At 65.1% G+C, this 56,368-nt stretch carries 54 protein-coding genes (2 of these 54 cut by a window edge); 21 read left to right on the top strand and 33 right to left on the bottom strand.

The genetic code is table 11. The features are described from left to right. Window positions 1-418 carry the end of a TerC family protein gene (locus tag ASC89_RS18410; protein WP_082533450.1) on the top strand. 443 nt of this gene lie to the left of the window's left edge, so the window shows 418 of its 861 coding nt (coding positions 444-861); the start codon falls outside the window, past its left edge; it ends in the stop codon at window positions 416-418. Window positions 419-497: 79 nt separating this feature from the next. On the opposite strand, the gene flaF is transcribed toward ASC89_RS18410, so the two are convergent. The 10 genes from flaF to ASC89_RS18360 form a co-directional block, all read right to left on the bottom strand. After that, window positions 498-869, bottom strand: a complete 372-nt coding sequence (gene flaF, locus ASC89_RS18405) for a flagellar biosynthesis regulator FlaF (protein ID WP_055882398.1) — start codon at window positions 867-869, stop codon at window positions 498-500. Then, complete coding sequence (gene flbT, locus ASC89_RS18400; protein WP_055882395.1) at window positions 859-1,245, bottom strand: flagellar biosynthesis repressor FlbT; 387 nt, start codon at window positions 1,243-1,245, stop codon at window positions 859-861. The genes flaF and flbT overlap by 11 nt, the downstream gene beginning before the upstream one ends. 63 nt (window positions 1,246-1,308) lie before the next feature. Next, window positions 1,309-2,511, bottom strand: a complete 1,203-nt coding sequence (locus ASC89_RS18395; RefSeq protein WP_056000440.1) for an MFS transporter — start codon at window positions 2,509-2,511, stop codon at window positions 1,309-1,311. A gap of 285 nt (window positions 2,512-2,796) precedes the next feature. Next, on the bottom strand, window positions 2,797-4,338 hold the full coding sequence (locus tag ASC89_RS18390; protein WP_056000437.1) for a flagellin: 1,542 nt from the start codon (window positions 4,336-4,338) through the stop codon (window positions 2,797-2,799). A gap of 174 nt (window positions 4,339-4,512) precedes the next feature. Continuing rightward, a complete protein-coding gene (locus tag ASC89_RS18385) occupies window positions 4,513-6,072 on the bottom strand; it encodes a flagellin (RefSeq protein ID WP_056000434.1) in 1,560 nt (519 codons plus the stop codon). Between the two features lie 267 nt (window positions 6,073-6,339). Next, window positions 6,340-7,899: a flagellin gene (locus ASC89_RS18380; RefSeq protein ID WP_056000431.1), complete on the bottom strand. Its 1,560-nt coding sequence runs from the start codon at window positions 7,897-7,899 to the stop codon at window positions 6,340-6,342. A 251-nt stretch (window positions 7,900-8,150) separates the two neighbouring features. Further along, a complete protein-coding gene (locus tag ASC89_RS18375) occupies window positions 8,151-8,474 on the bottom strand; it encodes a hypothetical protein (protein WP_156384678.1) in 324 nt (107 codons plus the stop codon). Window positions 8,475-8,623: 149 nt separating this feature from the next. Continuing rightward, window positions 8,624-9,097, bottom strand: a complete 474-nt coding sequence (locus tag ASC89_RS18370; protein WP_056000425.1) for a flagellar protein FlgN — start codon at window positions 9,095-9,097, stop codon at window positions 8,624-8,626. Further along, entirely contained in the window at window positions 9,094-9,441 is a 348-nt protein-coding gene (locus ASC89_RS18365) for a rod-binding protein (RefSeq protein WP_056000422.1), read from the bottom strand. Before ASC89_RS18365 ends, ASC89_RS18370 begins: the two co-directional genes overlap by 4 nt. Next, a complete protein-coding gene (locus ASC89_RS18360; RefSeq protein WP_082533449.1) occupies window positions 9,441-10,565 on the bottom strand; it encodes a flagellar basal body P-ring protein FlgI in 1,125 nt (374 codons plus the stop codon). Before ASC89_RS18360 ends, ASC89_RS18365 begins: the two co-directional genes overlap by 1 nt. A 217-nt stretch (window positions 10,566-10,782) precedes the next feature. On the opposite strand from ASC89_RS18360, the gene ASC89_RS18355 reads away from it, so the two are divergent. Further along, the gene (locus ASC89_RS18355; protein WP_162247962.1) at window positions 10,783-11,199 is read left to right on the top strand and encodes a flagellar assembly protein FliX; all 417 of its coding nucleotides are present in this window, start codon (window positions 10,783-10,785) and stop codon (window positions 11,197-11,199) included. 115 nt (window positions 11,200-11,314) lie between these two features. Beyond that, complete coding sequence (gene dksA / locus ASC89_RS18350) at window positions 11,315-11,728, top strand: RNA polymerase-binding protein DksA (RefSeq protein WP_055882371.1); 414 nt, start codon at window positions 11,315-11,317, stop codon at window positions 11,726-11,728. A 45-nt stretch (window positions 11,729-11,773) separates the two neighbouring features. Here the strand turns inward: dksA and ASC89_RS18345 are convergent, their stop codons facing one another. After that, window positions 11,774-12,757: an AraC family transcriptional regulator gene (locus ASC89_RS18345; RefSeq protein ID WP_056000416.1), complete on the bottom strand. Its 984-nt coding sequence runs from the start codon at window positions 12,755-12,757 to the stop codon at window positions 11,774-11,776. A gap of 175 nt (window positions 12,758-12,932) precedes the next feature. Between ASC89_RS18345 and ASC89_RS18340 the strand changes: the two genes are divergently transcribed. Then, window positions 12,933-14,357 carry an FAD-binding oxidoreductase gene (locus ASC89_RS18340; protein ID WP_244488497.1) on the top strand — a complete coding sequence of 475 codons (1,425 nt, stop codon included), beginning with the start codon at window positions 12,933-12,935 and terminating at the stop codon, window positions 14,355-14,357. 25 nt (window positions 14,358-14,382) lie between these two features. On the opposite strand, the gene ASC89_RS18335 is transcribed toward ASC89_RS18340, so the two are convergent. Together ASC89_RS18335 and ASC89_RS18330 are read right to left on the bottom strand one after the other, a co-directional pair. Next, window positions 14,383-14,886, bottom strand: coding sequence for a GFA family protein (locus ASC89_RS18335; protein WP_056000413.1), 504 nt, complete (start codon window positions 14,884-14,886; stop codon window positions 14,383-14,385). Then, window positions 14,883-15,530: a TetR/AcrR family transcriptional regulator gene (locus ASC89_RS18330; RefSeq protein ID WP_407065076.1), complete on the bottom strand. Its 648-nt coding sequence runs from the start codon at window positions 15,528-15,530 to the stop codon at window positions 14,883-14,885. Before ASC89_RS18330 ends, ASC89_RS18335 begins: the two co-directional genes overlap by 4 nt. A gap of 159 nt (window positions 15,531-15,689) precedes the next feature. On the opposite strand from ASC89_RS18330, the gene ASC89_RS18325 reads away from it, so the two are divergent. Next, window positions 15,690-16,658, top strand: coding sequence for an alpha/beta fold hydrolase (locus tag ASC89_RS18325; protein WP_200940462.1), 969 nt, complete (start codon window positions 15,690-15,692; stop codon window positions 16,656-16,658). 11 nt (window positions 16,659-16,669) lie between these two features. After that, window positions 16,670-17,035, top strand: a complete 366-nt coding sequence (locus ASC89_RS18320) for a VOC family protein (protein ID WP_056000410.1) — start codon at window positions 16,670-16,672, stop codon at window positions 17,033-17,035. A 41-nt stretch (window positions 17,036-17,076) separates the two neighbouring features. Here ASC89_RS18320 and ASC89_RS18315 read toward each other — a convergent pair whose 3' ends face one another. Then, window positions 17,077-17,652 carry an SH3 domain-containing protein gene (locus ASC89_RS18315; protein ID WP_162247961.1) on the bottom strand — a complete coding sequence of 192 codons (576 nt, stop codon included), beginning with the start codon at window positions 17,650-17,652 and terminating at the stop codon, window positions 17,077-17,079. Window positions 17,653-17,965: 313 nt separating this feature from the next. Between ASC89_RS18315 and ASC89_RS18310 the strand changes: the two genes are divergently transcribed. Next, window positions 17,966-19,453, top strand: coding sequence for a Na+/H+ antiporter NhaC family protein (locus ASC89_RS18310; RefSeq protein WP_244488496.1), 1,488 nt, complete (start codon window positions 17,966-17,968; stop codon window positions 19,451-19,453). A gap of 221 nt (window positions 19,454-19,674) precedes the next feature. On the opposite strand, the gene ASC89_RS18305 is transcribed toward ASC89_RS18310, so the two are convergent. The 10 genes from ASC89_RS18305 to flgF all read right to left on the bottom strand — a co-directional run bounded on the left by ASC89_RS18305 (window position 19,675) and on the right by flgF (window position 31,296). Further along, window positions 19,675-20,445, bottom strand: a complete 771-nt coding sequence (locus ASC89_RS18305) for an ATP-binding cassette domain-containing protein (protein WP_055882354.1) — start codon at window positions 20,443-20,445, stop codon at window positions 19,675-19,677. Beyond that, window positions 20,442-21,566 carry an ABC transporter permease gene (locus ASC89_RS18300; RefSeq protein WP_055882351.1) on the bottom strand — a complete coding sequence of 375 codons (1,125 nt, stop codon included), beginning with the start codon at window positions 21,564-21,566 and terminating at the stop codon, window positions 20,442-20,444. Before ASC89_RS18300 ends, ASC89_RS18305 begins: the two co-directional genes overlap by 4 nt. 70 nt (window positions 21,567-21,636) lie before the next feature. Further along, window positions 21,637-22,611: an ABC transporter substrate-binding protein gene (locus ASC89_RS18295; protein ID WP_055882348.1), complete on the bottom strand. Its 975-nt coding sequence runs from the start codon at window positions 22,609-22,611 to the stop codon at window positions 21,637-21,639. A 115-nt stretch (window positions 22,612-22,726) separates the two neighbouring features. Then, window positions 22,727-24,307 carry an ABC-F family ATP-binding cassette domain-containing protein gene (locus tag ASC89_RS18290; RefSeq protein ID WP_056000404.1) on the bottom strand — a complete coding sequence of 527 codons (1,581 nt, stop codon included), beginning with the start codon at window positions 24,305-24,307 and terminating at the stop codon, window positions 22,727-22,729. A 329-nt stretch (window positions 24,308-24,636) separates the two neighbouring features. Beyond that, window positions 24,637-26,265 (bottom strand): MFS transporter, encoded by a 1,629-nt coding sequence (locus ASC89_RS18285; RefSeq protein WP_056000401.1) that lies wholly within the window; start codon window positions 26,263-26,265, stop codon window positions 24,637-24,639. Between the two features lie 13 nt (window positions 26,266-26,278). Further along, window positions 26,279-27,790, bottom strand: a complete 1,512-nt coding sequence (locus ASC89_RS18280) for a carboxypeptidase M32 (protein WP_056000398.1) — start codon at window positions 27,788-27,790, stop codon at window positions 26,279-26,281. 245 nt (window positions 27,791-28,035) lie between these two features. After that, on the bottom strand, window positions 28,036-28,782 hold the full coding sequence (gene flgH / locus ASC89_RS18275; RefSeq protein ID WP_407065075.1) for a flagellar basal body L-ring protein FlgH: 747 nt from the start codon (window positions 28,780-28,782) through the stop codon (window positions 28,036-28,038). 14 nt (window positions 28,783-28,796) lie between these two features. Beyond that, window positions 28,797-29,744: a flagellar basal body P-ring formation chaperone FlgA gene (gene flgA / locus ASC89_RS18270; protein WP_056000392.1), complete on the bottom strand. Its 948-nt coding sequence runs from the start codon at window positions 29,742-29,744 to the stop codon at window positions 28,797-28,799. A gap of 14 nt (window positions 29,745-29,758) precedes the next feature. Continuing rightward, complete coding sequence (flgG, locus tag ASC89_RS18265) at window positions 29,759-30,544, bottom strand: flagellar basal-body rod protein FlgG (RefSeq protein WP_055882327.1); 786 nt, start codon at window positions 30,542-30,544, stop codon at window positions 29,759-29,761. 14 nt (window positions 30,545-30,558) lie between these two features. Then, a complete protein-coding gene (gene flgF, locus ASC89_RS18260) occupies window positions 30,559-31,296 on the bottom strand; it encodes a flagellar basal-body rod protein FlgF (RefSeq protein WP_055882324.1) in 738 nt (245 codons plus the stop codon). 277 nt (window positions 31,297-31,573) lie between these two features. On the opposite strand from flgF, the gene ASC89_RS18255 reads away from it, so the two are divergent. From ASC89_RS18255 to ASC89_RS18235, 5 genes are all read left to right on the top strand, one after another. Next, window positions 31,574-32,059 (top strand): flagellar basal body-associated FliL family protein, encoded by a 486-nt coding sequence (locus tag ASC89_RS18255; protein ID WP_055882321.1) that lies wholly within the window; start codon window positions 31,574-31,576, stop codon window positions 32,057-32,059. Further along, the gene (fliM, locus tag ASC89_RS18250) at window positions 32,059-33,222 is read left to right on the top strand and encodes a flagellar motor switch protein FliM (RefSeq protein WP_055882318.1); all 1,164 of its coding nucleotides are present in this window, start codon (window positions 32,059-32,061) and stop codon (window positions 33,220-33,222) included. The genes ASC89_RS18255 and fliM overlap by 1 nt, the downstream gene beginning before the upstream one ends. Next, window positions 33,222-33,653 (top strand): DUF6468 domain-containing protein, encoded by a 432-nt coding sequence (locus tag ASC89_RS18245; RefSeq protein ID WP_055882316.1) that lies wholly within the window; start codon window positions 33,222-33,224, stop codon window positions 33,651-33,653. Before fliM ends, ASC89_RS18245 begins: the two co-directional genes overlap by 1 nt. Next, window positions 33,653-34,651 carry a MotE family protein gene (locus tag ASC89_RS18240; protein ID WP_055882314.1) on the top strand — a complete coding sequence of 333 codons (999 nt, stop codon included), beginning with the start codon at window positions 33,653-33,655 and terminating at the stop codon, window positions 34,649-34,651. The genes ASC89_RS18245 and ASC89_RS18240 overlap by 1 nt, the downstream gene beginning before the upstream one ends. Window positions 34,652-34,824: 173 nt before the next feature. Further along, on the top strand, window positions 34,825-38,130 hold the full coding sequence (locus tag ASC89_RS18235; RefSeq protein WP_055882311.1) for a lipopolysaccharide assembly protein LapB: 3,306 nt from the start codon (window positions 34,825-34,827) through the stop codon (window positions 38,128-38,130). A 150-nt stretch (window positions 38,131-38,280) separates the two neighbouring features. Here the strand turns inward: ASC89_RS18235 and ASC89_RS18230 are convergent, their stop codons facing one another. From ASC89_RS18230 to ASC89_RS18220, 3 genes are all read right to left on the bottom strand, one after another. Continuing rightward, a complete protein-coding gene (locus ASC89_RS18230) occupies window positions 38,281-38,730 on the bottom strand; it encodes a hypothetical protein (protein WP_055882309.1) in 450 nt (149 codons plus the stop codon). 104 nt (window positions 38,731-38,834) lie between these two features. Further along, window positions 38,835-39,629, bottom strand: a complete 795-nt coding sequence (fliP, locus tag ASC89_RS18225) for a flagellar type III secretion system pore protein FliP (protein ID WP_407065074.1) — start codon at window positions 39,627-39,629, stop codon at window positions 38,835-38,837. Beyond that, the gene (locus tag ASC89_RS18220) at window positions 39,580-40,194 is read right to left on the bottom strand and encodes a flagellar biosynthetic protein FliO (protein WP_055882307.1); all 615 of its coding nucleotides are present in this window, start codon (window positions 40,192-40,194) and stop codon (window positions 39,580-39,582) included. Before ASC89_RS18220 ends, fliP begins: the two co-directional genes overlap by 50 nt. Window positions 40,195-40,385: 191 nt before the next feature. Here ASC89_RS18220 and flgB point away from each other — a divergent pair, with 191 nt between their 5' ends. From flgB to ASC89_RS18180, 8 genes are all read left to right on the top strand, one after another. Continuing rightward, a complete protein-coding gene (gene flgB / locus ASC89_RS18215; protein ID WP_055882304.1) occupies window positions 40,386-40,784 on the top strand; it encodes a flagellar basal body rod protein FlgB in 399 nt (132 codons plus the stop codon). 2 nt (window positions 40,785-40,786) lie between these two features. Next, window positions 40,787-41,200, top strand: a complete 414-nt coding sequence (flgC, locus tag ASC89_RS18210) for a flagellar basal body rod protein FlgC (RefSeq protein WP_055882301.1) — start codon at window positions 40,787-40,789, stop codon at window positions 41,198-41,200. 23 nt (window positions 41,201-41,223) lie between these two features. Continuing rightward, window positions 41,224-41,547 (top strand): flagellar hook-basal body complex protein FliE, encoded by a 324-nt coding sequence (gene fliE / locus ASC89_RS18205; RefSeq protein WP_055882295.1) that lies wholly within the window; start codon window positions 41,224-41,226, stop codon window positions 41,545-41,547. Between the two features lie 200 nt (window positions 41,548-41,747). Beyond that, window positions 41,748-42,014: a flagellar biosynthesis protein FliQ gene (fliQ, locus tag ASC89_RS18200; RefSeq protein ID WP_055882293.1), complete on the top strand. Its 267-nt coding sequence runs from the start codon at window positions 41,748-41,750 to the stop codon at window positions 42,012-42,014. Between the two features lie 2 nt (window positions 42,015-42,016). Next, complete coding sequence (fliR, locus tag ASC89_RS18195; RefSeq protein ID WP_244488495.1) at window positions 42,017-42,787, top strand: flagellar biosynthetic protein FliR; 771 nt, start codon at window positions 42,017-42,019, stop codon at window positions 42,785-42,787. Window positions 42,788-42,891: 104 nt separating this feature from the next. After that, a complete protein-coding gene (gene flhB / locus ASC89_RS18190; protein WP_056000389.1) occupies window positions 42,892-43,974 on the top strand; it encodes a flagellar biosynthesis protein FlhB in 1,083 nt (360 codons plus the stop codon). A gap of 359 nt (window positions 43,975-44,333) precedes the next feature. Continuing rightward, window positions 44,334-46,898, top strand: a complete 2,565-nt coding sequence (gene cckA / locus ASC89_RS18185) for a cell cycle histidine kinase CckA (RefSeq protein ID WP_056000386.1) — start codon at window positions 44,334-44,336, stop codon at window positions 46,896-46,898. A 92-nt stretch (window positions 46,899-46,990) separates the two neighbouring features. Beyond that, window positions 46,991-48,178 carry an SAM-dependent methyltransferase gene (locus tag ASC89_RS18180; RefSeq protein WP_200940460.1) on the top strand — a complete coding sequence of 396 codons (1,188 nt, stop codon included), beginning with the start codon at window positions 46,991-46,993 and terminating at the stop codon, window positions 48,176-48,178. A 261-nt stretch (window positions 48,179-48,439) separates the two neighbouring features. Here ASC89_RS18180 and ASC89_RS18175 read toward each other — a convergent pair whose 3' ends face one another. Both ASC89_RS18175 and ASC89_RS18170 read right to left on the bottom strand, forming a co-directional pair. Continuing rightward, window positions 48,440-49,033, bottom strand: coding sequence for an HAD-IA family hydrolase (locus ASC89_RS18175; RefSeq protein WP_244488494.1), 594 nt, complete (start codon window positions 49,031-49,033; stop codon window positions 48,440-48,442). A gap of 17 nt (window positions 49,034-49,050) precedes the next feature. Next, window positions 49,051-50,082: an aldo/keto reductase gene (locus tag ASC89_RS18170; RefSeq protein WP_056000380.1), complete on the bottom strand. Its 1,032-nt coding sequence runs from the start codon at window positions 50,080-50,082 to the stop codon at window positions 49,051-49,053. 125 nt (window positions 50,083-50,207) lie between these two features. Between ASC89_RS18170 and ASC89_RS18165 the strand changes: the two genes are divergently transcribed. After that, window positions 50,208-50,423, top strand: coding sequence for a hypothetical protein (locus ASC89_RS18165; RefSeq protein WP_056000377.1), 216 nt, complete (start codon window positions 50,208-50,210; stop codon window positions 50,421-50,423). Here ASC89_RS18165 and ASC89_RS18160 read toward each other — a convergent pair. The 4 genes from ASC89_RS18160 to araD1 all read right to left on the bottom strand — a co-directional run. Beyond that, a complete protein-coding gene (locus ASC89_RS18160) occupies window positions 50,420-51,718 on the bottom strand; it encodes an HlyD family type I secretion periplasmic adaptor subunit (protein ID WP_056000374.1) in 1,299 nt (432 codons plus the stop codon). The two genes, ASC89_RS18165 and ASC89_RS18160, sit on opposite strands and share 4 nt — an antisense overlap. Further along, entirely contained in the window at window positions 51,711-53,429 is a 1,719-nt protein-coding gene (locus ASC89_RS18155) for a type I secretion system permease/ATPase (protein WP_082533446.1), read from the bottom strand. The genes ASC89_RS18160 and ASC89_RS18155 overlap by 8 nt, the downstream gene beginning before the upstream one ends. 232 nt (window positions 53,430-53,661) lie before the next feature. Continuing rightward, a complete protein-coding gene (locus ASC89_RS18150; protein WP_055882276.1) occupies window positions 53,662-55,761 on the bottom strand; it encodes a calcium-binding protein in 2,100 nt (699 codons plus the stop codon). 257 nt (window positions 55,762-56,018) lie between these two features. Next, window positions 56,019-56,368: the final stretch of an AraD1 family protein gene (gene araD1, locus ASC89_RS18145; protein WP_055882580.1), read on the bottom strand. 643 nt of this gene lie beyond the right edge of the window; only the last 350 of its 993 coding nucleotides appear in the window; its start codon lies beyond the right edge, outside the window; the stop codon is at window positions 56,019-56,021.

The following is a 56,368-nucleotide window of genomic DNA, read 5'->3' as shown; positions in this document are numbered from 1 at the left end:
CACCGCCGTGGGCATGGCCGATCAGGTCGAGGTGATGATTGCCGCGGTGATCGTCGCAGTCGGCGTGATGTTCGTGGCATCCGGCCCGGTGGCCGATTTTGTCGCCAAGCACCCGACCACCAAGATGCTGGCACTGGCCTTCCTCTTGCTGATCGGCACGTCGCTGGTGGCCGATGGTCTCGGCTTCCATATCCCGAAGGGCTACATCTACGCAGCGATGGGCTTCTCGGTGCTGGTCGAGGCGATCAACATCATCGCCAAGGAGCGGAAGCTCCGCAACCGGGCCGCCGGGCGCCCGGCGGCGGCCGTGGGTCACACTCCGACAGTGGCCGAAGCCGCGACCCCCGCCAAGCCGAAGACCAGGTCGACTTCGACGTCGCGGGCCCAGGCCAAGCCGAAATCGGCGCCGCGGAAGTAAGCGGGGTTTCAAGCCCCAGGAAACGCAAAAGCCCGCGGTTTCCGCGGGCTTTTCATTGGGGTTGGATTGGCGGCTGAGCTCAGCTCTGGCCGGCGCGCAGTCCGGCGGCGATCTCGCGGTTGATGTTGATCAGCACGGTGAGCTTGTTGGCCGAAGGCTCGGCCTGGATGGTCATCGTCTGCTTCATCACGAACAGGCCGAGATTGGCGATGTTCTCGCGCAGCGCCTTGGGCAGCTGGCTTTCCTCGCCGGTCACCGAGCCGAGGAACACCGTCCACAGCTTGCGGTTGAACATCAGGGCGGCGGTCAGTTCGTGACGCTCGTTCTCCCAGTCGTCACGCACGCGCTGCATCTGGCCGGCAGCTCGAGAGAGGAGGTTGGCCTCGAGGAGACGAGGATTGACCGTCTGCCTGCCTACCTGCTGGTAGGCGAGCGCCGCACTATTCTGCATTGCCGAGGAGTTCCTGTTCGTACTGGATCAGCTTTTTCGCAGCCTTGAGTGCTTTGTACAGGGAGCCGGTTAATATCTCGTTATTGATTTCGTCAACAATGCGGATTGTTGATGGCGCTGCCGTGATGATGTCGTTGACCAGTTGAAAGTAGTCCTGGGTCAATCGTTCGACGTTTTCATGAATGTACATGAGCTGTACGGCCAAGTAGATGCGCTTGGCGGGACTGGTCGCGGTGTCGAAGGTCAGGATGTCCTTCTCACGGAGGATTGGCGCCTTGCCATCGATGAACAGCCGGGTGCGCTGATCCGAGTTCGTAATGACACAGTTGCCGACGATCAGGCGTTCGCCCGGCTTCAACTCGACCTTTAACGACATGTCGGTGGTTCAACCCCTTGATTCCGTGGTGCAGCATACTGCATGCGCCGCGTCACCAAAACGCTACCGGCGGAAGGCGAATGCTAGGGCTCCGAGGCCGAGCAGGATAATCAGCCCGCCGCCGACAATGAATGGCGCCGGGACGCCAAAGCCGGTGACGATCAGGCTGCCAAGCAGCGGCGCGGCCATCATCGCGGTGGTCATCGCTGCTTCGCCGGCCGAGCTGACGCGGGCGATCCGGTCCGGCGGAGTTTCGGACTGGATCACCGAGCGATAGGGCACCAGCATGAACACGGTGGTACCACCCATCACTGCCATCACCAGGCAGAACAGCGGAAAGGGGATGGCGATCCCTGAGGCGGCAGCCAGTGCCGTGCCGACGGTCACCGGCCCCGAGACCAGTGCGGCGAGCGCCATCAGCAGCAGTGGCCGGTTCGGCCGCATCAGCCCGGCAAGCGATGCGCCGATCATGCCGCCGATGCCGGAGGCGGTGACGGTCAGGCCGAAGGCCGTCGCGTCGTAGCCGAGCTGGCTGGTGAGCAGGGCAATCTGCGTGTCGTAGAGGAAGAAAGTGAAATTCGCCGCCGAGGCGAAGATCAGCACGGCGAGCAGCAGCCGGTTGCGCCCGAACTCGGCGATACCACCGGCGACGCGGGCGAGAAAGGGTTCCTCGGCGTCATGTTCGACATGGGCCCGCGGCGGCAGTTGCAGCCCTAACAGGACGAGGAACGCCGCGACCGACAGCACGCCGTTGATGGCAAACACCCCTTGCGCCGGCACCAGCGCCAGCAGCAGCCCACCACAGGCCGGTGCGACGATCTTGCTGGCCTGGTTGATGCCCTGGTGCAGGCCATTGGCGGCCATCAGCAGCGGCTCGGGGGTGGTCAGTTGGATGGCAGACTGCCGAGCCGGGGTGAAGGCGGAATCAACGATGCCGCGCAGCAGCACGATCAGCAGCAGGATCTCGACATTGGGGGCGATCACCAGCGCGAAAGTCAGCACGCCGCGGCCGAGATTGGAGAGCAGCAGCACCAGCTTCAGGTCCGCCCGGTCGACCCAGGCGGCGAGCAGCGGCCCGGCGACGACGTAGGGCAGGGCGAAGGCCAGCGCCAGCAAGGCAAGCACCACCGGGCCCTCGCCCCAGACATAGGCGATGAGGGCGACAACGGCGACATAGTCGAACCAGTCGGCAAAATCGGCCGGAATGGCTGCAAACAGCAGCCGGCGCTGCGCCGGGATGCTCAGAATGTCTCGGTACGGCGTCATGGCGGCGACGATGGCCTGCGGCTTTACGAGCTGGCAACGGAAAAGGCGGGCCGCAACCCGCCTGTCCTCAGGTTGCTGAGGGGAATCCGTGCTTTGTCACAGGTGGCTCCTCACCCACGGTGTCACCCCGGCGAAGGCCGGGGCCCATCCTGAGATGGAGGGGCCCGCGCAAGAGCCGGCACACCTCAGGATGGGTCCCGGCCTTCGCCGGGATGACATCGAGTTCTGAGGTACTGCTGGTGGCAAACTCGGCAATAGGAGCAGACACCCCCGAAGCCTCTGCGATCAGAACAGCCGCAGCACCGCCTGATCGGCCTGCGAGGCCATCGACAGGGCAGTGGACGACAACTGCTGGCGGGTCTGCAAGGCGAGGAGGTTCGCCGCTTCCTGGTTGGTGTCGGCAAGCGTGAGGTTGGCCGCGCCGGTCTCGAGCGTGTTGATCATCGACTTGGTAAAGTCGTTGCGGTTCTCGACGATCGACAGGTTCGAGCCGAAAGCCGAGGCCTGCGAGCGCAGCTTGCCCAGCGCATCGCCGAGCTTGCCGAGCCGGGCGTCGAGCGAGACATCGCTGTCGAAGTCGGCGGCGACGGCGGAGGCGATGCCGAGCGTGGTGTTGTTGACCGAGGTCGGGTCGCCATCTGAATCCTTGGCCTGGATATCGATGGTCGAGGTGCCGGATTCGTTGAAGGTCAGCTTCAGCTTGTCGCCGCGGAGCAGGTTGATGCCGTTGAATGAGGCGTCGTCGGCGAGCTTGTCGAGCTGGTCGCGCAGTTCGTTGAACTGCTTGACCAGGTTCTTGCGGACTTCGTTGCCACTAATGGTGGCCTCGCCCGTGGTGCCGTCAACTTCGCCGTCGGAGCCGACACCGTTCACGGTCAGCTCTTCGGTCGAGAGGTTCTCGATCCGCAGCTTGCCGTTATCGTTGGAGGCGCGGACCTTGTCCTTAAGCGCAGTGTTGGCGTTGATTTCCTGGACCAGCGCGTCGACCGTCTTCACCGAACCGCCACTGGCGGCGGTACCGGGGGTCGAGGTGCCGGTTTGAAGTGACAGCGGCGAAAGATCGGTGTCGCCGTCAAAGTCGAAGGCGGAGAGGAAGTTCAGCGCGACCGACGATGTGGCACCGGTCGTCGATGAACTCAGTGTCAGCTTTCCGCCAACGATCGATGTGCTGACCCCCGTTACGCCCTGGTCGGTCAGCAACTCGTCGAACTCTGCCGCACTGTCCAAAGTCATGTTGCCATTGCCGACACTCAGCAGTTCGGCGCCGCCGAGCAGGAAGTTCTGAGCCGGTCCACCGTCGACCGAGACGCTGAACGCTTCGTAGTCGGCGGCGTCGCCCACGCTGACGGGCGTGAAGTTGGCAGTCGTCGCATAAGTGCCGGCTGTGGCTCCACCCGAGGCGGTGTTGAGGCTGACCGACACCGGCGTCGCACCCACGGCGCCGCCCTCGAACGAGATCGTCTTCGTCGCCGCAGTGCCGATCGCCGCGGTGTCGATCGCAAAGCTCTGCGTCTTGAATGATTTGTCCTGGCGCGCCTGCCGGAGCGTCGACTGCATCGCCTCGACCGTCTTGGTGATCGAGCTCAGGCCGTTATCGGCAGCTTCGATGGTCTTGATGCCGTTCGACATCGAGTCCAAAAGGTTCGACATGTCGCTGGCACGGCTGTTGAGCGACGCGGCGGTGAAGAAGTTGGTGGGGTTGTCCAGCGCCGAGTTGACCTTGAGGCCAGAGGCGAGTCGTCCCTGAGTCTTGGCCATCGAGGCCGCGGTCGACTGGAGCGAGAGGAGGTTCGAGCGAACCGCCTTGGAGAGGTTTACATCAGCCACGTTACAAACCTTCTGGTCTGTCTAAAACGCCCGCGTCCTGGGGCCCGGCTCGTCAATGCTGTATCTATCGGGCCGCAATCGGTAACAGCTGGTTAATCGGCGTGCCAAAACAGTCTAGTGCAAAAGAAAAAGGCGGGCCGGAGCCCGCCTTCGTCTTGTCTTGCGACGTTCTTCTTAGAACAGACGCAGCACGGCCTGGTCGGCCTGCGAGGCCATCGACAGAGCTGTCGACGACAGCTGCTGGCGGGTCTGCAGGGCGAGAAGGTTCGCCGCTTCCTCGTTGGTGTCGGCAAGCGTGAGGTTCGCCGCACCAGTCTCGAGGGTGTTGATCATGTTCTTGGTGAAGTCCTGGCGGTTCTGCACGATCGACAGGTTCGAGCCGAAGGCCGAAGACTGCGAACGCAGGGTGCCCAGGGCGTCGCCGAGCTTGCCCAGCTTGGCGTCGATCGACGCGTCGCTGTCGAGATCGGAGTCCTGCACCGAAGTGATGCCGAGCGACGTGTTGTTGATCGAGGTCGCGTCGCCATCGGAATCCTTAGCCTGGATGTCGATGGTCGAAGTGCCGGTCTCGTTGAACGTCAGCTTGAGCTTGTCGCCGCGGAGCAGGTTGATGCCGTTGAAAGACGCGTCATCAGCCAGCTTGTCGAGCTGGTCGCGCAGTTCGTTGAACTGCTTGGCCAGGTTCTTGCGGACTTCGTTGCCGCCAATGGCGGTCTCGGCGGTCGAGCCGTCGATTTCACCATCCGAGGCCACACCGGTCACGGTCAGCTCTTCGGTCGAGAGGTTCTCGATGCGGAGCTTGCCGTTGTCGTTGGAGGCGCGGACCTTGTCCTTCAGCGAAGCATTGCCGTTGATCTCGGAAACGAGAGCATCAGTGGTCTTCACTGCACCAGCGGCGACCAGTGCGTCACCGGAATCCGATGCAGCAGCGATACCCGAGGTGTTGGTGATGGTGTTGGCACCACCGCCGTTCACCACACCAACCGCCGAGATGGCGACGGACGAGGAAGCGCCGGTCGTGTTCGAGGTCAGCGACATCGCCGTACCCGAGCCACCAACCGTGACGCCGGTCACGCTGGCGTCGGTCAGAGCCTGGGTCACCGCAGCGCGGAGATCCGCACCACTGGTGATTGCGCCGCCGACAATGCCGGCATCGGTCAGGGTCTGGGCGTTGATGGTCACGGCAGTGGCAGCGCCACCATCGACGGCCACCGAGAAGTTCAGTTCGTCGCCCGGATCGTCGAACGTGACGGTCGAGGCAAAGGTCGACGACACGGTACCGGCAGTGGCCGCAGAGCCAGCGCCGGTGGTGTTGAGGTTGATGCTGACCGGCGAAGTGCCGACAGCGCCGCCCTCGAACGACAGCGTCTTCACCGAAGCCGTGCCGACGGCAGCGGTATCTACGGCGAACGAACCGGTCTTGAACGACTTGTCCTGGCGCGCCTGACGGAGCGTGGACTGCATCGACTCGACGGTCTTGGTAATCGACGAAAGGCCATTGTCCGCAGCTTCAATGGTCTTGATGCCGTTGGACATGGAGTCGAGCAGGCTCGCCATATCCGAAGCACGAGAGTTAAGCGAAGCGGCGGTGAAGAAGTTAGTCGGGTTGTCGAGCGCCGAGTTCACCTTGAGACCGGTGGCGAGACGCTCCTGCGTCTTGGCCATCGAGGCAGCGGTGGACTGGAGGCTCAGCAGGTTCGAGCGAACTGCCTTTGACAGATTTACATCAGCCATTTTGGAGGCCCTTTCTGGGTCCGTACTCAGTTACTAGACCGTCTCTCCTGAGACGCGGCTGGATCATCGGTCGGGACCGGCAAAAGAAGTCTTAAGTTCGATCGGTGAATTGAAGTTTGCCTCGGACATTGGAGGCAAATGTCCTGGGCATTCGAGGCAAAGTTAATGAGCAGTTTGCTCAATGCTTCGAACTGGCACGCCAAGCCGCCTAGCCAATGAAAAAGGCGGGCCGAAGCCCGCCTTTGGTATTCCCCGAGGTAGCTTGCCTTAGAACAGGCGGAGCACCGCCTGGTCGGCCTGCGAGGCCATCGACAGCGCCGTCGACGACAGCTGCTGGCGGGTCTGCAGGGCGAGAAGGTTCGCCGCTTCCTCGTTTGTATCGGCCAAGGTCAGGTTCGCCGCGCCGGTTTCCAGCGTGTTGATCATGTTCTTGGTGAAGTCGGTGCGGTTCTGCACGATCGACAGGTTCGAGCCGAAGGAAGAGGCCTGCGAACGGAGCTTGCCGAGTGCGGTGCCGAGAATTTCCAGCTTCCCGTCGAGCGACGTGTCGCTGTCGAAGTCCGAGTTGACGACGTGGTTGATGCCCAGGGTGGTGTTGTTGATGGCGATCGGATCGCCGTTCTCGTTCTTGGCCTGGATGTCGATGGTCGAAGTGCCGGTCTCGTTGAACGTCAGCTTGAGCTTGTCGCCTCGGAGCAGGTTGATGCCGTTGAAGGAGGCATCGTCGGCGAACTTGTCAAGCTGGTCGCGCAGTTCGTTGAACTGGGTGACGAGGTTCTTGCGAACGGTGTTGCCGTCGATGGTGCCTTCATTCGTGGTGCCGTCGACTTCGCCATCCGTGCCGATACCGGTGACGGTCAGCTCCTCGGTCGAGAGGTTCTCGATGCGGAGCTTGCCGTTGTCGTTGGAGGCGCGGATCTTATCCTTCAGCGAGGTGTTGGTGTTGATCTCCTGCACCAGGGCATCAACAGTCTTCACTGCACCAGCGGGGACCAGCGCGTCACCCGAATCCGATGCAGCAGCGATACCCGAGGTGTTGGTGATGGTGTTGGCACCACCGCCGTTCACCACGCCAACCGCCGAGATGGCGACGGACGAGGTTGCGCCGGTGGTGTTCGAGGTGAGCGACATCGCCGTACCAGAGCCGCCGACAGTGACACCGGTGATGCTGGCGTCGGTCAGGGCCTGGGCAACGGCAGCGCGGAGGTCCGCACCGCTGGTGATCGCACCGCCTACGATACCGGCGTCGGTCAGCGTCTGAGCGTCGATCGTAACGGCAGTGGCAGCGCCACCATCGACGGCGACCGAGAAGTTCAGTTGGTCACCCGGATCGTCGAAGGTGACTGTCGAGGCAAAGGTCGACGACACGGTGCCCGCGGTAGCGGCAGAACCGGCGCCGGTGGTGTTCAGGTTGATGCTGACCGGCGTAGTGCCGACCGAGCCGCCTTCGAACGAGATCGTCTTGGCGGTGGCAGTGCCGATCGCCGTGCTATCCAGCGCATAGGACATGGTCTTGAACGACTTGTCCTGACGCGCCTGGCGCAGGGCAGACTGCATCGACTCGACCGTCTTGGTGATCGAGGTGAGGCCGTTATCAGCGGCTTCAATGGTCTTGATGCCGTTCGACATCGAGTCCAGCAGGTTTGCCATGTCGGACGCACGACTATTCAGCGACGCGGCAGTGAAGAAGTTGGTCGGGTTGTCGAGCGCAGTGTTCACCTTGAGGCCGGTGGCGAGACGCTCCTGCGTCTTTGCCATCGAGGCAGCGGTGGACTGGAGGCTCAGGAGGTTCGAGCGAACCGCCTTTGACAGGTTAACTTCCGGCATGGGTGGAATCCCTTCTGGCTAAATCGATAATCTCGTCCTGAGATTGAGAGGGATCGTAGCCTTGGCCGGCTTAAGAATGGTTAACGGGATGCTTCCGAACGCAGTTAATTTTGTGTTCCGTGACGAGCCGATGTCGCCCGCAGTGCCTTGGATATCTTGGGGAAACCGGCGTTTCGGCAGTTCTTGCCGAGCATGCGTCGGATGACTCGTGGTTAGGGAATTGGCTGCCGCCGACGCAGAATCGTCAGGGCTCAGACGAGCCGATCGTGCAGCGCCAGCGAACCCTGCGCCGGCAGGTCGGCACTGCCCAGCCTGAGGATGATTTCGCGGTCGCTGGTGGGCTTGGGCGGCAGTTGGCCGGAGAGCAGGGCTGCGGCAAAGGCCGAACCCGGCGGAGGCGGCGGCGCGGGGAGCGGCGGCAGCAGCTGCGCGGCATTGTTCTGTGGGGGAGGGGGCGGCGGGGCGTCCGGCTGGTCCGACCCGTGACGGGAATCGCCGAGCAGCGTGCGCGACCGATAGTCGGCGACGGCTCCGAGTCCCATGTTGATCGGTTCGGGCGCTATTCTGGCGCTCATGGACCGGCATTCCTAATTTGCCACTAGCGGACAAGCATGCCGGTCCAAGCTTTCATCCCGCTTTCGCGGTTCGAAGCAATTTGCCGAAAACTGTAGTGATCTAGAGCGTTGGAACCCTCCAGGTCTGAGTTTTGTCGCGCTGAAGTGCTCTAGAGCGCGCGGTTGATCGAGACGCCACTGGCGGCCTGCGGTGGCTGGCCGGCGATTTCGCCATTGGCGCCGTAGGTCTTGGGCCGGGCCTTGGCGTTAATCGCCTTGGCCACATCGGTGAGGAGCTCCTCGGTGACCGAGCGGGCGGTGGCGATGACGCGCAGGTTCTCGGCCATCTGCGTGGCCAGCCGATCATGTCCGCCGAGCAAGGCGTCGACCAGAGCCGGGGCCTCGGCGCGCAGCCGAGCCGACTGGCGCTGTACCGAGCGGGCAAAGCCCATGTAATCCTGGGCGAGGCGGGTCTTTTCAGCCGTCAGATGGCCGGCATCCTTGGCGCGGCCGGCGCGGAGCAGCGTGGTCTCCTGGTTCAGCACCACGACCAGGTTTTCGAGCGTTTCCATGGCGAGGCCGCAGAGCTCGGCGGCGGGAAGCGAGTCGAGGGCCGCGAGGCGTTCGGCAGCAGCATTCATCATTTCAGCGCTCCGCTGGTTCTTGTTGTTGGGAAGGAGTTCTGGGCGGCTTCCTGCGCCGCGATGAGATCAGGCAACAGCGCATCGGCGAGGCCGACGCCGCCCGAGCGGGCCAGCACATCGGCCATCTGCTCGGCCTGCATGCCGCGCCAGGTTTCCTCGGCAAAACCGCCACCCATTGCGCTCTCGTCGGTCTTCAACGAGGCGAACATTTCCTTCATCAAGGTGTTGAGGAAAACACCCTCAAGGTCCTTTGCCTGCTCGCGAAGGTGCCCAACCTGAGCGGGAGAGAGCGTCGTCGTTCTGTTTTGGCCGGCAAAGCCGAGGCCGGAGGCGGAGCTCAGCATCACAGCACCTCGATTTCGGCCTGCAGCGCGCCGGAGGCTTTCACGGCCTGGAGGATGGCGATGAGGTCGCGCGGGCTGATGCCCAGCGCATTGAGGCCATCGACCAGTTCCTGCAGGCTCACCGATTCCGGCACCACCGCGAGGTTGGTTTCGGTGGTGTTTACCGAGAGGTCGGTGCGTGGCTCCACTGCGGTCTGGCCGAGGCTCAGCGGGTTCGGCTGCACCACGGTGGGGCTCTCGGCAATGGTCACCGTGAGGTTCGACTGGGCGACGGCGACGGTCGAAACCCGCACGTCCTTGCCCATGACAATGATGCCGGAGTTCTCGTCGATGACGATCTTGGCCGGCAAGTCGGTCTCGATCACCAGCTGCTCGATGTCGGTCAGGAGGTCGACGATGTTGCCGTTGAAGTTGCGAGGCAGGTTGAGCCGGATGGTCGCCGGATCTTCGGGGGTGGCGCAGGGCACGCCGATGAAATCGTTGATCGCCAGCGCGATGCGGCGCGAGGTGGTAAGGTCGGGGTTGCGCAAGGCCAGCCGCAGCGTGCGCTGGGCGCCGAGCACGAAGCCGATCTCGCGCTCGATCAGGCCGCCGGAGGAGATGCGGCCGGTGGTGGGGACGCCCGAGACCACCGAGGCGGCGTCGCCTTCGGCCGAGAAGCCGTTGATGGTGACCGAACCCTGGGCGATGGCATAGACCTCGCCATCGGCGCCGAGCAGCGGGGTGACCAGCAAGGTGCCGCCCTGCAGGCTCTTGGCATCGCCGAGCGAGGCGACATTGACGTCGAGGCGCGAGCCCTGGGTCGAGAAGGCCGAAAGGTTCGCCGTCACCATCACTGCCGCGACGTTGCCCGTACGCATGTTCTCGCCGCGGGTATTGACGCCCAGCCGCTCGAGCATGGCCTGCAGGCTCTGCTTGGTGAAGGGCGAGTTGTTGAGCCCGTCGCCGGTGCCGTTGAGGCCGACCACCAGGCCGTAGCCGACCAGCTGGTTGTCGCGGACGCCCTCGATGTTGACGACATCCTTGATGCGGGCGGCAGCGGCGTAGGTCACGCTTGGCTGCGGCAGCAGCAGCAATGCCGTCATAAGACCGAGCAGTGCGCGTTTGAGGTTGAATTTGGCCATCTGGCAGTCCCCGGAGTGCGGCACATCCCCATGCGCCGTGATTGCCAGTGGTATTGCGAGAACCGTGCCAGTTTCGCCAATACGTTGAAATTGCACGAGATTGGCGCTCGGCGAGTGGGTTTGGATGATGCTGGTCGGCAAGTCCTGCCGGGTGCATTAACGTTTGCTTAACTGCTGGCGGCAGATTTTGCCGGGCAATGGCAGGCAGGTGAGTCCGGTGCGGATCGAGAACAATGCGCGGGTAGGCAATGTGGCGGGGCGCTCGGCGGCCGGCCGCAGCTCGTCCGGCGTGGCGTTCGAGATCGGGCAGGGGGCGCAGGCTCAGGAGGCGCGGCCGACCGCAACGATCGCCGCCACCACTTCGCTCGATGCATTGCTGGCGTTGCAGGCGGTCGAAGATCCGCTGCTCAGGCGCAAGAAGGTGGTGCGTCGCGGCAACCAGCTGATCGATACGCTCGAGGGGCTGCGCGGCGACCTGCTGGTCGGCCGGATGGCCGAGGGGCGCCTCAACCAGCTCATGGCTGTGTTGACCCAGGCGCGGGAGCGAAGCGAGCCCGGATTGGACGCTTTGCTCGACGATATCGAGCTGCGCGCCAGGGTCGAACTGGCCAAGCGCGGACTGTACCCCGCCTGACACAGTTGGCGCCTCTCCACTCACGGATTAATCACCAAGCTTTTGAAAGCTTGCGAAGCATGCCCTTGCGCCACTATAAGGCCCGCCATTAGGGGCGTTTTGGAATCGAGTCAGAATGTCGACTGAAGTTCTTGAATACCGACCTACTCAGGACGAACCGTTTATGAACCCGCGGCAGCGGGAGTACTTCCGGCAGAAGCTGGAGCGGTGGAAGAGCGAGATCCTCGCAGAAAGCCGCGAAACGCTCGAGAACCTGCAGGAAGAAAGCCAGAACCATCCGGACATGGCCGACCGCGCCTCCTCGGAGAGCGATCGGGCACTTGAACTCCGCACCCGTGATCGGCAGCGCAAGCTGATCTCGAAGATCGACGCGGCGCTCAAGCGGATCGAGGATAACACCTACGGCTATTGCGAAGAGACCGGCGACCCGATCGGGATCGCCCGACTCGACGCCCGGCCGATCGCCACGCTCTCCCTGGAAGCCCAGGAAATGCACGAGCGGCGCGAGAAGGTGTACCGCGACGAATGACAAGAAGGCCCGCAGCGATGCGGGCCTTGTTGTTTGTGGCTCCGGCTAGTTCGCTGACAGGCCCGGCCCGGGAGCACGACCCTTGCGCCATGTGCCGGGCGGGAGTCCGACCACCTTCTTGAAGGCGCGGTTGAAGGCTGCCTCGGAGTCGTAGCCGACCTGAGCGCCGGCCTGCGCGACGCTTATCCCGGGATTCTCCAGCAGCCGCGCTGCCAGCTGCATGCGCCAGCGCGCCAGGTACTGCATTGGCGGATCGCATGCATAGTGGGTGAAGCGGTTGGCGAAGACCGTCCGCGACAACCCGACGGCGCGCGCCAGGCCCTCGAGTGTCCAGTTTGCCGCCGGCTGGCCGTGGATCAGACGAAGGGCCTGGCCGACATGCGGGTCCTTCAGCCCCGAGAGCCAGCCGCGAGCATCCTCGGGCAGGCCTTCCACATATTCACGGATCACCTGCACGAACATCAGCTCGGCAAGCTTGGCAAGAACCGTCTCGCCACCCGGGTTGCCCCGGTCAGTCTCCGAGACTGCATGATGGACGAGGTTGACCAGCCAGCCCTGCCGGGCGGTACCGCGTCCATGCAGGACCCGGGGCAGCGATTTGATGAATGGGTTGTAGGGACGGATATCGCAGCCGAGATAGCCGCAAACGAAGCGGCAGGAGCCGATGCTGGAGCCTTCGTTGACGACGTAGGGCAGTTGGCGATCGATCGGATGATGGTACATAGCGAGGTCGGGTTTGGCCCGCATGCCGATCGCCGAGCAGAGGGCATGCGCATCGTCCATCGGAAAGGCAACGATGTCGCCGGCCTCGAGGCGAAGCGGCTCGGCTGAGCCGTCGGTCATCTCCACCCAGCAGGCGCCCTCGATCAGGGTGTGGAAGAAGAACACGTATTGCGAGTTCGGCATCACCTTGCTGGCTATCACCGAGGCGCGCGGCGCTTCCGCGACCCAGGGCTCGCGGAAAGTGCTGTCGAAGAATATCGCGCCGGTTAGCCGTACGGCGGCAAGCACGTCTGAAAGAACGTCCATTCGCAGGCACTCCGCGCGGCCGGAATTACCGCAACACGGGACAAAATGCCTTCCTCGATATGCATCGACTATCACCGAAACGACTGGGCGAGGCAAGGCGCAGCGCCCCGACGTTCTTGCCGTGTCGGGTCCGGACGCCCGAGCAATGAAACGGGACGATCGGATATTCGTCAGAATGGAGAGCGTGGGTAGCTTTTGCCGGCTGATCGATTTCTGGGAGGACAGCATGCATGACGAGGACATCAACAGCTTTGCCGGCAACCTGAGGGGTACGCTCATCCGAGCCAGCGACACCGCCTATGACGGTGCCCGCAAGCTCTATAACGGCATGATCGACAAGCGGCCGATGCTGATCGCGCAATGCGTCGACAGCGGCGACGTGATCACGGCGGTGAATTTCGGACGCGAGCACAGCCTGGCCATTGCCGTGCGCGGCGGCGGACACAACGGGCCGGGATTTGCCAGCGTCGACAATGGTCTCGTCATCGACCTTTCGATGATGAAAGGCGTGCGGGTCGACCCGAAGGAGCGGACGGTCCGAGTGGGGCCGGGATGCACGACGGGCGACGTGGACCACGCCACGCATGCCTTCGGCCAGGCTGTCCCCTTCGGCATCATCTCGACGACCGGCGTGGGTGGTCTCACCCTGTCGGGCGGACATGGGTATCTCAGCCGGCAGTATGGCCTCGCCATCGACAGCCTGATCGAGGCCGATGTGGTGCTCGCCGATGGCAGCTTCGTCACCGCCAGTGAGACCGAGAACAGCGACCTGATGTGGGCGCTGCGTGGCGGTGGCGGCAATTTCGGCGTCGTGACGAGCTTCCTGTTCCGTACGCATCCGGCCAAGATGCTCTACGGTGGGCCGATCATCTTCGATCTCAGCCACGCCGAGACGGTGATGCGGTGGTATCGGGCGTTCCAGGAGGGGGCGCCAAAGGATTTCTACATCTGGCTTGGGCTGCAATCGGTGCCGCCGGGCGACCCGTTCCCCAGGGAGCACTGGGGCAAGAAGATGTGTGTGCTGCTGGTCGCGCATAATGGCGAGAATGCCGAGGCCGCGGTGAACCGGATCCGGGCCGAGCTCCCGGCGCCAATCATCGACTGGGCCGGGCCGATCGCCTATCCGGCGCTGCAGAGCATGTTCGATGCGCTCTATCCGACGGGGCTGCAGTGGTACTGGAAGGGCGATTTCGTCGAGACGCTATCGGATGAGGCGATTGCGGAACACCTGAAGCATGCCGCCACGGTTCCGACCCCGATCTCGGCCATGCACCTCTATCCGATCGATGGCGCCGTTCACGACAAGGCCAGCGGCGATACGGCCTGGAACTGCCGCAATGCGCGCTGGTCGATGGTCATCGTCGGCGTCGATTCGGATCCAGCCCGGGCAGGGGCGCTGAAGGATTGGGCCAATGGCTACTGGAACGCCGTCCACCCTTACGATCTCAGCGGCGCCTATCCGAACTTCATGATGGAGGAAGGCGAAGCGCGGGTTCGGGCGACCTATGGCGACAACTACTCTCGGTTGGCAAGCCTCAAGGCCAAGTACGACCCGACCAACCTGTTCCACGTCAATCAGAACATCCGGCCGTCGGCTTAGTCCGACTCCCTGGTTCGCGATGACGCTACAGCCGTAGCGTCATCGCGATGCGAGCCGCGATCAGCCGGGTGAAGAAGCGGAGCGGCACGCCCCTGACGCTTGGCAGGTCAGCCGGGACGGCGACAGCGGCGGGCACGAACCTGGTCTGAATACGCATTTCCAGCCGCGGCGCCGGCGGAACGATGCGGTCGCGATAGACGGGCGTCCAGTGCAATACGGACGGGAGCCGCACCTGCATGGCCGAGTTGCAGCAGCTGGCGACCATGCGGCTGGTGGTCGAGTCCGATTTCAACCTGTAGCCCTCGAGCAGCTCGGCGCCCTTGGTGCAGTGCACCCGATCATTGCGATAGAGCAGGTAAGGCGTGCCGGCGCCGGCATCCAGAATCGCTGGTGCGCCGGGCAGGGCTTCGATCAGGCGGGAGCCGGCCTGGCAGTCATCGCAATGGCAGACGAGGCTGATTACCGGCGCGCCAGTCAGCTCGAGTTCGACATTGCCGCAGGCACAGCGTGCCACATACCGCGCCGTCATCGCTTCGTTCTGCCATAGGCGGCGAGGAAGACTCGTACACCGGCCTCGGCGTTGCGACGCAGTTCGGCCTGCGAGGGAATGGCATCGTCGCCGAGCAGCATGGCCTGGTTCAGCGGAGCCGACATGATCAGCCAGTTGAAGTGTTCCGCCGCGGTTGCCGGGTCGTCGACAGCAAGCAGGCCGCGTTTGGCGAGGCCCTCGAACACAGCGGCCAGCATCTTCATGGCGCGTGCCGGGCCGCGCTCGTAAAGCACACGGGCCAGTTCGGGGAAGCGTGTCACCTCGCCGATCACCAGACGCCGCAACTGCATGATGCGGGGCGTCAGAACGACGGTCAGCTGCCGTAACGCATATTCGACGAGGTAGTCAGCGAGGTCCTCGTCCGGCCCGAGCTGCGCCACGTCGTTATGCACGGTGTCGCCGGCGCCGGTGGTCATGCCGCCGACGATCTCGACGAACAGCGCCTCCTTCGAAGAGAAGTGCTTGTAGACGGTCTGCTTTGACACGGCAGAGAGGGCGGCGATCTCATCCATGTTGGTGCCGAGATAGCCGCTTTTCAGGAACACCTCGGTGGCGGCGTCGAGAATGGCCCGGCGTTTGCGGGCCGAGCGGCCATCGCCTTCCGCATCCGCGTGTTCGTTCACTTCCGAGCCCATCGACCTGCCACTTTCCAAAAACCTTCACAGCCCTGATTGACATCACAGTACTGGACAGTCTAGTTTCTGACAACAGTACAGAACTGGACGGTCCAGTTCTGAGTGGGGGCGGCAGCAGCCGCCATACGAGAAGCAGGGAGAGCTTGAATGTCGAACCGAAGCTTCGTGCTGGTTGCCACTGTGGTCGGAGCGCTTGCCCTGCCGATCCCTGGCACGCTGGCAGAGGCCGCAATGCAATCGCCTGAAAATCACACCGCAGGAGACGTTTCGATGACCAACCACACCAGATCGGCCACCCTCAAGGTCCCGGGCGCGACGCTTTACTACGAGGTGCAGGGCAGCGGCCCGACGCTGCTGATCATCCCCGGCGGTCCGCAGGATGCGGGTGTGTTCGCCGAGCTGTCGCAGCGCCTCGCCGACCGCTACACCGTGGTCGCCTACGATCCGCGCGGCAATTCGCGCTCGACGTTTGACGGCGAGATCAAGCCGCTGCTGATGGACCAGCAGGCGGATGACGCCGCGGCGCTGATCGAGGCGCTGGGCAATGGCCCGGCCTATGTGTTCGGCACCAGCGGTGGTGCACAGATCGGGCTCAACCTCGCGGCACGGCACCCCAAGCTGGTGCAGGCGCTGGTGGCGCATGAGCCGCCTTCGATGATGCTGATGGACGATCCGAGCGAGGCCGTGGCGGCCGACAAGGCGCTCCACGACACCTACGTCAAAGACGGCGTCGATGCGGCGATGGGGATGTTCTTCTCGATGAACGGTCTCGCGGAGGAGGGCGGCGACGCAGCAGAAGCGTCGCCGGAATTCGAGATGCCGCCGGAAGAGGCGGAAACCTTCGCCCGGGTCAGCGGCAATTTCGAGTACTGGCTGGCGCACGGCATGCTGCCGCTGTCGCTCTATACGCCGGACGTGGCGACGCTGAAGGCAGGCAGCCCGAAGATCGTCGTCGCCATCGGCGAGGCGTCGGCCGGCCAGCCGATCGAGGAAATGAGCCTGGCGCTGACCAACACGCTCGGCATCGCGCCGACGAAATTCCCCGGCGATCACATGGGCTTTGGACCCCAGGCTGCCGCGTTTGCGGACGCGCTGCACCGCTCGTTCGCCAACTGACGGAGGCAAGCATGCACATCCAGTTCGCCGAACTGCCGGTGTTCGACCAGGACCGGGCCATCGCCTTCTATGTCGACAAGCTCGGCTGCGAGGTGGTTGCCGATGCGCCGATGGGCGCGGATGGCTGGCGATGGGTCGAGGTGAAGTTCCCCGGCGCCCGCACGGCGCTGCACTTCCTCCGCCGCCCGGACGAAAAGCCATCGGCCGAGCCGGTGCTGGTGCTGGTCGAGGCCGACGTGGCGGGAACGATCGAGCGGCTCCGCGCCAAGGGCGTCGAGATCATCACCGAGCCGGGCGAGGCGCCGTGGCAGCCGGGCCGGGTGGTGGCGGAGTTCCGCGACAGCGAGGGCAACCGGATGGTGATCGGCAGCTACTGAATCTGGAGGTCCCGGCCTGAGTCGGGACCTCCGGTTTTCAGTCAGCGGAAAGTGCGGAACGACGAGATGTTGCCGTCCAGCCACCAGGGCAGGGTGGCGACATCGCGGTTGAAGTCCTCGCAGCGGCGGAAGTTGCGATCCTCGCAGACCTTAACCGTCATTGAGCCGCTGATGCTGATCGAGGCGATGCGGTTGTTCCAGGAGCCGAGATCCCGGTTGCTGTCGCCGACGCCGACGCAGAAGCTGCGGCCACGGAAACGGATGTCGTCGTAAAAGCAGGCCCGCCGCCGGACGTTCGAGTCGCCGCCGCCACTGCCGGTCCGTGACAGGAAGTTCTGCGACACCCAACCGCTAGGGCCGCCGTGGTTGACCCAGCACCAGCCGCCGCTGCAATTGCTGATGCGCACGCTCTGGCCGGCGCGCAGCACGTCGACAACGGCATAACTGGTGCCCGGACCACGACGGACGTTGACGTTGGAGGTCGCCACGGCGTTGCCCACGCCACTGCCGCCCCCGGGGTTGTCGGGAACGATGACAAACGTCTCTTGCGCCAGCACCTGGGGCACTGCTCCCAGGCCAGCAGCCAGCATCGCCGCAATGAATAGTGCTCTTATCATAACGATCTCCTCAACCCGGCTGGGAAACAGACGCGCGTACGGTGCGGTTTCGTACAGAACGCGAGAAGTGTTGGCCGTCCGTTGCGCAAGTACTACCATCCAAAGCGGCGAATTGATGCGCATGGCGCGCTGTTCAGTTCAAAATCGTTGAACCGGTCGCGTAAATAGTTGCATCTTATTTGATGTCACCTGGCCATCCGGCGCCAGCGGAAGCTTAGGCAATAACTGCGATGGCTGCTGGTGTTCGTTGAACGCGGAGAGCCGACATGGCCCGCAACAAGCCGCTTGGCCGGCCAAAGGCGAGGAGGCGACGTTGAGCACCGCTCCGCGGCATATCCGCGAACCGTCCTATTTCGACGCGGTGGCGCCGCTGGTGGTGCTTGCCGTGCTGATCGCCGGCGCGGTGACGCTGTTCGGGCTCAAGGCGACGGATGGACCGCTGCAGGTGGCGATTATTCTAGCTGCGATGTTCACCTCGTTCATTGTGCTGAAGAATGGGCACAGCTGGGAGGAAGTGGCCGAGGCCGGGCGTAAGGGCGTCTCCTCGGTGGTCGGCGCCATCTTCATCCTGTTCGCGGTAGGGGCGCTGATCGGCACCTGGAACATGGCCGGGACCATCCCGACGCTGGTCTACTATGGCATCCAGGTGATCAATCCGGACTGGTTCTACCTCGCCTCTCTGCTGGTCTGCGCCGCCATCGCCATGGGCATCGGCAGCTCGTGGACCACGGCGGGCACAATCGGGGTCGGGCTGGTGGGGCTGTCGTTCCTCGCCGGCGTCTCGCCCGCGATCACCGCAGGAGCCGTGATTTCCGGCGCCTATGTCGGCGAGAAGCTGTCGCCGCTGTCGGAAACGGCGATACTCGCCGCGCAACTGACCGGCACCACCATCTATGCGCATTTGCGGGCGCAGGTCTGGAGCTCGGTGCCGGCGCTGCTCGTCGCCGCCATCGGCTTCGGCATCTTCGGCTGGGCCGACAGTTCGAGCGGCGCGAGCGACAGCGTGATCGCCTCGGAGCTTTCGGCGCTGTCGACGCTGTTCAACATCACACCGCTGACCCTGCTGCCGCTGGTGCTGCTGATCGTCTTGTCGATCTTCAAGGTGCCGCCATCGCTGGCGATCATCGGCTCGGCGCTCGCTGCGGCGGTGCTGGCGCCGTTGCTCCAATCCGAGGCGGTGCTGCGCTTCGTCAACGACCCCGGCCTAGTGCCGGCCGCCGCCTACCTCAAGGGCGGATGGCAGGCGATGGGCACCGGGTTCGAAGCCAACTCGGGCATCGAGGTGGTCGACAGTCTGCTGTCGCGTGGCGGCATGGCGAGCATGCTGCTCACCATCTGGCTGATCCTCGGCGCCCTGGTCTACGGCACGCTGCTCGACGAGTTCGGGCTGCTGCTGAAGCTGGTGACGCCGGTGCTGATGCGGGCCCGCAGCACCGGCTCGCTGATCGCCACCGTGGTTGGCACGGCGTTCGGACTCAATATCGTCGCCGGCGACCAGTATGTGGCGGTGGTGCTGCCGGCGCGGATTTTCCGTGCCGAGTTCAGCAAACGCGGTCTGGCCGCCACCAACCTGTCGCGGGCAGTGGCGGATGGTGGCAGCGTCACCTCGCCGCTGATCCCGTGGAATTCCTGCGGCGCCTATATGGCGGCGGTGCTCGGCGTGCCGACACTGGTCTACCTGCCGTTCTGCCTGTTCAACATCGCGAGCCCATTGGTCACGTTGCTGCTGGGGTTCAGCGGGTTTCGGATCGAGCGGGTGGAGGCGGGGGCGGAGGAGGCGGTGGACGTCGTGTCGCCGTAGATGGGGTAAGGGCCCCCATACTCACCTCCGCACGGTGTCACCCCGGCGAAGGCCGGGGCCCATCCTGAGGACTATCGGGGCATCACAGTTCCCGCCTGTCCACGACTCCCCAAATGCCCGCAGGCCCGCACGCGCCTCAACTCACCGCGGCATCTCAGGATGGGCCCCGGCCTTCGCCGGGGTGACACCGTGGTTGGGGGAAGCTCGGTGCCAGGCAGCCCCTATGCCACCGCCTCGCGACTATCGTCCAACGCGCCCACCATGTACTGCACCAGTTCGGACGCGTTGGTCTCGCCGGTGCGTTTCTCGGTGACCTTGCGGCCGCGATGCATCACCACGATGCGGTCGGCGACGGCGAAGACGTCGGGCATGGTGTGGGTAATGAGGATCACCGGCACGCCCTGGTCGCGCAACCGGCGGATCAATTCGAGCACCTTCTGCTGCTCGGGCACGCCGAGATTGTTGGTCGGCTCGTCCATGATCATCAGCCGCGCCTTCCAGTAGATGGCGCGGGCGATGGCGACGGCCTGCCGCTGGCCGCCCGAGAGACTCTCGATCGGCTGGGTGAGGCTGGGGAACTGGATATCGAGGGTTGCGAGGCTCTGCTCGGCCTCGGCCAGCATCAGCTTGTCGTTGAGCGTGTTGATCAGCCCGCCGAGATAGCGGTGTTTCACCTCGCGGCCGAGGAAGATGTTGGCGGGCACGTCGAGATTGTTGGCCAGCGCCAGATCCTGGTAGATCGTCTCGATGCCGGCGCTGCGCGCGTCGATGGGCTTGGGGAAGCTGACCGGCTTGCCCTCGAAGCGGATCTCGCCCTCATCGGGCAGGTGAACGCCGGAAACGCACTTGATCAGCGTCGACTTGCCGGCGCCGTTGTCGCCGAGCAGCGCCACCACCTCGCCGGGGTTGATGTCGAGGCTGACATCGTTGACCGCGGTGAGGCCGCCGAAGCGCTTCACCAGGTTGCGGATCGACAGAACCGGTTCGCTCATGACCCTCTCCCGCGGCGGCCGAGGATCAGGTCGCGTGACTGGTCGATGAGCACGGCGATGATCACCACCGCGCCGACGACAATGAATTGCCAGAAGGCCTGGACGTTCATCATCACCAGCCCGGTGGTCAGCACCGCGATGATGAGCGCGCCGATCACCGTGCCGATGATCGAGCCGGCGCCGCCGAACAGGCTGACGCCGCCGATGATCACCGCGGCGATGGAGCTCAAAAGCAGCGGATCGCCGATCACCGCCGAGCCAGCAGTGAAGCGCAGCGTCGAGAGGAACCCGGCAATGCCGGCGGTGACCGAACTCAGCATGTAGAGCTTGACGATGTGGCGATCGACCGGGATGCCGGTGCGCAGCGCCGCCTGCATGTTGCCGCCGATGGCATAGGTATGCCGGCCGAACTGGGTGCGGTTGAGGATGAACATGCAGATGATCACGACGATGGCCGTGATCACCACCGGCCAGGTGAAGATGCGGTCCATCTGGCGCAGCATGGCGCCGGTGACGTCGGGGCGGAAGAACGCATAGAAGCCGCCGCCTTCGCCGTTGACGACGTAGAACAGCGATTCATTGCCATAGTCGCGGATATCGGCGGGCAGGCCGATGACGGTGGTGTTCTCGGAGAACAGCAGCGCCATGCCGCGCACGATGAAGGATGAGCCGAGCGTCACGATGAAGGCCGGGACCTTGAGCTTGGCGATGATCAGGCCATTGACGAGGCCGACGCCGGCCGAGGCGCCGACCGCGGCAAGGAAACCGAGGGTGGCGGCGAGAAACAGCGGTGCGCCGGCATTGAACGAGGCGCGGATGGCGTGGGCCGAGACCACGGAGGCGAGGCTCATCACCCAGCCGACGCTGAGGTCGATCCCCGCCGAGATGATGACGAAGGTCTGCCCCAGTCCGAGCAGCAGCACCGGAGTGATGGCAACGAGGATGTTCATCGCGTTGCGCAGCGTCAGGAAGGTGGCGCCGCCGGAGAGCGGCACGACGATGATGAAAAAGGCGATCATCAGGCCGAGGAACGCCCAGGCCCAGAGCCGGCTGGCGAGGAGGATGAAACGCTTGTCGGGCGAGAGCCGGGGCTCCGCTGGAATTGTCTTGCTGTCGGTCACGGCTGCCCCGGCTTGGTGAGAGACGGCGGTGGCCGGAGACCTGAGGCCTCCGGCTGCTCGTGCGGGATGGTCAGTTCACCTTGTAGATGAAGCGTGCGTATTCGGGATCGGCGACATTGTCTTTGTCGATGATGGCAAAGCCGGTCTCGACACGGCGCGGCAGGCTGGTGACGCCGGCGGCATCGGCGACGGCGAATTGCACCGCCATATAGCCCATGTCGAAGGGCTTCTGCGCCAGGACCAGCGACACCACGCCCTTGCCCATCAGCTCGATGGCTTCGGCCGTCGCGTCATAGGCCACGACCTGCACATGCCCGCCGAGGCCGGCATTGACCACCGCGTTACCGGCGCCGCCGGCGCTGAACACGTTGGTGCCGAACACGCCGGCGAGGTCGGGGTTCTGCTCGATCACCGCGGCGGTCTGCTGCGCGGCCTTGTTCTGGTCATCGAGGTTGTAGTCGGGGCCGAGCACCTTGATGTCGGGGAACTCGTTCTTCATCACCTCGGCAAAGCCCTGCTCACGGCCTTCGACCGACGAGACGTTGGGGTTGGTGGAGTTGATGTAGACCGTGCCCTTGCCGCCGATCGCCTTGGCGAGGCCGCGGGCCGAGATACGGCCACCTTCGACGTTGTCGGAGCCGATATAGCTGATCGGGAATTTCACCGGACCGTTGGCATAGTCGCCATCGCCGAGGAAGGTGTCGACGGTGATCACCTTGATGCCGGCATCGAGTGCTGCCTGCAGCGGCGCCACCATCTGATCCTTATCGGTGGGGGCGGTGATGATGTAGTTGAGGTCGCCTCGCGCCACCAGCGCATCGAGGATCGGGGTCTGCGCTTCGACACCCCAGGTCGGCGGGACCTGGGTCACCACTTCGACGCCGAGGTCCTTGGCCGCGGCTTCGACGCCCAGTTGCATGACCTGGTAGAACGGATCGACCACGCCCGGCAGGAAGCCGATCTTGATGTCGGCGGCGGAAACGGTGGCCGTAGAGAGTAATAGCGTGCCCAGCAGGGCAGCGGTCATCGTCGACGCGTTACGCATCGAAACCTCCCCTTATTGTTGTGATCCGGCGGCTCCTTTGAACTCCTCCGCCAGATCACCAACGATAGGCCCGCGCGCTCACATTTGTAAACTGGCCGGATATATTCAAACCGCGCTAGGGCAACACGATTTCGCGCTCGATGCCGATTGCCGCGAGGAAGTCGCGGTCGTGGCTGACCACCAGCAGCGCGCCGTCATAGGCAGCGAGGCCAGCCTCCACCGCCTCGATGGCGTGGATGTCGAGGTGGTTGGTCGGCTCGTCGAGGATCAGCAGTTCGGGCGGCCGGCCGCTGCCGATGGTGCAGGCGAGGCCGGCGCGCAACATTTCGCCACCGCTGAGCTGACCGACCGGTTTCAGCGCGGCGTCGGCACGGAACATGAAGCGGGCGAGGGCGGAGCGCGCCGTGGTCTCGCCATCCTCGGGGTTGAGCCGCAGGTAGTTCTCGCGAATGGTCTCAAGCGGATCGAGGAGGCTGACTTCCTGGTCGAGCAACGCATGCCGCCGCGCGATGCGAACCGCACCGGTCACTGGGGCAAGGGTGCCGGTGATCAGCCGGAGCAGGGTGGTCTTGCCAGAGCCGTTGGGGCCGGTGATCGCCACGCGCTCAGGCCCCGTGATGGCAAAGCTCAGGGTCCGGATCACCGGCTGTTCGGGCACTGGGCCGCCGGTGAGCCGATCGAGCTGCAGCACCGTTGTGCCATTGGCGAGGCCGCTCGGCTCGAGCTTCACCGCCATCGGCTGCAGCACCTCGATCTCGGCCTTGGCGGCGGCGAGCGCCGTGCTGGCTGAGGCGCGGCGCCGTTCACTGAGCTTCATCTGCTCGCCGCTGGTGTTCTCCGCGTTCATCTTCATGCCGCCCAGCATGATGCGCGGGATATCGCCCTTGGCGGCTTTCCGCGCCCCGGCGCCATCCTTCTTGGCTTTGCGCTCGCGCATCAGCTGCGTCTTGCGGTCGAGCTCGCCGAGGGTGCGCTCGGCAGAAGCGAGTCCCTGTTCGGCGGCCGCCAGCTCGATTGCCTTGCGTTCCTGGTAGAGATCCCAGTTGCCGCCATAGGTGCGGGCGCCGATCGTGGTGAGCTCGACAATGGCGTCCATCTCACGCAGCAGCGCGCGGTCGTGGCTGACCACGATGGCGGCGCCGCGCCAGCGTTTCAGCAGTTCCGTGACAGCCGCCCGGCCATCGCGGTCGAGGTTGTTGGTGGGCTCGTCGAGCAGCAGCATATCCGGCTGTTCGATCAAGAGCGCTGCCAGCGACAGGCGGGTGCGCTGGCCACCGCTCAGCGTGGCGGTGGGTCGATCGAGGGCGAGCGACGGCAGGCCGACATCGGCGAGGGCCGTCTCGATCTTTGCCGGCAACAGCCAGTCGGCCCCTTCGGCATCCTCGAGCGAGCCGGTGCCGGCCTCGAGCCGGTCGAGCCGGGCCAGCTGCTCGGCGCAGCCCAGCGCGTCGGCGACGCTCGCATCGGAGCGTTGCACCGTCTGCCGCAACACGCCGAGCGTGCCGGAGACGACGATCTCGCCGCTGGAGGGCGCGAGTTCGCCGAGGAGCAGTTTCAGCAGCGTGGTCTTGCCAGTGCCGTTGCGGCCGATCAGGCCGGTGCGAACCGGGCCGAAGGAAAGATCGAGATCTGAGAAGAGGGTGACGCCATCAGGCGTCTTGTAGCTCACCGCTTTGAGCGAAATAGAACCGGGCATAGTCGGACTCCGGGTGACGGATCAGGGTGGTTTGATCGGTCATGCGGATATCCATGGGGACCTGCCGGTTAGTGCTGCGGATGGGCGGAAAATAGGGAGGTTCGCTGAGATGTCAACCTTGGTGCCGGCTTACCCCGACTGATAGAGACGGCCCCCTCCCGGCCTCCCCCCTAAAGGGGGAGGTGCCGCATCCAGTCCCAGGCACGATCGAAGACAGAACCTCGACTCTTCAGCTCCCCCATTATGGGGGAGGCCGGGAGGGGGCCGTCTGCTGCAGTCAGTCGCTCTTCCTTGCGCCCTCTCCGGAGACGCGGTGGCGCTCTCGAGCATCACGGCGGATCGATCGTCCGGTTGGCGGCAATCGCTGCGAACCAGTTGGGCGGACGCTCGATCATCCGGCGCACCACCGGGCGTTCCGGGCCCTGGTGCAGGTTGCGCAGTTTTTCGCCGATCACCTCGTCGGCATGGGTGAGACGCTGGTTGTGCCGGGCGTATTCGGTCCAGGTCGGGCTCTTGTAGCTTTCGACCCAGACGTCGGTCTCCGAGAGGTCGCGGCGCAGCACCCATTCGCGGGCTCCGTCGCGCATCCGCACCCGTTTGCGATCGGCCATGACGCGCAGGAACTCGCGCACATCCTGCGGGCGGATCTTGTACTCGATGCTGATGACGATCGGCCCGGAGCGCGGCTCGATCGGCAGCGCGATCTGCGGTTCCTGCCAGCGGTTGGCGGGGTCGAGGTCGAGCATCACCCGCGGCGGGATCGACAGCAGCAGCCCGACTCCGGCGCCGACGACAAGGGCGATGGCCGAGGCGACCAGCGCATTGCTGACGCCGAACTCTTCGCCGGCAACGCCCCAGAGCCAGCTGCCGGCGGCGAGGCCGGCAAAGGTGGCGGTCTGGTAGAGTGACAGCGAGCGGCCGACCACCCAGCGCGGGGTCGAGAGCTGCACGGTGACGTTGAACAGGGTCAGCGCCAGCACCCAGCAGGCGCCGCCGAGCATGAGGGCGACACCGGTCAGCCAGGGCGAGGGGCTGAGCCCGGTGGTGGCGGCGCAGATGGCGAAGCCGACAAAGGCCAGCCGGACGATGGCTTCGCTGGAGAACTGCTCGGCCAGCCGGGCGCTGATCAGCGCCCCGCCGACCGCGCCAAGGCCGAAGGCGCCGAGCAAGAGGCCATAGACCAGCGGCCCGCCGCCGGGAATCTGGCTCGCGACTACCGGCAGCAGCGCCAGCACCGAGCTGGCGGTGAGGCCGAAGATGAAGCTCCGCACCAGCACCTTGCCCAGTTGCGGCGACAGCGCCATGTAGCGGACACCGGCGAACATCGCGGCGCCGACCGCCTCGCGCGGCAGGCCGGCGGGGGCAGGGGCGGGCTTCCAGCGCAGCAGCACGAACAGCAGCCCGAGATAGCTCACGAGGTTGACGGCGAAGGCTGCAGCAGCGCCGGCGACGGCGACGATGATGCCGCCCACCGCCGGGCCAAGGCTACGCGACAGGTTGAAGCCGATGGAGTTGAGCGCCACAGCCGAGCCGACGCTGGAGCGCGGCACCAGGTCGCCGACCGAGGCCTGCCAGGACGGGTTATTGAGCGCCGTGCCGCAGCCGATCAGGAAGGTGAAGGTCAGCAGCAGCCAGGGGGTGATCAGCCCAAGCAGCGCACTGAGGGTCAGGAGCGCCGAGACCGCCAGCATGAAGAACTGCGCCACCAGCATCACCCGGCGGCGCGGGAAATTGTCGGCGATGGCGCCGCCGAGCAGCGAGAACAGCATGATCGGCAGCGAGGTGGAGGCCTGGACCAGCGCCACCAGATCGACCGAGTTGGTCAGCGCCGTCATCATCCAGGCGGCGCCGACGCCCTGGATCAGGGCGCCGAAGCTCGAGACGAGGTTCGCCACCCAGATGTTGCGGAACGTTCCGTGCTGCAGCGGCTGCAGGACCGATGGTCGATCCTTGGCCATGGCTTACCCCCGATCAGCCCAGGTAGCGGTGCGTCAGGTGCTCCTGGAAGTGCTTGGAGTTCAGCTTCTCGCCGGTGGCGCGCTGCAGCAGCTCGGGCGTCGAGTACTTGCTCGCCTGGCTCCAGACCTTCTCCCGCCGCCAGTCGTTGATGCCGACGAAGCGGCCATTGCGCATGTCCTCGCGGGCGTTCGGCTGGTCGCGCTCGATGGCGCTCCAGAGCTGCGCCGCGATGATGGCGCCCAGCGTGTAGCTGGGGAAGTAGCCGATGGCGCCCGACGGCCAATGCACGTCCTGCATCGGGCCATCCTTCATGTTGTCGATGGTCGAGAGCCCCAGATACTCGCGCATCTTGGCGTCCCAGGCCTCCGGCACATCTTTGGGCGCCAACTTGCCGCTGATCAGGTCCTGCTCCAGCTCGAAGCGGAGGATGACATGCAGCGGGTAGGTGGCCTCGTCGGCATCGACGCGAATCAGGCCGCGTTCGATGAGATGGACATGCGCCAGCACGTCTTCGAGGTCCCAGCCGGCAATGGCGTCTTCGCCAAGTTTTTCACGCACATGCGGCATGGCCCATTCCCAGAACTCGGGCGAGCGGGCGATCTGCTTTTCGACGAACAGGCTCTGGCTCTCGTGCATGGCCATGCCACGGGCGCGACCGACCGGCCAGTGCGTCCATTCCTTGGGTAGGCCCTGCTCGTAGAGGCCGTGCCCGGTCTCATGCAGGATGCCCATCAGCGAGGTGAGGAACTCGCCCTCGGTGTAGCGGGTGGTCATCCGGATATCGGTGGGCACGCCACCACAGAACGGGTGGTGTGAGACGTCGAGACGGCCGTGCGCGAAATCGAAGCCGACAGCCTCCATCATCACGAGGCCCAGCGCCTTCTGCTTGTCGATGGCGAACGGGGCGTTGAGCGGCTTCAGCGGGCGGCTGGCCAGCTTTTCTTCCTGGTGCGCGAGGGCCGCCGGGACGAAATCCCTGAGGAACGTCTTGAGGTCGTTGAGCACCGGCGCCACCTCGGCGACGCGGTTGCCGGGGTCATACTGCTCCATCAGCGCGTCATAGCGCGAAAGGCCGAGCACGTCGGCGCGCAGCTGCGCTTCTTCGCGAGCGGTGGCGACGAGACCTTCGAAGGCCGGCAGGAAGCCGGCCCAGTCGCCGCTCGGCCGCAGCTCGCGCCAGAGCTGTTCGGCGCGGATGCGGGCGTTGACCTGCTTCCGGACGAAATCGGCCGAGAGGCAGGTCATGTTGGTATGGACGCGGCGGAACTCGCGGATGGCGAGGCCCTGCATCTCGTCGAGCGGCTCGGCCTCGGCATCGCCGAGCCAGTCGCCGACTTCAGGCGCGGTGGCCATCTCGTGGTACATGCCGGCCAGCATCGACATGGTTTCGGCGCGCTTTTCGCCACCGCCGACCGGCATCATCACCGCCTCGTCGACACCCAGCATCGACTGCGCATGCTCGATGGCTTCCAGCTTGCGGCTCAGCACGTCGAGTTTGGAGAAGGCGGAATTGGGAGAGGGCATCAGGAACTCCAACAAGCGAGTGGCGAATAGTGAGTAGCGAATAGGGAAGGACGGCGAAACCCCATTCGCTACTCGCTATTCCCCATTGGCTAACGAATGGGGAAAGGGCGCAGCCGGGGAGACTGCGCCCTCTGGGGCGGGTTCTGTTCTGGAACCGGCCGAGGCTGACGGCACCAATGGGGGATTGTGCCGTCAGCTATGGGGAAGCTGATCAGGAGGGGGCGCCAGGCGCCTCCCCTGGGGGATCAGAAGGGGAGGATCGCGTCGGCGATCTGCTGGCCGTAGCGGGGTTGCTGGACCTGGGTGATCTGGCCGCGGCCGCCGTAGGAGATGCGGGCTTCGGCGATCTTGGACGAAGGGATGGTGTTGTCGGCGTGAATGTCCTCGGGGCGGACGATGCCGGCGACGATCAGTTCGCGCACTTCGAAGTTGACGCGCACTTCCTGTCGGCCCTCGATCACCAGGTTGCCGTTGGGCAGCACCTGCACCACGACGGCGGCGACCTGGGTGGCGAGGCTTTCCTTGCGGTTCACCGAGCCCGAGCCGCCATCGGCCATGTCGCCCGAGGTGGTGATCTTGCCCGAGGCCTGCACGTCGGCCAGCGGCACCTTGCCGCCGAAGATCGAACCGAGCACGCCGCCGACGCTGCCTTCCGACGACGAGGTGCGCTCGCGATCCGTGGAATTCGAGATCTTGGCGCTGTCGTCGATGGTGACCATCACCGTCAGGATGTCGCCGATCTTGTGGGCGCGCTGATCCTTGAAGAAGCCGCGGGCCTCGTTGGAGAACAGCGAGTTGGGCTGATACGAGGCCACCACCGGTTCCGGCATCGGCATCTGCACCGGGCGATAGCCGGCCTGGGCGGTCGGGTCGGAAATGGCCGTCAGGCGCGGCTGCTGGCCGACAGAGGCCAACTGGTCCATGGTCGAGCACCCGGCGAGGAGGGCGGTGAGCGCGAGGGCGGCGAAGAGTTTCATCGGGTGCATTTTCATTGTCCTTTCGCCCATCACAGCCCGGCGACCTGAAGCTTGGTGGCGGCGGTGGTGATTTCCACCGCGCCGCCGGCGGTCGCGACGCCGTTGAGGATTTTGCGCGTTACGCTGTTCATCACCTGCACCGGCTGGCCGGTGACGGCATCGCCGAGCGACTGGCCGACCACGGTCAGCGTCATTGGGCCGGTGCGCAGCAGCACGGTGACCTCGGTATTGCGGCGCACGGCCAGCGGCTCGGTCACGTCGGTGGCCTTCAGCATGACCCCGGCGCGCGAGTTGTGGCGCAATTGCTTGCCGACGAGATCGTCGAAGTTCTCGACGCCGGACTGGTCGGCGAAGGCCAGCGAGACGCGTTTCATCTCGATATCGGCGGGGGTCAGCACGGCGCCGGCCTTCAGCGAGGCGGCGAGGTGCGGCGCTTCGACCAAGAGGTCGATGCTGCCGGCGACATCGACCGGCAGTTCCATGCCGGCGACCTGGAAGCGGGCAGAAAAGCTTGCCGCACCCGGCTGGTAGCGCAGCGCCAGCAGCGTGACCGGGGTCTCGACCGCTTCGGCATTGTAGCTGAGCGCCGGGTAATCGAAGCGGGTATGGAGCTCGGCACCAGCCGGGAGCAAGCCGCGGACGGCGAGGTCAGCGGAGATGAGGCCGGAGAGGACGGTCGTGTCGACCACCGTCGCACGGCGTTCGACGCGGACGCTGAGCAGGCCATCCTGGGTGTAGTCGGTAAGCCCGGCTTTGGCGGCGGCGGCGCGCACGGCGTCGAGGCCGACGATGCCGGTAGTGCCGGGCTCGGGGGCGCGGAACAGGGCGCGCTCGGCGAGGAGGCCGGCATCCTCGAACATGTCGCCGACAGTGATGACAGGGTGGTTGACCGAGACTTCCGCCTTGAGCACCGGCACCGCGAATGCGGTGGAGCCGGTGAAGGCCAGGAACAGGGCAGGGAGGATGAACTTCTGCATCTAGCTTCTCCCGATCAGCGCAGCTGGCTGGCCGACTGCATCATCTCGTCGGCACCGGAGATGACGCGGGCGTTCATCTCGTAGGCGCGCTGAGCGGCAATCAGGTCGGCAATTTCGGTGACGGAGTTGACGTTACTGGCTTCGAGATATTCCTGCAGCAGGTCGCCCATGCCGTCCTGGTTCGGCGTGCCGATCTGCGCCGGGCCGCTCGAGGCGGTCTCGACGAACAGGTTGTTACCGGCTGAGGAGAGGCCCGCCTTGTTGACGAAGCGCGCCAGTTGCAGCTGCCCGACCGTGGTCGGGGTGGTGTCGTTGTCGAGGAACACCTCGACCGTACCATCGGGGCTGATCGACACCGAGTTGGCATTGCCGGGAATGGTGATGCCGGGCTGGATCTCGTAGCCGTCGACATTGACCAGTTGCCCCTCGGGGCTGCGCTCGAATGAGCCGTCGCGGGTGTAGCCGGTACGGCCGTCGGGCATCTGCACGACGAAGAAGCCTTCGCCGCGAATGGCGACGTCGAGTTCCTTCTCGGTCGGGGCGACGCTGCCCTGGCTCATGACGCGCGGCGTCGCCGCGGTGCGTACGCCGGAGCCGACCTCGATGCCGACCGGCGCCATGGTGCCCGCCTCGGAGGTGGTGCTGCCGGCCTGGCGCTGGACCTGGTAGAGCAGATCCTGGAACTCGGCACGCGCCCGCTTGTAGCCGGTGGTGCGCATGTTCGCGATGTTGTTGGAAATGACTTCGACGTTGCGTTCCTGGGCGGCCATGCCGGTCGAAGCGATGTAGAGGGCTTTCATCTTATCTGCTCCGATCAGCCGTTGAGGTTGCCGAGTTTCTGGATCGCCGTGCGGCGCTGGTCGTCCTGCTTGGAGATCAGCGAGGCGGCGCTCTCGTAGGCGCGCTGCACGCGGATCATCTCGGTCATCTCACCGACGCCGTTGACGTTGGATTTCTCGATCGAGCCCTGCAGCACCTGGGTCGCTGTCGCTTCGATCGGGTCGGTACCGGCCCACAGGTTGCTGCCTTCGCGGGTGGTCGACTGCGGGTCGGCGAACTCGACGATGCGCAGGCGCCCCTTCTGGCCGGCACTCGATGAGACCGAACCGTCCTCGCCGATCATGATGTCGGTCTCGCCGGCGGTGAACTGGATCGGGCCGCCAATGCCGAGCACCGGGTTGCCGTTGAGATCGACCAGCGTGCCGGTGGTATCGATGGCGAGTGAGCCGGATCGGGTGTAGCGCTCGCCGGCGGTGGTCTCGACGGCGAGGAAGCCGTCGCCCCGCAGGGCCACATCCAGCGGGTTGCCGGTCTCTACCAGCGCGCCGCCGGACATATCGTGGATGGTGGTCCAGTCGTCGGTGTAGCTGAGGGACTGATCGAGCGTCGGGAAGTCGCGATCCCGGGCAACCGGCATCAGGTACTCCTCGAACAGCAGCTGTTCGGATTTGAATCCGGTCGTGTTGATGTTGGCGATGTTATTCGCCACCACATCCATCTGCCGCTGCAAGGCGATCTGCCGCGACAATCCGATGAGCTGCGCATTTTCCATGGCGCCGAAGTCCCCGTTACGTCCCCGAACCGTCCGACCTCCCCAGGCCGTCAGGCTCGCCATTAACACTGCAGCAACCATGCCAAGTCGCGATATCAAGCAAAATCAATCAGTTAGATCAGGGTGTGGCCCGGCAGGACGTGCCATCCGGCAGGGCGCGTGGCAAAAACTGCCCGGCAATTTGTGCCGGGTTGATGCAGTTCGTAACCAATCGTTAACCCTCGGGCGATTAGCTCGATCCTGACTGGAATCGTCCGGTGGGGCAGGGGTTTGGGGCATGGCGGCTGAAGCCGATATCGAGGGTGGCGAAGGCGCCGCACCCGCGAAGAAGAAGCTGCCCATCATGCTGATCGCCATGGTCGCTGCAGTCGTGGTGCTGCTCGGCGGCGGCGCCGCGGTATATTTCCTGTTCTTTTCGGGGCCCAAGCCGGACGAGACGCATCTCGCGGCGGTGCCCGAGACCTTCATCTTCAACCTGCCGACCATGACGGTGAACCTGCGCGGTGATGGCGAACGCGAGCAGTTCATGAAGCTCACCGTGGCGCTGGAAGTCGCCAATGAAGAGGTGATGACCGAGATCCAGCCGCGCATGGCCAAGGTGGTCGACGCGTTCCAGGTCTACCTGCGCGAGCTGCGCAAGACCGACCTCGAAGGCTCGGCCGGTATCTACCGCCTCAAGGAAGAGCTGCGCCGGCGCGTCAACATCGCGATCTTCCCGGCGCAGGTGGATTCGATCCTGTTCAAGGAAATCCTGGTGCAGTGATGGCTGGTCCCGGCGAACAGGACAAACTGAGCGACGAATGGGGGCTGGATCCGGCCAGCAGTGGCGCATCCGCGCCCGCCAAGGCGGCCGAGGACGACATGGGCGCCGAGTGGGCCGCCATGCTCGAGGCCGACAGCGTTGAGGCCGGGGCCGCCGACCGGGTGCTGAACCAGGATGAGATCGACAGCCTGCTCGGCTTCGATCCCAATGCCGGCGGCGGCGCCGAGCTCACCGGAGTGCAGGCGCTGATCAACTCGGCGCTGGTCTCCTACGAGCGCCTGCCGATGCTCGAAATCGTCTTCGACCGGCTGGTCCGGCTGGCGACGACCTCGCTGCGCAATTTTACCTCCGACAATGTCGAAGTGGCGCTCGACTCGATCTCCTCGGTGCGCTTCGGCGACTACCTCAATTCCATTCCGCTGCCGGCCATCCTCTCGGTGATCAAGGCCGAGGAGTGGGAGAACTACGGTCTCCTCACCGTCGACTCCTCGCTGATTTACTCGATGATCGACGTGCTGCTCGGCGGTCGCCGCGTCGGCGGGCAGATCCGGGTCGAGGGCCGGCCCTACACCACCATCGAGATGGCGCTGGCGCGGCGGATGATCGAGGTGATCCTCGAGGACACGCATCGCGCCTTCGAGCCGGTGACCGAGGTCAACTTCCGCGTCGAGCGGCTGGAAACCAACCCGCGCTTTGCCGCCATCTCGCGCCCGGCCAATGCGGCGATCCTGATCGAACTCAGGATCGAGATGGACGATCGCGGCGGCAAGATAGAAATCCTGCTGCCCTACGCGACGATCGAGCCGATCCGCGAGCAGTTGTTGCAGATGTATATGGGCGAGAAGTTCGGCCGCGACCCGATCTGGGAAGGCCATCTCGCCACCGAAATATTTGCCGCCGATGTCGAAGTCGACGCGATCCTGCATGAGATGGATCTGCCGCTCAGCCGGGTGCTGTCGATGCAGCCGGGCGACACGGTGATGTTCGACCGCACCCCGAGCGACCCGATTGGGCTGAGGTGCGGCAATGTCGATCTCACCGAAGCGATCATGGGGCATATCGGCAACCATGTGTCGGTGCGCGTGTCGCGCCCGCTGAACGCGCCGAAGGTAACGATGGCGGCCTTCGAAGCCATCGATGAAAACAAGCAGGAGGGCCGCTGATGTTCGGTTTGCCGTTGGGAATCGTGATCGAAACGCTGGTTACGATTTTGCTCGCCACGACAATCGGCTATTGCGTGATCCTCAACCAGCGCCTGAAGCGGCTGCACGCCGATCGTGGTGAGCTGAAGCAGATGGTGGCCGACCTGGTGCAGGCCACGGGCCTCGCCAATGCGGCGATCCAGGAGCTCAAGCACACGGCGCAGGAAGCCGAGACGGTGCTCGAGACGCGGTTGGGCGAGGCCGAGCGTTTCGGCGTCGAGCTCGCCAATCACGTTAATGCCGGCCAGCAGATCATGGATCGGCTGGCGCGGATCACCAGCGCGGCGCGCGGCACGCAACCGTTCGATGATCGGCTGGATGAGCCCAACAAGGTGCAGTCGGCGCTGCAGCAGCTCTCCATGCGTCCGCGCATCAGGGGTAACGCCGCCTGATGAAAACGCCGCGCCTGCTCCCGGTCGTCATAGCTGCCGCTACCGCGCTCCTGCTCTTCAAGGGCATCGGGCTGGTGACGACTGGCGGCTATGTGCTGACCGGCGCGGGCAGCGCGGTGGCGGCAGGCGGTAGCGGCGGCGAGCACGCGGGGGCGGCCGCGGCTGGTGGGGCCGGGGTCGACCCGACCATGGCGCTGCCGCCCGATACCACGATGGCCGATACCAGCCCGACGCTGAGTGATGGCGCTCCGGTGCTGCCGCTGGAACCCGAGGGGGTGGCTGAGGCCGGTGGGCATGGGGCCGAGCCGGCGGCGGAAGCGCCCGCCGAAGCAGCGCCGGCGGAAGAGCAGGCGCCTGCACCGATCGAAGTGGCGTGCGCCGCCGATGCGGCTGCTGAGCCAGCGGCCGGGCATGGCGCGGCTTCGGCTGATGCAGCCGCGGCGCCGCCGCTGGTCGATTGTCCGCCTTCGGTCAACGAGCATGGCGATGCCCTGCCGATGGAGCTGAACAGCGCGGGCGTCTTGGCGCCGATGGAGGGCGAGGGTGGCAGCGAGAGCGAGCTGATCGGGCGCCTTGGCGAGCGCCGCGATTCGCTCGATGCGCGCGAGAAGGAACTCGAGATGCGCATGGCGCTGGTCGAGGCGGCGGAGAAGCGGCTCGACGAACGCACCGCGACGCTGAAGGCCATCGAGGCCAAGATCAACGCGCTGGTCGACGAGAAGAAGGCGGCCGAGAACGAGCAGTTTGCCTCGATCGTCGCCATGTACGAGACGATGAAACCCAAGGAAGCCGCCACCATCTTCAACCAGCTCGATATGGGCGTGCTGATGCGGGTGGCGAAGGCGATGAACCCGCGCAAGATGGCGCCGGTGCTGGCCCGGATGGACCCGATGAAGGCCAAGTCGCTGACTGCGGGGCTGGCCACCGAGCAACCGGAACCGTCCCTCGATACGCCGGTCGAGGACCTCGCCAGCCTGCCGCAGATCGTCGGCCAGTAGCCTGCCAAAGCCTCCATTTCCGCGGCGTTTGTCACGCCTCCGGTTAGGCCCCCGTTAAGCCCGTCTGCCTATGCTCGTCGCACCAGAAGAGTGTAGGGCGGGCAGAAGCCGGCATGACATCGTGGGTCGCATATCGGCGAGGGGCGTTCGCGTTCCCGTGGCGCTTGGTTGCTTTGGCGTTGCTCTTCGCCTGCAGCCTGTGGCCCAGTTTCGCTTCGGCACAAGAGAAAGCGCAGATCTTTGCCACGCCCGAGAACGGGTTCGGACGGCTGATCATTGCCTTTCCGGAGCGGATGGATCTCCCCAAATACAAGGTGAAGTACGAGAACGGCGTGCTCGCCATCGAGTTCGAGCAGCCGATTTCGATCCTGTTGCCCGATATCTCGCTCGCCATGCCGGACTACGCCACCATTGCGCGCGTCGATCCGGACCAGCGCGGCATCCGCATCGGGCTGAGGACCACCTTCAACATCAACCGCATGGATGCGGGCGAAAAACTCTATATCGACCTGCTGCCGACCAGTTGGGTCGGCCTGCCGCCGGCACTTCCCGCCGAGGTGGTGAAGGCGCTGGCTGACCGCTCTGAGAAGCTGGCCAAGATCGCCGAACAGAAGCGCAAGGAAGCAGAGGCCAAGCTCCTGCAGCCGGTGGCCACGGTGCGGGTCGGTCGCAACCCAACATTCCTGCGCATCCAGTTTGACTGGAATGTCGACGCCAAGGCGAAGTTTGCGCTGAAGGGGACCAAGGGGACGCTGGCCTTCGATTGGCCGGTGCCGATCGATCTCTATGCGCTGAAGGCCGACATGCCGCCGGAGTTCAAGGGCGCCAGCAACGCCGTCAGTCCGGCCGGCTCGTCCGTTGATCTCACCGTGGCCGAAGGGGTGGTGCCGCGCTTTTACGAGCTGTCGCCACGGCAATTCGTGGTCGATGTCGATATCGCGCCGGAGGAGGGGCTGAAGGCCGCGCTGGCGGCCGAGGAAAAGGCCAAGCAGGCCCGGCTCGACCTCGAGGTCGCCACAGCCGAGCAGGAGCAGCGCCGCGCCGCCCGCCTCGGGCTCGAAACCGGGCACGACGACACCGCCGAGCTCTACCCGACCAGCCGTGGTGTGGTGACGCCGACAGTGACCACGGTCGGCAAGACCGTGCGCATCGCCTTTCCGTTCGATGCCGATACCCCGGCGGCGGTGTTCCGGCGTGGCGATACCGTCTGGATGGTGTTCGACACGCCGCAATCGGTGGTGGCGCCGCCACCGTCCGATGCGCTGGCCAGTATCGCCAGCAATTTCGAAATGGTGGCAGCCGGCGAAACCAAAGTCGCGCGCATGGACCTGTCATCCGATCGACTGGCGACACTGGGCTCGGAGGGCAGGGCCTGGGTGCTGTCGCTCGGCGATGCGCTGCTCAGCGCCACCGAGCCGATGACGCTCGACCGCGAACGCGACGAGGACGGCCGGTTCGAGATGACCGCCGATATCGAGCGGCCCGGCAAGGTGCATGTGCTGCGCGACCCGGTGGTCGGCGACAGTCTCAGAGTGGTGACGGTGATGCCGCCGGCACGCGGGTTGACGCGCAACCTGCAGTTCGTCGATTTCGATGCGCTCCGCTCGGCCCATGGCCTCGTCATCAAGCCGCGCAATGACAGCCTCGATGTCGAGGTGGAAGACAAGGTCGCCGTCATTTCCGCGGCGAACGGCCTGACGCTGTCGACGCTCGAGACGTCGCGAAAACTCGATGCCGGCAACTCGCCTGAGTTCCGCCAGAGCTATCTCGATCTGGGCGTATGGCGCGAGGACAACCCCGCAGCGTTCACGACGCGCAAGGAAGAGACGATGGCGCGGGCAGCAGCGGCGGAAGGGCAGTTGCGCGATGTGGCGCGGCTCGACCTGGCGCAGCTCTATGTCGCCAACGACCTCTCGTATGAAGCGATCGGCGTACTTGGCATTCTCGACGAGGAGCTGAAGAGCGAGGACCTGCGCAAGAAGACCCGACTGGTCCGCGCCATCGCCGATACGCTGGCCGGGCGCTGGCGCGATGCGCTGATGACGCTCAACGCCGGCACCTTCCCCGAGGAGAGCGACGCGCTGATGTGGCGCACCATCGCCCGCACCGATAGCGGCGATTTCCGCGGCGCGCGGCTCGATGCGATCGCCGCCGAGGGGATCGTCGCGACCTATCCGATCTGGATCCAGACCAAGTTCCTGTTCGCGGCCTTGCGCGCGGCGGTCGAGACCAATGATGCGCAGATGGCGCTGCGGCTGCTCGGTGAGGTGGATTTCCCCAAGCTCGACCCGGAACAGACCAGCTTCTTCCAGCTGATGCAGGGGCGGGTCGCCGAGCTCGAAGGGCACGACCAGGACGCAGTCGACACCTATGGCCAGGTGATCGCCTATGACTTCCGCCCGACCCGGGCCGAGGCGGTGTACCGCACGCTGGTCCTGCTGCGCAAAGCGGGCAAGGTCGATCTCGCCAAGGCCACCGAAACGCTCTCGGCCGAGTCGCTGATGTGGCGCGGCACGGCGCTCGAGGCCGATATGCAGAAGCTCTTGGCTGAGCTCTATTTCGCCAATCACGACTATCGCGACGGGTTCGATGCGGTGAAGCAGGCTGCCGCCAGCTTCCCCGAGAGCGAATCCACCGACACGCTGCTGGGCGAGGCGCAGCAGACCTTTGAGGATCTCTACCTCAACGGCGCGGCCGACAACCTGAGCGACCTCGATGCGCTGGCGCTCTACTACGATTTCCGCCAGCTCACCCCGCCCGGAACGCGCGGCGACGAGATGATCCGCAACCTGGCGCGCCGGCTGGTGAAGGTGGACCTCTTGACCCAGGCGGCGGACCTGCTCGAGTACCAGATCGACAGCCGGCTCACCGGCGTGGCGCAGTCGCAGGTGGCGGCCGACCTGGCGCTGATCCGCATTGCCGACCGCAATCCCGAGGGCGCGCTGCGCGTGCTCAATCGCACCCGTCTCGCCGACCTGCCGCCGCAGCTCGAGCGGCAGCGGCGCATCCTCGAGTCGCGGGCGCTGATCGATGCCGGCCGGCAGGAGCTGGCGCTCGACCTGATCTCAAAACTCACCGGCAAGGATGCCGACATCCTCAGGGTCGACGGCTACTGGAAGTCGAAGAACTACGCCATGGCGTCGGAGCTGCTCGAAATCCTCAACGCGCCGATCGATGGCAAGCTGTCGCAGCCGGCCCGGATGAGCGTGGTCAAGGCGGCAGTCGGGTTCGTGCTGGCCGGGGATGAGCTCGGGCTGTCGCGCATCCGCTCGAAATTCTCAGAGCAGATGGCGAACTCGGCCGAATGGCCGCTGTTCGAGTACGTGACGCGCGACATCGCCCCGCAATCGGTGGAGTTCCGCAAGGTGGCGCGCGAAGTGGCCAGCGCCGACTCGCTCGATGCGTTCCTCGCGTCGTACCGCGAACTCTATGGCAGCGCTGAGATGGTGCCGGACAAATCGGTGCCGGGAGCGGCGTAACGGCGGGTCGTCTCTCACGCTGGATGTCATCCCTGCGAAAGCGGGGATCTCCGTTTGCTATCGTGGAGGTGCGCGAAAACGGAGGTTCCCGCTTTCACTGGAATGGACCACCGGGCCACAGCAGCCTATGCAAGCAGCCGGACGCGGCCCTTACCAGCAGGCCGCCAACGGCGAGATGCCATAGTAGAAGTTTCCGCTCTCGGGCAGCACGCACCGTTCGCTCGCGCTGATAGTGACCGTCTCGACAAGCTCCGGCTCGATCTTGTCATCTAGCCAGAGGATGAGCCGAACAGACGGGGTAAGACCCATCGGTGGCGGCTCCACGCTCTCTCGAAACACCTTCGCCGCCCCGAACTGGTGCTTGGTCCCATCGGGAGAGGTCAGTTCGATGTCGGCGAGATACTCTACACCTTCCGAAAGCTGCGTGGTCTCGTCGAGATCGAACCAATAGACGTCGGGGTGATCCGGTTCTCCCCAACCATGCGTCGGAAGCACGAGTTTGCCGTTGCGTACGTCAACGGTGAACTGCGGAATGCTCTGAGCGGGACTTTGTGCGGTTAGCGCTACCCACAAGAGGGCTGCTGCAAACAAATGGTTCACCGGGACGAGCTCCGCTTCCTCGGACCAACCTGCGCTTCAAATCCCGGCGGGATCGTGACCGGTTCTGATCAGCGCATTGCCAGAGGGACGTCCACACAGCTTTGCTAAGTACTCACAAAGCTTCTGATCAGCGAGCCGGCGACCAGGTGCCAGCCGTCGACCAGCACGAAGAAGATCAGCTTGAACGGCAGTGAGATCACCACCGGTGGCAGCATCATCATGCCCATCGACATCAGCACCGACGCCACCACCATGTCGATGATGACGAAGGGCAGGAACAAGAGGAACCCGATCTCGAAGGCGCGCCTGAGCTCCGAGATCATGAAGGCCGGGATCAGCACCTGCAGCGGGATCGCCGTGCGATCGGCGGGGGCCGGGGTTGACGACATGTCGAAGAACAGCTGCAGGTCGGCGGGCCGGACATTGGCCGCCATGAAGTCATGCACTGGCGCCGAGGCCCGGGTGAAGGCTTCCTCGACCTGAATCTGGCCGGCAACCAGCGGCGCAATGCCGTTGTCGTAGCTCTGCTGTAGCGTCGGGCCCATGACGAAGAGGGTGAGGAACAGCGCGAGGCTGACCATCACCGAGTTGGGCGGCGCGGTCTGAAGACCAATGGCGGTGCGCAGCAGCGAGAGCACCACGACGATGCGGGTGAAGCTCGTCACCATGACGAGGATTGACGGCGCCAGCGAGAGCAGGGTGATCAGCCCGACGAGCTGGACCGCCCGTTCGGTGATGGTCGCGTCGTTGCCGAAATCGATCGAGATGTCCTGGCCGAAGGCGAGGCCCGGCAGGATCAGCGCACAGAGAAAGGCGAGTAGCGTAAGGACCCGGCGAAGTGCGGGGCGACTAGCGGCTATCCGCTTTGGGTTCGTCCCCGAGATTGCGTTGAGCGCCAAGCGCAGTCCGCCCGTTGTCCTTGCCTGCGGGCGTTGTAGCTGAGTCGGCTTTGCCGCGGCCGGAGTTATCCCCAGTCATCGCCGGCATCGGGATAATGGCGGGCTCCATGGTGCTGACCGGGCGCAACAAACCGGTATGGCGGAGCGAGGTGGATTTGCGTGCGCCCGGGCGAACGAACTCGCGCAGCCGGTCGATCTCGGACGTGCTGAGCGTCGGGGTGGCCGGCGGCGGCACTTCGTGTTCGACGCTGCGGCGGGTCGGCATCGGCGGGCGCTCCACCGGAATGCCGGTCTCGACGATGACGTCCTGCGGGCCACCGGTGAGGATCAGGTGCTCGACATTGTCGCGCCGGATGATCAGCAGCTGGCGCTTGGCGTCGACCTGCATGTGGTCGATGACGCTGAGCCGCCGGTTGCGGCCCCGGCCGACGACGGTGGTGCCACGGGTGAGCAGTTTCAGCGCCCAGAGGCCGAGGACGATCAGCACCAGGACGATGCCCAAAGCGAGCACCGAGGTGACGATGGTTCCGGCCGACTCGCCCAGCAAACTCGTCATAAATTGCATCGCCGCGCACTCCCTCGACGCTCGGGGTGGCCATCCGAACGCAAATCAGTGGAACTTATTGCCGAGTAATGCGCCCAGATTATGCAAAATGCGAGACAACTCGGCGTGCGGAGGCTCGTGGTTAATGTCTCGTTAACGCTTGCTAGGCAGGATTTGCCCAGTTCCTCAGGGGATTCTGGACCCGGCTCACCATGAAATTAGGACTGCTCGACGCCATCGGCGAGAAGATGCGCTGGCACCAGACGCGCCAGACCTTGCTCGCCGAAAATGTCGCCAATGCCGATACTCCCGGCTACCGCGGTCGTGACCTCAAGGCTTACGGCTTCGAGGAGCACATGAAGAATCTGTCGACGGCAAAGATCGCGACGGTGACGACGCAGCCGGGGCACATCGCGATTTCCGGCACCGATGCCGACGGGTTCGGCGCCCGCACGATGAACAGCTTTGAGATCACCCCAGAGGGCAACGGTGTGACGCTCGAGGACGAGATGATGAAGGTTGCCGGCAACCAGATGGACTACCAGGCGATCACGACGCTCTACACGCGCTCGGTCAAGCTGATCAAAACCGCCCTCGGCAAGCAGGCATAGCGATGAACGACTTTCTTTCGTCCCTCAAAATCGCGGCGACGGGCCTGCATGCCCAGTCGGCTCGCATGCGGGTAATCGCCGAAAACCTCGCCAATGCCGACTCCGCCGGCAAGACACCGGGGGAGGACCCGTATCGGCGCAAGATCCCGACCTTCAAGGCGGTGATGGATAACGAGCTCGGCGCCACCAAAGTCGAGATCGGCCGCATCGCCTACGACCAGTCCGACTTCACCTCGCGCTTCGAGCCCGGCCATCCGGCCGCCGACGCCACCGGCTATGTGCGCTACCCCAACGTCAACTCGCTGATCGAGACGATGGATATGCGCGAGGCGCAGCGCAGCTACGAGGCCAACCTCAACGTCGTCACCGTCACCCGGCAGATGCTGGGGTCCACCCTCGATATCCTGCGCGGCTGACGCGTCTTTTCCAGGAACTGATCATGGCTCTTCCAATCAACGCCGCCACGGCGGCCTATTCGAATGCCGCCAAGCTCCTGGGGCAGGCGCAGAAGCCGCAGCTCAACCAGGTCGCCGATCTCGGCGGCGGGCAGGATTTTGCCAAAATGCTCGGCCAGGCCGTGCAGGGCGTGGTCGACAGTGGCAAGGTCGCCGACACCAAGGCGATGGAGATGGTCAGCGGCCGCGGCGATATGGTCGACGTGGTGACGGCCATCAGCCAGACCGAGCTCGCCATGGATACCATGGTGACGGTCCGCGACCGGGTGATCTCGGCCTATGAGGAAATCATGCGGATGCCGATCTGACGGTTCGCGACTCGCGATATCGTGCAGCAGGCAGGGCCGCTCATGAACCACTCTCACCCACTCACAGATGTCATCCCAGCGAAAGCTGGGACCCATGTCTCCGCCCGCGCAAGCGGCGGAATGGATCCCCGCTTTCGCGGGGATGACGCCGAGTGGGAGGCGGGTGCCGGCGGACCAGCGGCCTTCGGGAGCGCCACAGTATGACCGGCGCCGCGGTTCTCGATCTTGCCCGTGAGGGCATCTGGGTGATGATCCTCGTTGCCGCGCCGATGATGATCGTCGGGCTGGTGGTCGGCGTGGTCATCGCGCTGTTCCAGGCGCTGACCCAGATCCAGGAAATGACGCTGGTGTTCGTGCCCAAGATCCTCGCGATCTTCGTCACCATGCTGCTGTCGCTGCCGTTCATGGGCGCTATCCTCGGCGGTTACATGACCAAGCTCGCCGACATGATCATGTCCGGCGGCTGACCATGATCTCGCTCAACTGGCTGCCCGAGACCGCCTATTTCTATGTGCTGATCTTTGCCCGCGTCGGCGCCATGCTGATGCTGATCCCTGCGCTGGGCGAAACCGCTATCCCGGCCCGCATGCGGCTGAGTTTCGCGCTGGTCTTCGCCGCCGTGCTCTATCCGATCGTTTCGCCGCAGCTGCCGGCGCTGCCGACCAACCTGCCCGAGATGGTGGTGGTGGTGCTGCACGAGGTGATTGTCGGGCTGATCCTCGGCGCCATCGCTCGGCTGGCGGTTTCCGGCACCCAGGCCGCCGGCGCCATTATCGCCTCGTCATCCGGCCTCTCGGTGGCGCAGGCGGCCGACCCGACCAATGGCGGCGTGCAGGGCGCGCTGATCGGTGCGTTCCTCAGCTTTCTCGGCATCACGCTGATCTTTGCCACCGACCTTCACCACGTAGCGCTGTCGGCGATCCATGACAGCTACATGATCTTCACGCCCAAAGAGCCGCTGATGTTCGGCGATGCGGCAGAGACGGTGGTGGATACCGTCGCCGGCGCCTTCGTCATCGGGGTGCAGATGTCGGCGCCGTTCATCGTGTTCGGGCTGGTGTTCAACCTGGGCATGGGCATCCTCAGCCGGCTGATGCCGCAATTGCAGGTGTTCTTCATCGCCATGCCGGCGACGGTTGGGGTCGGCTTGATCCTGATGGCGCTGCTGCTGGCCATGATGATGGGCCTCTACCTGATGCATTTCGAGGGCGTGCTCGCCATGCTGCGCGGCGTTCGCTAATGCGCGTCGCGATCTCCAGGAGTCGCTTCGTGCGCCTTAGCTCTTTGTTTTTGCGCATGTCTTTGTCCCGAAACCGGTACGCACTTTCGGGAGACATGCGGTAGATGAGCGACGAGGCCCCGGAACAGTCATCAAAAACCGAAGATCCTTCGGAAAAAAAGCTTCGCGACGCCCATGAGAAGGGCGATGTGGTCAAGAGCCAGGAGGTCAATACCTGGTTCATCCTGTCGGGCTCGGCGCTGGTGTTTGCCATGATGGCCGGACCGACCAGCGCCAGCCTCGTCGAACAGCTCAAGGTGCTGCTCGGCAATGCGGAAAAGTTCGAGGTCGGCAGTCAGGCGCTGGCGGCGTTCTGGAGCAGCCTCGCGGGCTCGATCCTGATGGTGGCGATCCTGCCATCGATCGTCCTCGCCGCATTCGGCATTGCCGCCAACCTGGTGCAGCACCGGCCGCTGCTGTCGCTCGATCCGATCAAGCCGAAATTCTCCAAGATCAACCCGATCGAAGGGGCGAAGCGCCTGTTCTCGACCGAGGCGCTGGTCAACTTCGTCAAGGGGCTGATCAAGCTCGCCGTGGTTTCGGCGGTGCTGTGGTTCGTGCTGGCGCCCAAGATCGACAGCCTCGAGATGATGATCCAGCTCGAGCCGGCGATGATCGCCGCCGAGTTCATGGATCTGAGCCTCAGCATTTTCGGGGCGGTGCTGGCGGTGGTCACCGTCGTCGCCATCGCCGACTACGTCTACCAGCGCACCCGTTGGTGGAACCGGTTGAAGATGACGGTCCAGGAAACCCGCGACGAATACAAGCAGCAGGAAGGCGACCCCAAGGTCAAAGGCCGCATCCGGCAGGTGCGCATGGAGCGCAGCCGCAAGCGCATGATGGCGGCGGTGCCCGAGGCGACGGTGGTGATCACCAACCCGACCCACTTCGCCGTGGCGCTGAAATACGATCGCGACATGGCGGCGCCGCAATGCGTCGCCAAAGGCGCCGACGCCATCGCCTTCCGTATCCGCGAGTTGGCCAAAGCGAACAACGTGCCGATCGTCGAGAACCCGCCGCTGGCCCGGGCGCTCTATGCCAGCGTCGACATCGATCAGACCATCCCGACCGAGCACTTCAAGGCGGTGGCCGAAGTCATCGGCTTCGTGATGCGGTTGAAGCAGAGCCGCGGCTGGAAGGCGGGTTAGGGAGAGGCAACTCGATGCCCATCTCCCCCGTGCGGGGGAGAGTGGGATTTCTTGGGCTTAGCTTCTTGGCTAAGCCTTCGAAATTCCAAGAGAGAGGGGATGCGGAGCCTCCGTGCCTCTCCACGTCCCCCTCTCTTGCGAAAACTAAGGACTTAGCTGCGCTAAGCCCAAGTTTTCGCTTTCTCCCCCGCCGAGGGGGAGATGGCTGATAGGCTGGTGCTGTATCCCTTCCATCCCCCTCACAAATCTGCCCGACCTGACGGGGATAACGCCATTGCGGCTACCCAACCGACTTGTGGCTTTGCTAGACCTTGAGAAGGCCGATTCGGCGTGACTTTTCCCCGGGGCACCACCAGCGCATGGCACCTCTGCCGCTCGACGAGGATAACTATCCCAACCCGCTGCTGAACCGCGGGCGCAGCAGCGCGGGGCTCTGGCGCGTGGTGGCGCTGGCGGCCTTCTTCATTACCGGCGCGGTGTTGCTGGCGACGCTGGGCGACCGCATTCCGGCCGACCTGATCCTGGTGTTTCTCGGGCTGCTCGCCGTGGTCGGCGTGTTCTGCCTGTTCGCGGTGGCCGCAGGGCTGTTCCGCTTCTCGGCCAGCGAGGATACCCAGACGCTCAGCCGCGCCGTGGTCGACAGCCTGCCGTTCGGCGCGCTGGTCACCGACCGCGAAGGCAAGATCAGCTATGTCAACGCGCATTACGGCGAGTTTCCCGGCGGGGTGACTGACGGCGTGCCGGTTTCGGTGCCGCGGCTGTTCGCCGGTGAGCCCGAGGCCTCCGAGGCAGTGTATCGGCTGGCGCGCGCGGCGCGTGACGGCCGGCCGGCGATCGAGGATATCCGCATCATCGGCGGGCTCGGCGGTTCGGTGGGCGGCTCGACCAAGCCGTTCTGGTACCGGGTCGGGGTGCGGGCCCTGCCCACCATCGACGAGGGCGGCAAGCCCCTGGTGCTGTGGACCGTCGAGGACATTACCCGCGACCGCGAGCGGCAGGACAACGCCTTCCTCGAACTGCAGCGCGCCATCGACTATCTCGACCATGCGCCGGCCGGTTTCTTCTCCGCCGACGCGCAGGGCAGGGTGCAGTACCTCAACTCGACCCTCGCGGACTGGCTCGGCTACGATCTCGCCGAGTTCGAATCCACCGCCATCCGGCTCAGCGACATCGTGCGCGGCGACGGCGCGAGCCTGTTGATGCGCGGCCGCTCGGACGGCGAGATCCGCACCGAGATCATCGATATCGACCTCGTCCGCCGCAACGGCACCAGCTTCCCGGTGCGGCTGATGCATCGCGCCGCGCGCCTCGCCGATGGCGAGCTCGGCGAGACCCGCACCCTGGTGCTCGACCGCCGGCAGGGCGCCGACAAGGAAGAGGCGCTGCGCGCGTCGGAAGTCCGCTTCTCGCGTTTTTTCAACGACACGCCGTTCGCCATCGCGACGCTCGACAAAGCCGGCCGCATCATTCGCACCAATGCGCCGTTCAGCCGGATCTTCGATTGGGCCGGTGGCGAGCAGTCGATCGACATGCAGCCGATGGCAGACCTGCTGGCCGAGGGCAACCGCGAGGCCTTCGCCAAGGCGATCGACGCGGCGCTGGCCAGCCGCTCCGAGATCGAGCCGGTGGATGCGACGCTGACCCGTGGCAGCGACCACGCGGTGCGCCTCTATGTCTCGAGCTCCGAGGAAGCCGAGGGCGCGGCGGAGCGGATCAACGTCTACGCACTCGACATGAGCGAGCAGCGCAAGCTCGAAGCGCAGTTCGCCCAGGGCCAGAAGATGCAGGCCGTGGGCCAGCTGGCCGGCGGCGTGGCGCATGATTTCAACAACGTGCTGACCGCCATTATCGGCTTCGCCGACCTGCTGCTCTTGAAGCACAAGCCGGGCGATCCGAGCTTTGCCGACCTGATGTCGATCAAGAACAGCGCCAACCGCGCAGCCGGCCTCACCCGGCAGCTGCTGGCCTTCTCGCGCCGGCAGACGCTCAGGCCGCAGGTACTGGAGGTGCCGGGGCATCTCGACGACCTCACGGTGCTGCTGAAGCGGCTGATCGGCGAGCAGATCACCCTCAGTGTCGAGCACTCCAATCCGGTCTGGCCGGTGAAGGCCGACCTGGTGCAGCTTGAGCAGGTGGTGGTCAACCTCGTGGTCAACGCGCGCGACGCGATGCCCAATGGCGGCGACATCACGCTCAGGACGCGCAACGTCACCGAGGGCGAGGCCAGCGGCTTCACCTATACCGGGATGCCGCCGGCCGACTACGTGCTGATCGAAGTCGAGGACACCGGCACCGGCATGCCGCCGGAAATCCTCGAAAAGATCTTTGAGCCGTTCTTCTCCACCAAGGAACTCGGCAAGGGTACCGGCCTCGGGTTGTCGACGGTCTATGGCATCGTCAAGCAGTCGTCGGGCTTCATCTACACCGACTCCATCGTCGGCAAGGGCACCACGTTCCGCATCTTCCTGCCACGCTACGTGCCGACCGAAAGCGATGCGCCGGTCAAGCAGGCAGTGGTGCAGGTCAAGGACCTCACCGGCCATGAGCGCATCCTGATCGTCGAGGACGAGGACAGCGTGCGGGCGTTTTCGGCGCGGGCGCTGCGCACCACCGGCTATGAGGTATTCGAGGCCGATAGCGGCGACGAGGCGCTCGATGTGCTGGAGGAGCTCGACTACAAGATCGACCTGATGATCTCGGACGTGGTGATGCCGGAAATGGACGGCCCGACGCTGCTCACCAAAGTGCGCGAGCACATGCCGGATCTCAAGGTGATCTTCGTTTCCGGCTATGCCGAAGAGAACGTCCGGCAGGACATTGCCGATAACCAGAGCGTCGAGTTCCTGCCCAAGCCGTATTCGCTCGACCAGATCAACACCAAGGTGAAGGACGTCTTGGGCAAGGTCGAACAGGGCGCGGAGTAGCGCTATCAGGAAAAGTTGCAGACTTTTCCTGATAGCGCGACAAAATCAGAGAGCTCCAGCGGGCAGTAGCGTTTCGGCGCCAGCAGGCCTATATGCCGGAGATGGATACCAGCCTTCCCAAGATCGACCAGTTCCTTGCCGCCCTCGACAGCGCCGTCGCCGATGGCAGCTTCGTGCGCCTGGCGCTGCGCCTGCCGTTCGGCGCCGACGAGACGCTGAAGAGCGTCGATGTCAAACCCGCGACCATCCGCGAGCAGCTGAAGCTTAGCTTCACCTTCCACCACCAGACCCGCGACCTCACGCAGAACCATCCGCCCGCTGGCGCGATCGGCCAGCTCAGGCGGTTGATGGAGAAGGACTTTCGCCAGGCCTTCCTGTTCACCACGGCGTTCGACCTGCAGTTCGACAGCCAGGGCAAGGCGCCGCGGCTGAAGCAGAGCGAACCGACCAGCAAGGCGCCGGCCTCGTTGTCACACGATCGCGCCAAGGCCCGCCCGATCCCGGCGGCCGGCAAAGCCTGGCTTACCGAACTCGGCGTCACTGGCGCCGATGGGCAGGTGCTGAAGGCCGCCGGCGACAAGTTCCGCCAGATCAACCGCTATGTCGAAATCCTCGGGCCGCTGCTGAAGGCGATCCCCGAGGGCAAGCTGAACCGGGTGGTCGATATGGGCGCCGGCAAGGGCTATCTGACCTTCGCCGTGGCCGACTATCTGAAGCAGAACCTTGGGCGTTCCGCCGAGGTGGTCGGTGTCGAATTCCGCGACGATCTCGTGAGCTTCTGCAACGAGACGGCCCGCGCCACCGGCATCGGCAACCTGAGCTTCGAGCAGGGGACGATCGAGAATTTCGACTCCGCCGGTGCCGACGTGCTGATCGCGCTCCACGCCTGCGACACCGCTACCGATGACGCCATCGCCAAGGGGATCGCTGCCGGTTCCGAACTGATCGTCGTCGCGCCGTGCTGCCACAAGCAGATCCGCCGCGAGATCGAGACCTCGAACCGCGGCAATGCGCTGGATTTCCTGATGAAGCACGGCATCTTCGTCGAGCGGCAGGCCGAGATGGTCACCGACGCGATGCGCGCCATGATCCTCGAGCATTTCGGCTATTCGACCAAGGTGTTCGAGTTCATCTCGGACGTGCATACACCCAAGAACGTACTGATCGTTGCGACCAAGACCAGGCGCGGCAAGGATGCCGCGCAGCTGAGGAAGCTGGCGGAGGCCAAAGAGTTCTTCGGCATCCGCCGGCACTATCTCGAGGATGCGGTGGGGCTTTAGGAGCCATGTTTGAGGCTGGCTCGGGGTTCACGAGCGGCCAGCAGCGCCAAACTTTTGTGGCCCACCCCTCATCCGGCGCTACGCGCCACCTCCGGGCGAGGGCTACGCCCTCGTCCCGCGACCCCGACGGGGAGAAGAATACGAGGGTGCGGTGACCCTCACTTTTCCTCTCCCCGTCGGGGAGAGGGTGGATCGGCCGTAGGCCGAGACGGGTGAGGGGTAAGCCACCGATCCGTCACGGTAAGGACGAACGGCGCGCGCTCACCCCAAATAGGGTGATAGTTCGTCGTCCAGCGTGCTGTCGCCAGTCCAGTGCACGGCGCTCCAACCGCTTCGCCGCGCCGCTTCGACATTGGCCAGCGTATCGTCGACCAGCACGATGTCCTGGGGCGCAGCATCGGCAATGGCCGCGGCGCGCTCGAAGAACTCGGCATGTGGCTTCCGGTGGCCGAGCGCCGCCGAATAGATGATGCCGTCGACATATGCGCCGAGGCCGACCTGCTGCATCAGGTAGTCGGCCCGCATGTGCTCCTGGTTGGTGGCGAGGAACACCGGCACGCCACGCTCTCGATAACGTTTCACCGCTGAAAGCACGGCCTTGTCGACCCGCGAGTCGTTCTCGAACCAGTAGGCGATCAGCCGCTCGCACGAAACTTTTGGCGCGATCTCGGCCAGCACCGGCGCCAGCCGTTCGGTCAGCGCTTCGCGACCGGTGACGATGTCTTCCCAGAACGGCGTGAAGAACGTCTCCCGCAGCCGATCAGGCGACAAGCCGAGATCGGCTTCCAGTTCGGCGAACAGATGGCGGCCGTCTGTCGGCCGGCCGCTGACGAGGACGCCGTCGACGTCCATCATCAGCACCTTGTGTGGCATCACGCGGTGCGGCCGTTCGGCAGTGGCGTGCCGGCTTCGACGAGCTTCCGATCGGCGAGGGCATCCCACAGCGCGTCGGGAATCGTGACGTTCCACCAGTCGAGGATGCCGTTGAGTTCGGCCGGCGACCTGGGGCCGGGGAGAATGTTGCAGATCGCCTTGTGGGCGAGCGGGAACTGCAGCGCGGCGGCGCCGAGCGGCACGCCGAATTCCTTGCACAGCGCTTCGAGGTCGGAGACGCGCTTGATGATGTGCTCGGGCGCCTTGGCGTAGTTCCAGGTGCCGGTGCCCATCAGGGCGCCGCCATTGAACGGGCCGCCGCAGACCACCGAGGCGCCGCGTTCGAGGCAGGTGGTGAGGAACGGGCTGAGCGAGGTCTGCTCGAGCAGCGTGTAGCGGCCGGCGAGCAGGAACACGTCCCAATCGCCGAGCGCGAACGCATCCATCAGCACTTCCCACTCGTTGACGCCGAGGCCGATGGCCGAAACCTTGCCGGTCGCCTTCAGCTCGTTGAGCGCCTTGTAGCCGCCATCCTCGGCAAGCTGCTTCCAGTAGATCGGGTTCTGCTCGGCGCTGTGAGTGGCGAGGCCGATATCGTGGACGTAGAGGATGTCGACTTTGCTCAGCCCGAGGCGGGCGAGGCTGGCCTCGTAGGAGCGCATCACGCCCCAATAGCTGTAATCGTAGACCTGCTCGAACGGCAGCGGCTTGATCCAGTTATGCGGATAGTCGCGCTCGGCCTCCGACTGTACCGGCCGCAGCAGGCGGCCGACCTTGGTGGAGATGGCGACGCCCTCGGTGCGGAAGCGCAGGCCATCGCCCATCAGGTGTTCGGAGCGGCCATAGCCATATTGCGGCGCGGTGTCGAAGTAGCGGATGCCGGCATCGAGGGCAGCGCCGACGGTGGCGCGGGCCTGCTCGTCGGGGACCTCGGAGAAGATGCCGGCGAGCGTCGCGCCGCCGAGCCCGAGCTCGGTCAATTCGAGGCTGGTCCGACCAACCTGGCGCTGCTTGAAACTGGTGGCGCTCATCTATGTACAAACTCCCTTGGCCCGACGGCGGCGGACACTGACATGTCAGTTGCACCGGGTAAACCAGCCAAAGGTGGTAGCGCAAGTGTTCGCGGCGTAAGCTCACCAAAGACCAGGAGATGGCCATGCTCAAGCTCGGCTTTGCCCACGCCTTGTTGCTCGATCTCGCTGACGGGAAGTCTGGACCAGCCCGGCGAAGCCCAAGGATTTCCGACAGCCTGGTGCTGATGCTGGCGCCGCTCGACAGCGGCCGGCTGCTGCTCGGCTTCATGAGCCGCCTCGGCCTCCTCGACGGACCGCAGCTCAAGCGGCTGCAGCAGGTGGCCAGCAACGAGGACTAGTCCTCGCGGAAGGCATGGCTGAGCTGTGCCGCCAGCGGCCCCAAGAGGTACGACAGCACCGTGCGGTCCGCCGTACGCAGAAAGGCTTCGGCCGGCATGCCGGCGGTGACGTGCTGGCCGTGGGGCAGGCGGGCGAGCTCGGTTTCGCTCAGTTTCATGCGGATCGAGAAATAGGCGACGCCCGTCGCCGGATCACGCGACAGGTCGGGCGAGATGGAGTCGACCGCGGCCACCAGTTCGGGCGTGGTTCGGGCATCGAGCCCGGTGAGCCGCACCGCGGCGGCTTGGCCGACGGTCAGCTTGTCGACATCGAGCGGCGAGACGCGTGCCTCGAGCGCCAGCCGGTCGGTATGGGGCACGACCTGCATCAGCGTCTCACCGGCCGCGACCACGCCACCGACGGTGCGAACGATCGACTCGTGGACGATGCCGGCCTGTGGCGAGCGGATTTCGAGTTTTGCCAGCCGGTCCTCGGCGGCGATCTTCTGTTGCAGCAGCTCGGCGATCTGCAGCCCGACATCGCGCAGGTCTTCCAGCACGCCGGCGCGGAAGGTGGCGGTGTTCTCGGCGATCTTGGCCCGGCTGCCGGCGATGGCGGTGCGAGCGGAGGCGATCTCGGCTGTGAGGTTGCCGGCCTCGCCCTCGAGCCGCGCCAGTTCGCGCTTGGAAGCGTTGAGCCGGCTGGCTTCCATCAGGCCATCGCGGAACAGCGCCTCGGCATCGACGACCTCGTCGGCGAGGATTTCGCTCTGCCGGCGCACCGCCGCCTGCTGGGACTGGAGCCCGGCGATCTGTTCGCCGAGCTGACCGATCTGCTCTTCCAATTGCGTCGTGAGACCGGCCTGCGCCGCGGCACGGCTCTGGCGCAGCCGCTCCTGCGCGGCGAGCAACCCGTCGAGCGTCGCGCGGTCCGGCCAGGCATCCAGACTGGCTGGAAGCGTCAGCTTGTCGTTACCGATGCTCTCGGCGGTGAGGCGCGCCTCGAGGGCGAATGCGGCGCTCAGCTGCGAGACGATGACCGCGAGATTGGCTGAAACCGTGGTGCTGTCGAGGTGCACCAGCAATTGGCCCGCCTCGACGGCATCGCCGTCCTTCACCAGGATGGCGCTGACCACACCGCCTTCCGGGTGCTGCACACGCTTGCTGCCTTCGAGCGGCACGACAGTGCCCTGCGCCACCACTGCGCCTGCGATCTCGGTGGTGCCGGCCCAGCCACCGAGCAGGCCAATAAATAGCGCCATGGCGCCGAGCCCGGCGAAGGCATGCCGCCTGAGGCTCCCGAGCGGATCAGCCATTGATCCGCACCCCTTCGATGCGTGGGGCAGGGGCTGTGACCTGCCGCAGCACTTCCTCCTTGGCGCCGAAGGCGCTCTGGCGTCCGTTCACCAGGTAGATCAGCTTGTCGCACACGGCGATGGCGCTGGGCCGGTGGGCGATGACGATCACCACGGCGCCGCGCGCCTTGGCTGATGTCAGCGCCGTGGTCAGCGCGTTGTCGCCGGCGAAATCGAGATTGGCGTTCGGCTCGTCGAGCACGAGGAGGAACGGGTCGCCATAAAGTGCCCGTGCCAGTCCGATGCGCTGTCGTTGCCCGGCCGACAGCGCCGCGCCGCGGGAGCCGATCCGGGTGTCATAGCCATCGGCAAGCCCGGTGATCAGCTCATGCACGCCGGCCAGCCGGGCTGCCTTCAGCACGCTTTCGCTGTCGGCGTCGGGGCGGAACCGGGCGATGTTCTCGGCGACGGTGCCGTCGAACAGCCCGACGCTTTGCGGCAGGTAGCCGATGCGGCGGCCGAGCTGGATCGGATCGAAATGCGTGAGCTCCGAGCCATCGAGGCGTACCTCGCCCTGCTGCACTGGCCAGATGCCGCAGAGGCCGCGCGCCAGCGAGGTCTTGCCCGAGCCGGAAAGGCCGAGCACGCCCATGGCTTCGCCCGCCGCGAGGGTGAAGCTGACACCGGCCACCAGCGGCGGCTTTTCCAGGTCCGGCCCAGTGGCAAACTGCCGGACTTCCAGAGTGAATTGCGGGTCGGGCAAGCTCAGCCGGTTGCCCGCCGGCGGTTGCATTGCCAGCAGCATCTCGGTGCGGCGCAGCGCCTGGCGGGCCGCTGTCAGTCCGCGCCACTGCGCCACCACCTGCTCGACCGGCGCCAGGGCCCGCGAGGTAACGATCGAGGCGGCAATCATCAGCCCGGCCGAAAGTTCACCACGGATCACCAGATAGGCGCCCAGCGCCAGCACTGCCGACTGCAGCAGGAAGCGGAACGATTTGGTTACCGACGAGTAGAGCGCGCCGACGTCGGAGGCGCGGGTCTGCACCTCGGCCAGCACCTCGGAGCGCGCCTGCCAGCGGCCGGTGACATCGTCGAGCATACCCATGGCGAAGACCGGCTCGGCATTGGCGCGGGCATCCTCGCCGAGCGCCTGGCGATGCGCCATGGCAGCGGCGGCTTCGGCGGTAGGCCGGCCTGACAGGCGCTCGTTGATCACCAGCAGGGTCGTCGCCACCAGCGCCCCGCCGGTTGCCAGCCAGCCGAGCGCCGGGTGGAACAGGAAAACCACGCCCAGATAGACCGGCAGCCAGGGCAGGTCGAACAGCGCCAGCGGTCCCGGCCCGCCGACATAGCTTCGGATGGAATCGAGATCGCGCACCGCGTCGGGTCGCACGAGGCCGAGCGGCAGCAACCCGGCGCGGAGCGAGGCGCGGAACACGTCGGGCGCGACCGAGGCCTCCAGCGCGCCGGCAAAGCGGAAGGCCATGCGCGAGCGCAAGAGGTCAAGCAAAGCGAGAAAGGCATAGGTGCCAGCGACCAGCGCGAACAGCGCCACCAGTGTCGGCACCGAGCGGCTGGCCAGCACGCGGTCGTAGACCTGCAACATGAATAGCGGGCCGGTGAGCACCAGGAGGTTGGTGGCAAGGCTTAAGAGGCCAAGCGCCAGCAGCGGGAAGCGGGTGCGCCTCATCAGGGCGCGGACGACGCTTTCGCGCCTGGCGCCGTTCGACATTTCACACCCCGTCGCTGCGATTGGGCCAGTGCGGCGGAGTCTCGTTTCGGCCGCGCCATGCATGAACCGGCGCCGTCGGATAGTAGCCATGCCTGGATGGCATGGCCGATGCGATGCCGAGCAAGAAAAAACCCCGGAACACTGGGGTTCCGGGGTTCAGGTCATGCGGGGTTGGTGCCGCATTTTTCAGCAACAGGTATTTGGGTGCCCCCGTGCCGAAATTCAGGGCAGGTCAGACGATCCAGTCCGACGATGCCAACAGGGATTCGAGCGTCGCGCCGTTGAGCCCCATGACGAGCGGGTCGCCATGCGTATCGGCGACGCGGATTTCGACGTGGTAGCCGCTGCCATCGACATCGATGCCGAGCGTATCGAAGCTGTCGCCGCCGCTGGCCGCCGCCTCTCGGAACGCCGCGAGGAACGCTTCCGGTGAGGCAAAGCTGGTGAGCCCGGTGTCGAGCCGGTCGCCGGAGCGAAGCGAAAAGTCCTCGACAGTGTCGCGGCCGGCCGAGAACACGAAGGTGTCGCTGCCCGAGCCGCCATTCAGCAGGTCATCGCCGCTGCCGCCGAACAGCCGGTCGTTGCCGGCCTGGCCGTAGAGATCGTCGCTGCCGTCGCCGCCGGACAGATAGTCATTGCCGCCACGGGCGAAGAAGCGGTCGTCGCCGCCGAAGCCGAACAGCTCGTTGTCGGCATCGTTGCCGGTGAAGCTGTTGTTGGAAGCGTTGCCGAAGCCGTTGACGGCGCGATCGCCGACGAGCTCCAGCGCCTCGTTCTCGTCGCCCAGCACGTAGCTGGTCGAGGCCACGATACGGTCGTAGCCGCCGCCCGACAGCACCACGTCATGCACCGAACTGACGACGATGCGATCGGCGTCGTCGGAGCCGAAATAGGTGGTCGGCAGGTCGGTGAGGGTCGAGGTAGCCACCGTGCCATCGGCGAAGCGGAAGGCTTCGACGCCGCCGACGATGTCGTAACTGCCGCCGGCCTTGTGCACGACGAAGCGGCCGGAGAGGTCGCGGGTCAGCGTGTAGTCATCACGGTCGCCGGCATAGGCCAGCACATCGGTGCCGAGCCCGCCATCGATGACGTCGTTGCCCTTCGAGGCGAACACCAGGTCGTCGCCCTTTTCGGCGTAGAGCCGATCACTGCCATTGCCGCCGACGAGAATGTCGGCGCCGGCGCGGGCATGGAACTCGACGCCGCTGTCATTGGCCACCAGCAGTTCGCTCTTGTTGGTGCCTTTGACGACGTCGAAGGTGACGGTGTTGGCATGGGGGTTAGTGGGGGCGCCATAGCTGGTGCCCTCGTCGTTCACGAACAGGGTCGGCGACAGGTAGGTGGCTTCGAGATCGGTGCGTTCCGAGCTTAGCACCATGACGATGTTGTCGTGGTCGTCGCCGCCGTGGAAGTTGATGTCGCGGTTGGTCTCGCGCACCTGGATGGTGTTGTTGGCTTCGCTGGTCCAGCTGGCGAACAGCACGGCGTGGCGGGTGTCGAAGGCTTCGAGCCCGACCAGCTGGCTGTCGTAGAGCGCCTTGAGCTGGAAGGCGTAGCCGTTGCCGCCATCGCCCTTGTTCACCGCGCCATCGACCGAGAGGTTCGAGGCCTCGAGGAAGATCGACTGGGCAAAGGTGAAGCCGTTGGACGGGGCGTTGTCGATGGCGATGTCGAACAGTTTTGTGTGGCTGGTGCCCGACAGCGAAATGACGTTGGAGCGGTCGAACGCCTCCGAGACATTGGTGAAGCTGCCTGGATCCTGTTCGGCGAGGCCGGATTCGATGGTGAAGCCGCCGAGCTTGACGTTCTCGGCCACCTCGATCTTCTGCACCGAGGCAATGGTGGAGAAATCGAAGGCCAGGCCGTTGGTCAGCCGCACGGTGTTGCCGTTGACCGAGGCGACCTCGACCATCGAGGTGCGCAAAGGCTTATCCTCGCGCCACTCGGTATCGCCGATGGAGTCGAGATATTCGGGCGTGTTCTCGAGCTCGATCCACAGGTGATCGCCTGCTGCGAGTCCCGACGCGTCAGCCAGGTGCAGGTACATCGAGCCTTCCGCCGCCGGCTCGTCCAGCGCGAACTCGCCCGAGTAGCTTGGTACGTCGATGACGCCGCCGACCTGGAAGGCGCCGCCGGCGCGGGCATTGCCGGTGAGTTCGATGGTCGTGGCGCCCGAACCGGTGCCCATCACCGTGATGTCGTCGCGGTTGATGACGACGGTCTCATTGAACTCGAACGTGCCGGCGCCCATCAGGATGGTTTCGCCAGCCGGAGCGGAGTCAATAATGGTCTGCAGCTCGGCCGCGGAGGTCGAGGCGGATACGGTGATCATTGGGAGTACCTTTCGCTATAGGTGGAGGTGGACGCGAATGCCTCCCTTTGCACCGCGGCTATAGTGTTCCTGACGAGCGCTAATCCCGGCTGAGGCCGATCGATCGGATTTGCACCAAATTGCCAAGAGAACTCCCGCAACATCGCCCATCAATCTGGGCGGGGAGGGGGCCGAAATGTGCACGCTGTGGAAAAGGCCGAAAAGCAAGGAGCCGGGCACATGGCCCGGCTCCTCAAAAACTCAACGATGGCCAGCCCTTAGAGCTGGCGGATGGTCACGGGCCGGTCGTCGTTCCAGGCGACGGCATTGCGCAGCGGCAGGCCGAACTGGCTTTCCTCGATCTCGAACACATCGCCGGGCTCGGTCTTGATGCCGTCGGCAAAGCTCAGCGTCGCGGTGCCGAACATGTGGACGTGGATGTCGCCCGGCTGGCGGAACAGGTCGTACTTGAAGTGGTGGTGCTCGAGGTTGGCGATGGTGTGGCTCATGTTGTCCTCACCCGAGAGGAACGGCTTCTCCCACAGCACCTTGCCGGCGCGCAGGATCCGCGACATGCCCGAGACGTTGCGCGGCAGCTCGCCAACCCGCAGCTCCGGCCCGAACGAGC

The sequence above is a fragment of the Devosia sp. Root413D1 genome, assembly GCF_001425235.1.
GTDB lineage: Bacteria > Pseudomonadota > Alphaproteobacteria > Rhizobiales > Devosiaceae > Devosia_A.
The sequence above is the reverse complement of the archived record's forward strand: the minus strand, read 5'-3'. Positions and strand labels throughout refer to the sequence as shown.

Bases quoted from the DNA above. Each gene is read 5' to 3' on its own strand.
- flaF (WP_055882398.1), bottom strand. From the start codon at position 869: ATGCAGAATAGTGCGGCGCTCGCCTACCAGCAGGTAGGCAGGCAGACG.
- flbT (WP_055882395.1), bottom strand. From the start codon at position 1,245: ATGTCGTTAAAGGTCGAGTTGAAGCCGGGCGAACGCCTGATCGTCGGC.
- ASC89_RS18395 (WP_056000440.1), bottom strand. From the start codon at position 2,511: ATGACGCCGTACCGAGACATTCTGAGCATCCCGGCGCAGCGCCGGCTG.
- ASC89_RS18385 (WP_056000434.1), bottom strand. From the start codon at position 6,072: ATGGCTGATGTAAATCTGTCAAAGGCAGTTCGCTCGAACCTGCTGAGC.
- ASC89_RS18380 (WP_056000431.1), bottom strand. From the start codon at position 7,899: ATGCCGGAAGTTAACCTGTCAAAGGCGGTTCGCTCGAACCTCCTGAGC.
- ASC89_RS18375 (WP_156384678.1), bottom strand. From the start codon at position 8,474: ATGAGCGCCAGAATAGCGCCCGAACCGATCAACATGGGACTCGGAGCC.
- ASC89_RS18370 (WP_056000425.1), bottom strand. From the start codon at position 9,097: ATGATGAATGCTGCTGCCGAACGCCTCGCGGCCCTCGACTCGCTTCCC.
- ASC89_RS18365 (WP_056000422.1), bottom strand. From the start codon at position 9,441: ATGCTGAGCTCCGCCTCCGGCCTCGGCTTTGCCGGCCAAAACAGAACG.
- ASC89_RS18360 (WP_082533449.1), bottom strand. From the start codon at position 10,565: ATGGCCAAATTCAACCTCAAACGCGCACTGCTCGGTCTTATGACGGCA.
- dksA (WP_055882371.1), top strand. From the start codon at position 11,315: ATGTCGACTGAAGTTCTTGAATACCGACCTACTCAGGACGAACCGTTT.
- ASC89_RS18345 (WP_056000416.1), bottom strand. From the start codon at position 12,757: ATGGACGTTCTTTCAGACGTGCTTGCCGCCGTACGGCTAACCGGCGCG.
- ASC89_RS18340 (WP_244488497.1), top strand. From the start codon at position 12,933: ATGGAGAGCGTGGGTAGCTTTTGCCGGCTGATCGATTTCTGGGAGGAC.
- ASC89_RS18335 (WP_056000413.1), bottom strand. From the start codon at position 14,886: ATGACGGCGCGGTATGTGGCACGCTGTGCCTGCGGCAATGTCGAACTC.
- ASC89_RS18325 (WP_200940462.1), top strand. From the start codon at position 15,690: ATGTCGAACCGAAGCTTCGTGCTGGTTGCCACTGTGGTCGGAGCGCTT.
- ASC89_RS18320 (WP_056000410.1), top strand. From the start codon at position 16,670: ATGCACATCCAGTTCGCCGAACTGCCGGTGTTCGACCAGGACCGGGCC.
- ASC89_RS18315 (WP_162247961.1), bottom strand. From the start codon at position 17,652: ATGATAAGAGCACTATTCATTGCGGCGATGCTGGCTGCTGGCCTGGGA.
- ASC89_RS18305 (WP_055882354.1), bottom strand. From the start codon at position 20,445: ATGAGCGAACCGGTTCTGTCGATCCGCAACCTGGTGAAGCGCTTCGGC.
- ASC89_RS18295 (WP_055882348.1), bottom strand. From the start codon at position 22,611: ATGCGTAACGCGTCGACGATGACCGCTGCCCTGCTGGGCACGCTATTA.
- ASC89_RS18290 (WP_056000404.1), bottom strand. From the start codon at position 24,307: ATGCCCGGTTCTATTTCGCTCAAAGCGGTGAGCTACAAGACGCCTGAT.
- ASC89_RS18285 (WP_056000401.1), bottom strand. From the start codon at position 26,265: ATGGCCAAGGATCGACCATCGGTCCTGCAGCCGCTGCAGCACGGAACG.
- ASC89_RS18280 (WP_056000398.1), bottom strand. From the start codon at position 27,790: ATGCCCTCTCCCAATTCCGCCTTCTCCAAACTCGACGTGCTGAGCCGC.
- flgH (WP_407065075.1), bottom strand. From the start codon at position 28,782: ATGAAAATGCACCCGATGAAACTCTTCGCCGCCCTCGCGCTCACCGCC.
- flgA (WP_056000392.1), bottom strand. From the start codon at position 29,744: ATGCAGAAGTTCATCCTCCCTGCCCTGTTCCTGGCCTTCACCGGCTCC.
- flgG (WP_055882327.1), bottom strand. From the start codon at position 30,544: ATGAAAGCCCTCTACATCGCTTCGACCGGCATGGCCGCCCAGGAACGC.
- flgF (WP_055882324.1), bottom strand. From the start codon at position 31,296: ATGGAAAATGCGCAGCTCATCGGATTGTCGCGGCAGATCGCCTTGCAG.
- ASC89_RS18255 (WP_055882321.1), top strand. From the start codon at position 31,574: ATGGCGGCTGAAGCCGATATCGAGGGTGGCGAAGGCGCCGCACCCGCG.
- fliM (WP_055882318.1), top strand. From the start codon at position 32,059: ATGGCTGGTCCCGGCGAACAGGACAAACTGAGCGACGAATGGGGGCTG.
- ASC89_RS18245 (WP_055882316.1), top strand. From the start codon at position 33,222: ATGTTCGGTTTGCCGTTGGGAATCGTGATCGAAACGCTGGTTACGATT.
- ASC89_RS18240 (WP_055882314.1), top strand. From the start codon at position 33,653: ATGAAAACGCCGCGCCTGCTCCCGGTCGTCATAGCTGCCGCTACCGCG.
- ASC89_RS18220 (WP_055882307.1), bottom strand. From the start codon at position 40,194: ATGCAATTTATGACGAGTTTGCTGGGCGAGTCGGCCGGAACCATCGTC.
- flgB (WP_055882304.1), top strand. From the start codon at position 40,386: ATGAAATTAGGACTGCTCGACGCCATCGGCGAGAAGATGCGCTGGCAC.
- flgC (WP_055882301.1), top strand. From the start codon at position 40,787: ATGAACGACTTTCTTTCGTCCCTCAAAATCGCGGCGACGGGCCTGCAT.
- fliE (WP_055882295.1), top strand. From the start codon at position 41,224: ATGGCTCTTCCAATCAACGCCGCCACGGCGGCCTATTCGAATGCCGCC.
- fliQ (WP_055882293.1), top strand. From the start codon at position 41,748: ATGACCGGCGCCGCGGTTCTCGATCTTGCCCGTGAGGGCATCTGGGTG.
- fliR (WP_244488495.1), top strand. From the start codon at position 42,017: ATGATCTCGCTCAACTGGCTGCCCGAGACCGCCTATTTCTATGTGCTG.
- flhB (WP_056000389.1), top strand. From the start codon at position 42,892: ATGAGCGACGAGGCCCCGGAACAGTCATCAAAAACCGAAGATCCTTCG.
- cckA (WP_056000386.1), top strand. From the start codon at position 44,334: ATGGCACCTCTGCCGCTCGACGAGGATAACTATCCCAACCCGCTGCTG.
- ASC89_RS18180 (WP_200940460.1), top strand. From the start codon at position 46,991: ATGCCGGAGATGGATACCAGCCTTCCCAAGATCGACCAGTTCCTTGCC.
- ASC89_RS18175 (WP_244488494.1), bottom strand. From the start codon at position 49,033: ATGATGGACGTCGACGGCGTCCTCGTCAGCGGCCGGCCGACAGACGGC.
- ASC89_RS18170 (WP_056000380.1), bottom strand. From the start codon at position 50,082: ATGAGCGCCACCAGTTTCAAGCAGCGCCAGGTTGGTCGGACCAGCCTC.
- ASC89_RS18165 (WP_056000377.1), top strand. From the start codon at position 50,208: ATGCTCAAGCTCGGCTTTGCCCACGCCTTGTTGCTCGATCTCGCTGAC.
- ASC89_RS18160 (WP_056000374.1), bottom strand. From the start codon at position 51,718: ATGGCTGATCCGCTCGGGAGCCTCAGGCGGCATGCCTTCGCCGGGCTC.
- ASC89_RS18155 (WP_082533446.1), bottom strand. From the start codon at position 53,429: ATGTCGAACGGCGCCAGGCGCGAAAGCGTCGTCCGCGCCCTGATGAGG.
- ASC89_RS18150 (WP_055882276.1), bottom strand. From the start codon at position 55,761: ATGATCACCGTATCCGCCTCGACCTCCGCGGCCGAGCTGCAGACCATT.